Source organism: Streptomyces sp. NPDC047042 (genome assembly GCF_040644035.1).
Lineage (GTDB): Bacteria > Actinomycetota > Actinomycetes > Streptomycetales > Streptomycetaceae > Streptomyces.
The window spans coordinates 57,672-114,463 of sequence record NZ_JBEYVP010000004.1; the positions used below are offsets into that span (position 1 = coordinate 57,672).

The window sequence follows — 56,792 nt, forward strand, 5'->3', positions numbered from 1 at the left end:
AGTCCGAAGGAGCGGCCACTGGTATGGCGGTCCGCGAGTTCGGCGTAGAGCCTGTCCTCGACCGGGGCGGGCAGCGGACCCGGCCGGTGCGAGCCGGGCGTCGAGCGGTGCAGGGCCGCGCGGACCCAGGCGGGGTCGGCCAGGAAGCCCGCCGGTGCGGCGTGCCGCCAGACCTGGACACAGGCGGTCCGGGACAGAAGGCGGACGTAGCGGGTGACGAGGTCGTAGTGCTCGGGCCGGGCGTCGATCCCGAGGTCCACCGGCGACAACTGCCCGCACACAGCCGCCAGTTCGGTCAGTTCCGCGTGGTCGGCGAGCACCGCCGTACGCAGGTCGGCGTGATCGGGTGCCCAGGTCGTGTCGGTGAGGGCGTGGAGGGAGCCCACGACGGGGTCGCGGCCCGCGGCGTGCAGAGCCAGCCGGTCGTACCGCAGGGGCGGCAGCGCCCGGTCGAGGGCGAACAGGTCGCCGGGCGCCTCGGTGCCGGGACGGTCCCAGGTGCGGCGGGCCAGCAGCGGGAGCTGCGGGAGCAGGCTCATCTGGCAGGCGGCGCGCGCGATGTGGCCGAATCCGACGGGGGCGAGGTCGCGCAGCAGCTTCTGGAACAGCGCGGTCGGCCCCTCGCGCAGATAGAAGTGGGCGCCGAGGAGTTCCGCGAGCCGGTCCATCGCCTCCAGCAGCAGCCTGGACACCTCGAACTTGACCGCGGAGGCGTACACGCTCGCCGCGCCGGGCGCCAGGTGCAGCGCTCGGGCGCCGACCGCGCCGAGCGCCTCGGCGCGCAGCAGGTCGGCGAAGACACCGGCCAGCACCGAGCGGACGTGCGGGATGGCGGTCGCGGGGCCGCCGTAGAGCCGGCGTCGTGTCAGGTGGTCGACGGCGATGCGCAGTCCGGTGTCGAGGATTCCGGTGGTCATCGCGGGCAGGACCGTACGGGTGATCTGGAGGGCCTTCAGCGCGGTCTCCAGACCGCTGCCGACGGGGCCGAGCAGCGCGGAGGCGGACACGGGCAGTTCGTCGAAGCACAGGCCGCCGAGCTGGACTCCCCGCATCCCGACGGTGGTGAAGCGCGGCAGGTCGGTGAGACGTGCGGGGTCGGCGCCCGCACGGTCGACGAGGACCAGGGAGTGACTGCGGGGACCGGGCCGGGGATCGGTTCGGGCGAGTACGACCATGGCGTCGGCCCGCGCGATGTTGGTGACCACCTCCTTGCGGCCGCTCAGCCGCAGGCCGCCGTCCGGTGCGGGGTTCGCGTCGAACTCGGTGCCCGCCATGTCGTTGCCGTGCGCCAGTTCGTGGAAGGCGATGGCGATGCGCCGGCCGTCCAGGAGCAGCCCGGCGGCGTGTCCGGTATGCCGTTCGTCACCGGCGGTCCACAGGGTGACCGCGGCGATGAGCGAGCTGGCGCCGTAGCCGAGGCCGAGCGCGGGATCGCGGCGATACAGGGCGCGCATGACCTCGGCGAGGTGGTCGGCCCGCTCCAGACGACCGCCCAGTTCCGGTGGTACGAACTCGGCGTTCAGCCCGTAGGAGTCGAGCAGTGTCTCTCCGGCGGCGAGCGTCTCGGCGCGCTCGTCGGCGGCGAGGACGGCACTCGCGCCGGTGGGGTTGGCCGGGTCGCGGAGGGCACCGAGCAGGTGTTCCAGTTCGTCGGCGCGCTTGGGGGCGAGCCCCGTGGCAGTGGTCATGCGGTACCTCCCCACAGGGTGAACTGCGTGTCGGTCGTGCCGAGCAGGGCTGCGGCCAGCGCGTCGAGGACGTCGTTCTCGTTCGCGTGGTCGCCCGCCTTGTCGTGGTCGCCCTCGCCGAGCAGCACGGTCAGGCAGGCCCGCAGCCACAGGCCGTCCGCACCGAGGCGTCCGGTGCGCAGAGCCGGGTTCTCCCGCCACAGCAGCAGGACGGCGGCAGCGGCGTAGGCGCGTTCGTAGCGCTCGGCCAGCGCGAAGGCGGTGCTGGGCAGTCCGTCCGCCACCGGCAGGAAATCCGCCGACTCCCTTTCCAGTGAGGCGAGTTCGGTGAGCAGCCGGTCCATGAGCCCGCCCGTCCCCGGCGGCCCCTCCTCCTGTACCCGCTCTGCCAGCTCGGGCAGAGCCTGCACGGCGCTGCATCCCGTCAGGGACAGTAACGACAGCCGGTTCCGGTCGAACGCCGGCAGGGGCGCGGTGAGGTCGGCGGCAGCCCGCAGCCCCTCGTTGTCGGTGCGGCGACGCGTCAACTTCCGTGTCAGGCGCGGCAGTTGGCTCAGCAGGGCGGTACGGTTGACGACCGTGCTGCCGTCGAAGATGGCGCAGATGCGGTGGTCGCGCTCGAGTTTGGCGAAGCCGACGCCCGGCGGTGAGGTGAGAAAGCCGCGTACGCCCAGCAGTTCACCGAGCGAGCCGAGCGTTTCCTGGGTCAGCGTCGGGACGTACGCCTTGGTGATCGCGGAGATCACACTGAGTTCCCCGGGCAGGGTGTGGACCGAGCGGGCGGAGAGTGCGCTCACCGCTTCCGCGGTCAGCGCCGCGGCGGCGGCCCGGCCGAGGATGCGCCGTACGTGCGGGACTTCGGCGAGGCGACGGCCGTACAGTTCCCTGCCGACCGCGAACTCCCGGGCCAGCAGTAGGGCGTGGTCGGCCGCGCCGAGGGAGAGCGCCGTGCAGGCGATACGGGTGAGCTGGAGGGCCTTGAGGACGACGGCGATTCCGTCGCCCTCCGCGCCGACGAGGGCATCGGCGCCGACCGGGGCACCCTCCAGGGTGAAGCCGCTGATGTCGGCGCCTCGGATGCCGTGGGTGCGGACCTTCGGCAGGTCGCGCCAGGCCCCCTCGGGCAGCCCGGCCCTGTCCACGACGAAGAGGCTGAAGCCGCGTCCGCCGCCCGCCGGGTCGGTACGGGCGAGGACACAGGCGAGAGTGGCACGGGTGGCGTTGTTGATGAGCCACTTCTCGCCGGTGAGCCGCCAGCCGCCGTCGGTTGCCGCTCCCCCTGGCTCGGCCACCGCCGCCAACTCGCCCGCGAGCAGGTCGGCGCCGTGGTCGCGCTCGGTCAGTCCCCAGCAGACGGCTTCACCCCTGCGTACGCGTTCGGCGAGCCGGGCGACCTGGGCAGGGGTGCCGGCCACCCACACCGGCGCCGTGCCGAGGAACGTCTTGCCGTGCGCGACAGCCACGGTCAGATCCCGGCGGGCGACGGTGCGCAGCAGCCGTACCGTCTCGCTGACGTCGCCGTCCGGGGCCAGGACGTAGTGGCTGGGCAGTCCCGCTTCGTCGAGGACGCGGACCGCGTCGCCGGGGAACTCGTCCCGGGCGTCGAGGGCGGCGAGCGTGTCGGGCGAGAAGACGTCGTCCTCGTGGGCGGCGAGCAGGGTCTCCAGCTCGGTCGTGGTGGTCATCGGGCGGTCACCCGCCGGTGTCCGGCCAGGGCCGCGGTGAGCGGCTTGTCCTCGCCGAGGTGCAGGGTGTCCAGTTCGCCGGCGAGGTAGAGGGCGCGCATCGCCGAGCGTTGCACCTTGCCGCTCGTGGTGCGCCGGACACCGCCGGGCCGTACCAGGGCGACGGCCGCGACCGGTACGCCGAACTCCCGGGCCGTGGTCTGCTTCATCTCCACGGCGATCCGGCCCAGCCGCTCGGCGCCCCAGTGGGCGCGTATCTCGTGCACGACGACGACCGCCGGGGCGACGTCCAGGCCGTCGTCGCCGCCGACCATGAAGGCGGCGCCGTGCAGACCCTCCAGTTCCTCGTGCTGGGACCGCAGTTCGTACTCGATGTCCGCGGGATGCAGGTTGCGCCCGTGCAGGACGAGGACGTCCTTGCTGCGGCCGGTGATGTACAGGTCGCCGTCGAGTGTCCCGCCGAGGTCGCCGGTACGCAGAAACGGTCCGCGTCCGTCGCTCGTGTACGCCCGGAACGTGGTGTCGGTGGCGCCCTCGTTCTGCCAGTAACCGGCGGTGACGCAGGGGCCGCTGAGCCAGATCTCGCCGACGCGGCCCTCGGGCAGGGCGTCCCCGGTGACGGGGTCGGCGATCAGTACGTCGGACCCGGCGGGTGCCCCGCACCCGACCAGCACGCGGGACGCCTCCGTGTCGCCGGCCGGGCTGAGCACCTGGTTCTCCAGTGCCGTGGCGTCGACGGAGGTCCTCAGGGGCGGCCTCCCGCTGGTGCCGGAGACCATCAGGGTCCCCTCCGCCAGGCCGTACACCGGGATGAGCGCGTCGGGCCGCAGTCCGGCGGCGGCGAACCTCCCGGTGAAGGCGGCGACGACATCGGCACGGACCGGTTCGGAGCCGTCGGCGGCCCTGAGCCGGGACAGGTCGAGCGTGGCGAGCTGTTCGTCGGTGACGCGTCGTACGCACAGCTCGTAGCCGAAGTCGGGCGCGGCGGTGAATGCCACGTCACAGGCGTCCAGCATCCGCAGCCAGTGGTACGGGCGGCGCAGGAAGGACATGGGGTCCATCTGTACGTACCCGCTCCCGCACAGGATGCCGGGCAGCATCAGGCCGATCAGCCCCATGTCGTGGTAGAGCGGGATCCAGCCGCCGTACACCGTGTCGCTGTCGTTCTCGAACATGCGGACCATCCGGTCCACGTTGGCGACCAGGTTGCCGTGGGTGACCATGACGCCCTTGGGGTCGCCGGTCGATCCCGACGTGTACTGGAGCAGCGCCAGGGTCTCGGGCGACGCCCGGGGCGGCGTCCAGGCGTCCGGGTCTCCCTCGCCGGCGTCGGTCGGGTGGCAGACCGCGCCGACGACACCTTCCTCGGCGACCCACTTGTCGACGTCGGGGAGGTCGCCGCGCTGGGTGAGGATGGCCCGCACCCCCGCGTCCCGGGCGATGGCGGCGAGCCTGCGGCGCTCGTGCCGGTAGCGGCCCGGCAGCGGGGCGGGCACGGCGACGACGCCGGCGTAGACACAGGCGGAGAAGGCGGTGGTGAACTCGATTCCCGGGGAGTAGAGGAGCAGTACCCGGTCCCCGGGGGAGAGGCGCTCCTGGAGCCAGGACGCGATGCGCCGGGAGTGCAGATCGAGTTGTGCGCGGTCGCGCACCGTACGTCTGATGTCGCTGAAGTCCGAAACGAATGTCACGGCGGGCTGCTGCGGTTTACGCGCTGCCTGCTCCCTCAGCGTCGTGAGTAATTCTCGCACGACAGGAAACATACGGACACACGATCCCCGAACCGGTACCGAATGATTCAAACAAACTTCAAACAACTCCATCGAACGCACAAGAAACCTTGAACGATTCGCGTATCGACTTCACTGGTGGGCCGGGCGTAGAAACAGATCCGTGCATACCCCAGCCGACTCGGCCGTCGCCATACAGGGACTACACAAGAAATTCAAGGAGAGTCACGCCTTATGTGGCGTCGACCTGCAGGTCAGACAGGGTGAAGTCCTGGGACTTTTGGGCCCGAACGGAGCCGGGAAAACCACGTTGGTAAAGATTCTTACCACCCTCCTGAAGCCCGATTCCGGACATGTTCTCGTGAATGGCTGGAATGTGACGGCGGACCCGGAGAAGATCCGGTCCACCATCGGAATGGCCGGCCAGTATTCGACGGTCGACGGCCTGCTGACCGGCTTCGAAAACCTCTACCTGATCGCGAAACTGCGTGGTGTGGGCCGCCGTACGGCCCGCCGGAACGCGGAGGACCTGCTGGCCCGTTTCCGACTCTCCGGTGTCGCGGGACGCCCCGCGGGTACCTACTCCGGCGGTATGCGCCGGCGGCTGGATCTGGCCGCCGCCCTGGTCGGCTCCCCGCCCCTGGTCGTCCTGGACGAGCCGACCACGGGGCTCGATCCCGAGAGCAGGCTCGACACCTGGGACGCGGTCGGTGAACTCGTCGCCGGTGGCACCACGATCCTGCTGACGACCCAGTATCTGGAGGAGGCGGACCGCCTCGCCGACCGGATCACGGTGATCGACGCGGGCCGGGTGGTGGCGGACGGCACCAGCGACGAGCTGAAGGCGGCGGCCGGAAACCGGCTGGTGGTGTGTGTCGCCGAGGACCACCAGCTCGACGCGGCCGCGCGGGCCGCCGCACGGGCCACCGGCGTGACCCCGATGGTCGACCGCCGTGCCCGGCGCGTGGAGGCTGCCGCCTCCGACGGCCCGGCCGCACTGGGCCGCGCCCTCACCGCGCTGGAGGACGAGGGGGTCCAGGTGCTGGAGATCGGGCTGAGTCGCAGCACCCTGGACGACGTGTTCCTCGGCCTGACCGGCCGCGCCCGGCACAGGGCCGCGTGATGAGCACGCCCACGGACGTACGGCGGACCGGTTTTCCGCACCGCGGGGAAACCGTCGGCGGACTCCCGCCGGCCGCGGCCCGGACCCGTGCCCGGCGCAACCCCGCGCTCCGTGTCGTGGCGGAGGGCGCGGACCTCGCGCTGCGCAACCTGCTGCACCTGCGACGCACTCCGGGACTGCTCATCTCGTGCCTGGTGGAGCCGGTCGTCTACGCCCTGCTCATCGGGTACGTCTTCGGCAACAGCCTCGGCGGCACGGCCTACCGCTCGTACCTGGTGGCCGGACTGATCGCCCAGACCGTGGCGTTCACCACCACCTTCACCACGGTCGGGCTCTCCCGGGACCTCGACCAGGGCATGGTCGACCGCTTCCGCACCCTGCCGATCTCCCGCGTCGCGCTGCTGCTCGGCCGTACCACCTCCGACCTCGCCACCTGCCTCGGGAGCGTCGCCGTCACCACCGTGTGCGGGCTGGCGATGGGCTGGCGCCCGCACACCGGGCCGGTCGAGGTGGCGACCGGCGTCCTGCTGGTGCTGCTGTTCTCCTTCGCGATGTCGTGGATCGGCGTGTTCGTCGCCCTCGTCACCCCGAACGCCCAGGTGGCCGGCAGTCTCGGCGTCATCTGGCTGTTCCCCGCGACGTTCATCTCCTCCGGGTTCGTCTCCGGCGCGACGCTGCCGGGACCCTTGTCCACCCTGGCGGCGTGGAACCCGATCACCTCACTGGCGAACGCCCTGCGCCGTCTCTTCGGCAACACTCCCCCGCCCGGCTTCCCGGTGCAGCGCGCGTGGCCCGCCCATCACCCCGCGCTGTACACCGTGGGCTGTTCGGTACTGGTCGCCGCCGCCTTCATCACCCTCTCGACCTGGCGTCACCGCACCCGCACCAGCCGCTGACCGCCCGCCGCGCACCCTCGCCGCACAGGAGAACCCCTCAATGACCGTCCCCACCCTGCGTCTCGGCCTCAACCTCGGCTACTGGGTCGGCGGAAACGACGCCTCCAGCCTCTCGCTCGCCCCCCTGGCCGAAAACCTCGGCTACTCGGCCGTGTGGGTCTCGGAGGCCTACGGATCCGACGCCGTCACCCTGCTCTCCTGGATCGCCTCCCGCACCTCCCGGATCGACGTCGGCAGCGCGGTACTCCAGATCCCCGCCCGCACGCCCGCCATGACCGCGATGACCGCCGCCACCCTCGACACCCTGTCCGGCGGACGGTTCAGGCTCGGCCTCGGCGTCTCCGGCCCCCAGGTCTCCGAGGGCTGGCACGGCGTCAGGTTCGCGTCCCCCCTGGGCCGTACCCGCGAATACGTCGACCTCGTGCGCCGGGCCCTGCGCAGGGAACCCCTGGTGTACGAAGGCGGCCACTTCACGCTTCCGCTGCCGGACGGCCCCGGAAAGGCACTCGCCCTCACCATTCGGCCACCGCGCGAGCGGATCCCGGTCTATCTCGCCGCCCTGGGGCCGAGGAACCTGGAACTGGCCGGAGAGATCGCCGACGGCTGGCTGCCGGTGTTCTTCTCCCCCGCCCACGCGGCGCAGCAACTGGCGCCGCTCAGGGCGGGCCTGGCGAAGTCGGGCCGCACACTGGACGGATTCGACATCGCCCCCGGAGTCCCCCTGGTGACCGGCGCCGACTGGCGGGCCTGCGCACGCCGGGTACGGGGTTACGCGGCCCTCTACCTCGGCGGCATGGGCGGACGGACCGACAACCACTACACCCGGCTGGCCGAACGCATGGGCTTCGGACCCGCCGCCCATGCCGTCCAGGAGAGGTTCCTGGCCGGTGACTACCCGGGCGCCATGGCCGCCGTACCGCTCGACTTCCTCGACGCCACCTCGCTGCTCGGGCCGCGGGAGCGGATCGCCGAGCGGATGACGGCGTTCGCCGAGGCCGGCGTCACCACGCTCAACGTCATGCCGGTCGGCCCCGGCCTGCCCGGCCCGGACCGCGCCGCCGAGGCACTGCGCGTCGCGGCCGAGGCGGCGCAGCTCGCCGGCCTGCTCACGACCGACCCCGCGCCCCGCGGCCCACTCGACTCACTCGACTCACAGGGAGACATGCGCATCCATGACCACGCCTGACACGACCAAGCTGATCTGCCTCCCGTACGCCGGGGCGGGCGCCTCCTTCTACCGTCCCTGGACGGCACTGGCGGGGGACGCGCTGGAGATCGTCGCGCTTCAACTGCCGGGCCGGGAACGGCTGATCGACGAGGAGCCGTACCGGGATGTGCACCAGGCCGTCGACGGTCTCACCGCCGAACTGCGGGAGCGGCTCGGCGACAGCGGCGGCAGGCTGGCCCTCTTCGGACACAGTCTCGGCGCGGTGCTCGCCTACGAACTCGCCCACCGGCTGACCGGCGAGCCCGGCATCGAACTCGTCCACCTGTTCGTCAGCGGGTCACCGGAACCGGCCCGGGGCCGCGAGCGGCACGCCACCGGCCTCACCGACGACGACTTCCTCGCCCGGGTCGGCGAGTTCGCCGGCTACCACCATCCCGCGCTGGACGACCCGGAGATGCGCGAGATGATCCTGCCCGCCCTGCGCGCGGACGTCGAGATGCACGAGGGCTACGTCCCCTCCACCGACGTTCCCCTGAACGCGCCCCTGACGGTGGTCCGGGGCGAGGACGACGACCTCGTCGGCTACGACGACGCGGAGTCCTGGAGCAAGGTGGCGGGCCGCGACTTCGAGCACATCGAGGTCCCCGGCGGTCACATGTATCTCACCGACGCCGCGCCCGCACTGGTGCGGTTGATCGTCTCGACCGTCCTGTGACCCTCGCTCCCCAGGAGTTCCCCATGCGTCTGCACGGCAAGTCGGTCCTCGTCACCGGCGCAGCCCGAGGACTCGGCAGGGCCACCGCGCTCGCCTGCGCCGCCGAGGGCGCCGACCTCACCCTGCTCGACATCTGCGCCGACCTGCCCGGCGTGCCCTACCCCCTGGGCACACCCGGCCAGTTGGCCCACACCGCCGACCTGTGCCGGGAGGCGGGCGCCGCCGTCCTCACCGCCGAGGCCGACATCCGCGACCCGCGCGCCGTCCGGGAAGCGGTCACCCGCGCAACCGACCGGTTCGGCCACATCGACGTCGCCGTCAACAACGCCGGCATCGCCGCGCCCTCCGGCAAACCCGTCCACGAGATCGACGAGGACGAGTGGTCCCTGATGATCGACGTGGACCTCTCCGGCGCCTGGCGCGTCATCCGCGAGGTCGGCAAGGCGATGAGCACCCGACGCGCCGGCAGCATCGTCAACGTCGCCTCCACCGCGGGACTCGTCGGCTACCGCCACTTCGCCGGATACGTCGCCGCCAAACACGCCGTCATCGGCCTCACCAAAGCCGCCGCCCTCGACTACGCGCCCACGAAGGTACGCGTCAACGCGGTCTGCCCCGGCTCGGTACGCGACGACCCCGAGGCCGAGGGCCGCATGCTCGCCGAGATCGCCCGAGCACTCGACGTCCCCGTCCACGAGCACGAGAAGACCTTCGTCGAGGCACAGCCCATGAACGCGCTGATCGAACCCGAGGACGTCGCCGCCGCGATCGTCTTCCTCGCCTCCGACGAGTCCCGTCAGATCACCGGCTCCGTCCTGACCGTCGACGGCGGATTCAGCATCCGCTGAGCCCACGCCCCGCCCTCTCCCCCGACTCCCCCGACTCCCCCAACTCCCCCTGCCAACAAGGAGTACGACCGTGTCAGGCCCTCTCCACCTCGCGGCACGCTGCCACGCGGTCAGCGTCCGCCTGGACCACTCGTCGTATCCGACGGCCCCTCCGGGGCTGTGGATCGAGGACGTACCCGTACCGGCGACGCACCCGCTCGCCGAGCGCCGCCGGGCGGGCGAACTCGCCCGCCCGGCCGAGGGACTGCGCAGGGTTCTGCTGCGCTACACGGACGGCACCTGCGAGCTGGTCCTGGTGGCCGCGCGGGACCAGTGGGACCGCGCGGCTCTCGCACGGCTGGCACTCGGCGAGTCCGTCCAGCCGGAAGGGGGCCGTTCCGCCACCACGGCACCCCCGCCCTCCGTGTCCACGCCTGCGCCCGCCTGGGGCCTGGCCGGCGAAGGCCCCGCCCTCCCGCACCTGTTCGCCCTCGACGACGCCGGCGACGAGGCGAGCTGGCTCGCCGCCCTCGCCGTGACCCTGCGTCGGCACGACCCCGAGACCACCCCGGTCATCGGCACCGACCACGGCACCTTCACCGTGCCGGAGGCCGCCACGCTCGGTGAGCTGAGGCCCACCCCCGCGGACGGCCCCGTGCTCGCCGGCCTGCTCTTCGACGGGGCGGAACTCCCCGGCGCGTACGTGCCCTGCCTGGCACCGCCGTTCCCGCTCACCCTGTCGGTCCTCAAGGACGCCGAGGGCCTGCGGCTGCGCTGCGACCACCTCAGCGGCCAGGTATCCGCCGAGATCGCCGCACAGTTCGCGCGGTACCTCATACGCGTACACCGGATGATCCTCACCGAGCCCGGCATCGCGGTCGACGACGTCGAGCTGCTCGACGAAGCCGAACGCGACCGGGTGGCGGCACTCGGCCGCCCGTCCCGCCCGCTGGTCACCACCCCGCTGACCGTGCCCGAGGCGTTCGCGCGCGTCGCGGGGGCGGCACCGCGGCGCATCGCCGTGACCGAGGGCGCGGCCGGTCTCACCTACGGGGAGCTGGACGAGCGGTCGACCCGGTCGGCCCACGGCCTGCGCGAGCGCGGCGTCAGGGCCGGCGACCGCGTGGGCGTCTGCCTGGAACGCGGCGCCGAACTCGTCGTCACCCTGCTCGCCGTGCTGAAGGCAGGCGCGACCTACGTACCCGTCGACCCGGCCTACCCGGCGGACCGCGTCGCCCACACGGCACGGGACGCGGGGCTGCGGGTGGTGGTCACCCGGCTGCCGGACTTCCCGGACGTCGACGGCTGTGCGCCTGCCACTCCGGACGAACTGCTGGACGCCGCACAGCAGTTCGCAAACGCCCCGGTCCCGCCGGCGGCCGTCACGCCCGACGCCGCCGCCTACGTCATCTACACGTCCGGCTCCACCGGCCGCCCCAAGGGCGTCGAGGTGCCGCACCGCAATGTGATCGCCCTGCTCGACGCCACCCGCGAGGAGTACGGCTTCGGCACGGACGACGTGTGGACCTGGTTCCACTCCAGCGCCTTCGACTTCTCGGTGTGGGAGATCTGGGGGTGCCTGCTGACCGGCGGGCGGCTGGTCGTCGTGCCGTACTTCGTCTCCCGCGAACCCGACCGTTTCCGCGATCTGCTCGTGGCCGAGAAGGTCACGGTGCTCAGCCAGACCCCGTCGGCCTTCGCCCAGTTGCTGGACGTCGACCACACCGGGCTCTCGGTCCGGATGGTCGTCTTCGGCGGGGAGCCACTGGACGCCCGCATGCTGCTGCCCTGGTTCGACCGGCACCCCGAGTCGGTCTGCCGGCTGGTGAACATGTTCGGCATCACCGAGACGACGGTCCACGTCACCGAGCAGACCCTCACCCGGCGACTGGCCCTCGCCGCCACCCGTTCCGTCGGACGGGCACTGCCCGGCTGGCACCTGTATGTGACCGACCCGTCCGGGCGGCTGCAGCCACCCGGTGTGGCGGGCGAGATCTGTGTCGGCGGCGCCGGGGTGGCGCTCGGCTACCTCGGTCAGGAGGAGCTGACCGCCCGGCGCTTCGTCCCTGACCCGTACACCGGCGGCACCATGTACCGCAGCGGCGACCTGGGACGCCTGCTGCCGGACGGCCGCCTCGAACACCTGGGGCGCATCGACAGCCAGGTCAAGATCCGCGGTTTCCGGATCGAACTGGACGAGATCCGCTCGGTGCTGCTGGAGGACCCGGATGTCCGGGCGGCGGCTGTGGTGGTGCGGCGCGACAACCCGGACGACGCGGCCACCGCCAGGATCGACGCCTACGTGGTCCTCTCGGGCGGCGGTCCGGCGAATCCGGTGACGGTCCGCGAGCGGGCCGCGGGCATCCTCCCCGGCTACATGCTCCCCGCCACGGTGACCGCCCTGGACACGCTGCCGCTGACGGCCAACGGCAAACTCGACACGGCCCTGCTCCCCGCACCCCCGACGCCCGCCGCGCCGACCCGGTGCGCCGAGCCCGTCACGGCCGAGGAGGAGCTCACCGAGCGGCTGCGGCAGATCTGGAGCGAAGTCCTCGGCACGCCTGTCGGCCTGGACGACGACTTCTTCGAGCTGGGCGGCAACTCCCTGTTCGCGGTCCGCATCGGGGCCGTCATGCGCGCGCGGGGCCTGCCGTCGCTGCGGATGCGGGAGTTGTACCGCCGTCCGACCGTGCGCGGCACGGTCAGCAGCCTCGCCGCCTCGGACGGCTGAAGCCACCGGAATACACGCCGGGACTGGCAACACCGCGCCCCCGCAACCCACTTCCGCCCCATCTGTCCGAACAGTTACTGTTGCCCGGCCAGTTCGGGCCCAGCGCCGTGCGCCCTCTGGCCTGGGGAGGAACCATGAGGCGTCGTACGTCGGCAGGCCCGCGCGGACACAGACCGATCTTCATACTGGTACTCGCACTGGTGTGCGTGGTCGCGGCGCTCGCGCCGGCCGGGGACGCCGCGGCCGCCGCGCCGAGGCCCGTCGTGACGTCGGTTTCACCGACGGCCGGACCTCTGCGCGGCGGAACCGTGGTGACCATCCGCGGCTCCCACTTCTCGCGCGTCTCGTGGGTGAAGATCGGCGACATCAAGGCCACCAAGGTGCGCGTCGCCTCGTCCACGACCCTTACCGCGGTCGTGCCCAAGCACAGGGCGGGCAGCGCGACGATCTCCGTACAGCAGACCTCGGGTACAAGCCGGCCGTCCACGGCGCGCTTCCACTATGTCGCCGCGCCCCGCATCACCGGCATGTCCGCGCACTCCGGTACGGTGGCGGGCGCCCAGATCGTGACGATCAAGGGCACCAGCCTGTCGTACGTCACCCGCGTCGACTTCGGCACGACCCGCGCGACCGTGCTCGCCCGCTCCACCAGCACCGCGCTGCGGGTGAGCACTCCCGCCCGCTGGGCGGGGACCGTGCGGGTCAAGGTGACGACCGCCGGAGGGATCTCGCCGGCGACGTCCGCCGACAGCTACCAGTTCCGCAACCCCGCGCCGCAGAGCACCGCCACGCTGACCCCCGCGGCCGGTACCGCCGTCGCGGGCGACGCGAGTGTCACCGCGGTGACCGGCGGCGACGCCGAACCGGGCGGCAGAGGATCCGGTCAGCGGCCCTGGACCGTGACCCTGGCGGCCGGGGCCCCCGTACCGGCGACCGGGCAGGGCTTCGTGCTCCGGCCGGGCCGCGAGGTCCACCCCTCGGGTCTGGCCGGCACGGTCACCGCCGTGGACACCTCCGCCGCCGACGGCACGACGACGCTCACGGTGCGGCCGTCCACCGCGTCCCTCACCTCGGTGATGTCGACCGCGCAGGCGGTGTACTCGGGCCCCCTCGGGGACCCCCAGGGCTCCGCGGCCGGGGCCCGCGGTCCCGGGCTGCGGCGCGCGGGCTCCCTCACCAGCACCGTCGACTTCGGTTCCCTGTCCGCCTCCGTCCTTGAGTGCGGCAACTCCGACGGCCTGTCCGTGCGGGTGACGGGCAGCCTCAGCCTCAAGCTGGAGAACGTCCAGTCGCATGTCGAGGTCCGCGCGGGCAGCCTGATCAGCAAGCCGTACGTGTCGGTCTGGCTCAGCTACGAGCCGACCCTCTCCCTCAGCCTGTCCGCCTCCGCCGAGGCGACCTGCTCACTGCCCGCCGTCTGGCAGAACACCCACCGCAAGTTGTTCCTGCTCGGCAACACGGGCGCCACGATCGCGATCGCACCGGACGCCTCGTTCAGCGTGAGCGCCAAGGGCACGGTCGGCTTCCAGCAGCACAGCTACCGGATGCTCGGCTTCCAGTCCAACCCCGACGGCTCGCTGCGCCGGCTCGACGGCAAGTCCTCCGACCCAGCCAGGGTGACCGTCTCCGCGGAGCTGGAGGCCAAGGCGTACGCGGGTGTCCAGGTACAGGTCGGGCTGCTGGACGTGATCGGCGTCGGCATGTCGATCGGCGGCGGCCTCAAGGGCAACGCGTCGGCGGACTGGCCACCGCGTCTGTGCCTGAGCGTCACCCCGTACCTCCAGGGGACCCTTTACGCCTACCTCAACGCGTGGGTGAAGGAGTGGAAGCTCCAGGCCTTCACCGTGGAACTCGACCTCGGCGGTATCAGGACCTGCACCGGCCAGGGCTGGCACGTCACCTGGCAGTCGACCGCATACGGGATCTCCGGCCTGGACTGCCCCACCGAGTCCCGTTGCGTCGCCGTCGGCGGCGACTCCAGCCACGGTTACGTCCTGCGCACCGGTGACGGCGGCAACACCTGGACCGGCAGGACGATCACCGCGCAGAAGAGGTTCTTCAGCGTCTCCTGCACCGACGGCACACACTGCGTCGCGGGTGGCTGGGGAAGCAAGGTCTCGGTCACGGCGGACGGTGGAGCGACGTGGTCGCAGGTCGCGCTGCCACTGCCCTACTCCTCACTGGGATCGGTCTACTGGGTCACCTGCGTTCCCACCGGCACCTGCTTCGCGCTCGCCGCGATGACCCGCTACTCCGGCACGCTCGTCTACGCCTCGCACAACAGCGGACGCACCTGGAGCTATCAGACACTCAACGGGGGCTCGCTCGCCGCGATGGCGTGCGTGACGGCGGCGGCGTGCGTGGCCGTGGGACCGAACGTGGAGATCGGCCTGCAGCCGCCACCGGTCGCCGTGTCCACCACCGACGGCTGGGCGTCCACGACCACCGGCAGCCTCCCGAACACCTGGCACGGCATCACCGGCGTGTCGTGCGCCAGTCGTTCCCTGTGCTACGCGGCGGGCATCGGCCCTCAGGGCAAGGCCGCGCGCAGCACCGACTTCGGCAGGACCTGGCGCACGGTCGACGGCGGCGGGCTCACACAGATCGCGTGGGACACCGATTGCGTCGCCTCCAGCACGTACTGCGTCCTGGGCGGCGACGCCCAGACCGTCACCGCCACCCGCGACAGCGGCGCCCACTGGTCGCGCACCACGGTCTCCGGCTTCCCGTCGAGCGACGACATGAATCTGTTCAACGTGTCGTGCGCGAGCCGCGGGCACTGCGTGGCGACGGAACACGGCGGATACGGGAAGACAGCGATCGTGGTGAGCTGAGACAGGCGGGCGGCGGCTGATCCAGCCGCCGCTCACACAGGTGCTAGCTCGTCCAGCTGTGCGCCACGTCGACCACGACCCGGTCGGCCAACTGGAGGACGCGGAACGGCAGTCGGGCGCGGACGCCGAGACCGACCTGCGTCTGGCCCTCGAAGGTGCCGCCGAACTTGGCGTCCCGGAAGGTGCTGTACCCGCTGATGTTCACGCCGGGCAGGGGCTTGCCCACCTTGCCCGGGTAGGTCGGCACGCCGGCCTCCAGGTCGTAGCTCCACGCACCCACCGCGATGTCGAGGATCGCCCCACCGGTGACCGGAATGTACTGGTTCGAGGGGTCCGCGTAGAACCGGTCGACGTACTGGACGTGGTAGCCGACCTGGCCGCCGCCGGGTACGTCGAACACGATGCGGTCGTAGCACTCGTGCCGTCCGGTCCTGACGTCCGTCAGGTGGTCGGCCCCCATGACCTCACCGCCGGTCTTGGCGCCACTGCCCCAGCCCGTCGGACAGGCCGCCGCCGCGCGCGGGCTCTCCGCCGGAGCCGCGCCCGCGGTGCCCGCGGCCGTCCCCAGCATGGCGCCCGCGAGCACGAGCGCCGTCCCTGCTGCTCTGATTCCTCGCATCATGTCCCCCTTGGTGCGTGATTCCGACGAAAGTTGGACGGCCCGCGATACCGGAAGGTTGTACGCCGGCGCAGCCTCGGCGGCAGCGGTGGGGTCAGGGCAGGAAGGGGCGGATCCAGTCCGCGAAACGCCCGCCCGACTCGGCCTGCGCCGCGGCGAGGACGGCGTCGGGGTCCTTTGCCGGGAGCAGCCCGAAGTGCTCGTCGAGCCAGGCCACGTACTCGTCGTGGCCGTCGGTGTGCGGCTCGTTCTCGTCGCGGTAGAAGTAGGCCTCTTCGTGGTCGACGCTGATCTCCTCGTCGAAGCCGAGGAGCTGGAACAGCTCCCGTATGTTCCGGGCCACGACGTGTTCCCCGCCCTCGTCCCCGAAGACGACCACGGGCAGGGTCGCCTGGTCCTCCCTGTCGTCGAGACGCCACAGCGCGTAGAAGGAACCGCCGCCGGTGGCCTGCGCGAAGGGGATCAGGCGTCCGGTGAATTCCGGGTCCTCGGACCAGGCGAGCAGGCCGGAGACCTCCCCGTACTCGGTCAGTCCGAATCCCTGGGCGAAATTCTCGTAGCCGACCCTGTCCTGGAAAGCCTTGAGCAGGTTGAGTTCTTCGACTGGCGAGTACGGATTGTTCACTGCGTCTCCGAGCGAGGAAAGGGCTGGCGATCCGGGCAAAACGTTACGGGCAGCCACTGACAATCGGGTCGCGGGGCCGTGGCCGAGGCACAACGGCGCGGCCGGGTCCGTGGCGGGCAGCGCCCTTCAGGGGGTCTGCCCGTACCCCTCAAGCTCGGCTGCGCCTCTACACGAACTTCGAGGACCGGCCCCACCGCGAACGCGACTTCGCCCGGCACGTCTTCCTCGACGCCGTCGCCTCCACCCTGTACCGCGACTGGGACGAGGTCGCCGAGACCTGCGTGGCCAGACTCCGGCTGTACGCCGGCCGCCACCCCGACGACCCACAGCTCACCGAGCTGATCGGCGAACTGTCCCTGCACAGCGAGACCTTCCGCCGCCTGTGGGCCGACCACAACGTCACCGCCCACACCGCCGGCACCAAACCCCTCCACCACCCCCTCGTCGGCGACCTCACCCTCGAATTCGCCGTCCTCGCCGTCGAAGGCGACCCCGAGCAGTCCCTCGTCATCCACACCCCCGAGCCCGCCTCCCCAAGCGCCGAGGCCCTCGACATCCTCGCGAGCTGGACCACCACGTCCACGACGGGCCGGCACACCGTCGAACAGACCCACAACCCGGCCGGCTGACCGGAGCGACGCGGGCGCCGGGTTCGCGGCCGTCCGGCGCACCTTCGTTCGTGTCAGGAGCCGTCATGGTCGTGCGGCGAGGCCCCGTGGACCGGGCACGGAAAGCAGGGCGGCCGACCGCAGTCAGCGGCCGTGCGCCGGGGCGGATGCCGTGGCCGGTCGCAGGCGGTCCCCGGCTGCCAGCAGGCCCCCGCCCGACCAGCGCAGCGACCGCAGGTCGGGGACGACGACGTCCGCGTCCGTCGGCAGCGCCCGTTCGCTGACGCCCACGACGGCTCCCGTACCGGCCCGGCGGGCGGCCTCGACGCCGGATGTGCTGTCCTCCAGGACGACGGTGTGCCCGATCGGGATGCCGAGCACTGCGGCCCCGGCGAGATACCCCTCGGGATGCGGCTTGCCGTCGGTGACGTCGTCGGCTGTGACCAGTACGGACGGCACCGGCAGCCCCGCGGCTTCGAGGCGGGCGACGGCCAGCGCCCGGGTGGCCGAGGTGACCACCGTCCAGCTGCCGTGCGGCAGTGAGGTCAGGAGTTCGGCGGCTCCGGGGATCGCCGTGACCTGGGCGGCGTCCTCGAGTTCGAAGGCGTCGATGGCGGTCAGCGCCTCGGCGCGCAGGTCCGGCGGGATCAACAGCCGCACGGTGTCGGCCGATCGGCGGCCGTGGACGGTCGCGGCCACCTCGTCCGGATCGAGGCGGTAGGCCCGGGCCCAACGGCTCCAGGAGGCGAGGACGCTCGCGTCGGAGTCGACCAGGACCCCGTCGGAGTCGAAGAGCAGGCCGCGGGCGGGAAGGGCGAGGGACATGACCATCCTTGGTGAGTGCGGTTCATGGCGACAAAAACGCTCGGCGGCGCGGGTGGGCGCGGGCGGCGCTGGAACTCACCCCGGCCATGGAGCCGGCCCCGGCGACCCGTAGACCTCATGTTCTCCTTGCGCCCGCCTCGGTGGTGACCGGACGGCTGCGGTAGCGGTGGACGAGTTCCCGGGCCGCCACCTGCATGCGCACCGGCGGCAGTCCCGCGCGGATCTGCAACAGGTCGTCGAGGACCATCTCCCCGATCTTCTCGAAGGCCGCGGGGATGCCGCCGGCCCGGTGCGCGGACAGGACGAGCCCCTCCACCGCGCGGGCGGGGTGATCGGCCGGTACCGGCTCCTCGGGCCACACGTCCAGGGCCGCGAGGAAGCGGCCCGCGCTCACGAGCTCGACCAGGGCATCGAAGTCGGCGACCGCGGCCCGGCTGACCAGGACCAGACGAGCGCCGGGGCGCAGCCGACGCAGCCGCGCCGCACTGAGCAGTCGCTCGCTCTCCTCGGTGATGGTGGCCAGGACGAACAGGACCTGGCTGCCCTCCAGTACCTCGTCGAGCGAGGCCGGGATCACGCCGGCCTCCGCCAGGTGGCTGTCCGGCAGCCACGGGTCGTAGACCCGGACGGTGGCCCGGAACGGCACGAGCAGTTCGTGCAGCGCGCGGCCGAGGTTGCCGAAGCCGATGAGACCGATCTCGGCGCCACGCAGCAGGATGGAGTCGGCGTTGGCCGCGAAGGTGTACCCCTCGGTACCGGCCCGGAAGGCGCGGTCCTCCCGGGTGATGCCCCGGGCCAGATCGAGCGCGAGACCGAGGGAGTACTCGGCCACGGCCTGCGCGTAGGCGGGTCCGCATCCCAGTACGTGGACACCCCGGTCCGCGCAGGCCGCGTAGTCGACGTTGGGGAAGAAGTTGCCCTCGACGTTGCACAGGGCGCGCAGCCGCACGGCACGCTCGATGCGTCCGGCGGGCAGGTCGGGCTGGCCGACCACGGCGAAGGCCCGGGGCAGCGCGAGGTCCAACTGCCGTTCGGCGTCGGGGTGTTCCTCGAGGTCGAGGACCTTGAACTCCTCGCGCAACCGGCCCAGGGTCTTCGGGCTGAAGATCCGCCCAGTGGACTGAGGCGCGGGGTGCAAGACCACGAGTTCCCTGGGAGGTGTCATCAGCCGGCTTTCTGTGGGCGGAGGCAGGGGCCGGGCGTGCGTACGGGACACGGGCTGCGGCGCCCTTCGCACACCAGTGCACCATTACGCCCGTATGCCCGTACGCCATGGTAGGAGTCCCGGTCGGCCGGCCCGCCCGGTGCCTCGGCGCGTCAGGCGTCGGCGTGGCCGAGGTCGCCGCCGAGTTCCCGGGAGGCATCGGCCTGGGCGAGGAGTTCGCGGGCCTTGGCCGAGACGCCCTCGATGGCGTCGGCGCCGGCCACGAAGCGCAGCGGCGGCTGGTCCCGGCCGGCGAGGGTCAGCAGAGCGTGGGCGAGTTTGGCGGGGTCGCCGGCTGCTGCCCGTTGATGCTGCTCCTCGAAGTAGCCGGCGAAGGAATTACCGGCGTTGTTGATCAGCACGTCGATGCGGCCGAAGCGGTCGACGGCGGCCTGTGCGGCCGCGTGCGCGTCGTCCAGGCTGGTGACGTCCAGTTAGACGGCCGGCAGGTTGTCCTGCGGGCCGCCCAGGGTCTTCTCGAGCTCCTCGGGGCGGCGCCCGGCGCCGGTGACGAGGATGGCCTTGCTCATGATGGATTCCTTACTTCGGACCACGCGTACGGCGGCCGGGCGGAGACGTATGGCGCGCTGCCCTGGGTCGTGTGGTGAGCCCGCCTTCCATGCAGCCACCGGCCGCCGCCCCGCAGGCCGCCCTGAAGGGCACTGCTCCACCGGGGTCCGGCAGTACCCCGCAACCAGTGCCCCCGCGGCGGTAGGACTGCCAGTACCAGGCACAGCGGCTGTCCGGCGGACACAATGGCGGAGTGGACGAGACCCTGGGCACGGCGTTGCGCCGCTGGCGCGACCGGCTTTCTCCCCTCGACGTGGGACGGCCTTCGCGGCCCGGACGACGTGCGGTGGGGCTGCGGCGCGAGGAACTGGCGGAGCTGGCGGGGCTGTCGGTCGACTATGTGGTGCGGCTGGAGCAGGGGCGAGCCACGAACCCTTCCGCGCAGGTCGTCGCGAGCCTGGCCAGGGCACTGCAGCTGGAGCCCGTGGAGCGCGACCACGCCTACCGGCTGGCCGGCCTCCTCCCGCCCCAGGAGGGGACGATCTCCACCCATGTGCCGCCGGGGGTCCAGCGGATGCTGGCGCGCCTCGGGGAGTTCCCGGTGGGTGTGTTCAGCGCCGACTGGACCCTGCTGTCCTGGACGCCGGCCTGGACGGTGCTGCTGGGCGACCCCGGTGGCCTGGCACCTGCCGAGCGGAACCTGGTGCGGGCGGTCTTCGCCGCGGGGTCCGGCGGGTTCACGGCGTGGCCCGTGCTGCCCGAGGGCGACGCCCTCAACCCCGCCCTCGTCGCCGATCTGCGCGCGGCTCTCGTCCACTACCCGCGTGACCGTCAGCTGAGCGACCTGGTCGCGGAACTGCGCTCCACGAGTGCGGAGTTCGCCCGGTTGTGGGAGGAGGGTGGGGTCGGTGCGCATGTCTCGGCCCGCAAGACCGTCGTACACCCCCAGGTGGGTGAGGTGATCTGCGACTGCGATGTTCTCACCGTCCCGGGCTGCGACGTCCGTCTTGTCGTCTACACGGTGGCCGCGGGTTCCGCCGACGCGGAGAAGCTGGAGTTCCTGCGGGTGACGGGCGGCGTCAGCGCCGACGGCTCCTCCTCCTCGGGGCCCGGTCTGTTCTCGGCGCCGTGAGATCGCTCAGTCTGAGGATCGATCAGTCGTCGTTCCTGGCGTGCTCGCTCGGCAGCAGTGTCTGGCGTGCCCAGAGGCTCAGCAGCGCCGTCCCGCCGAACAACAGCGGCACCAGGACACCGTTGGGAGGGGCCAGCACGTAGCCGAGGGCCGTGACCGTGCAGACGGTGAGAGGGACGAACGCCGCCGCACCCTCCATCCCCCAGCGCAGGGTCGGCCGGGCAGTGCCCAGGACGCTCGCCCCGCCGGGCACCCAGGGGCCGAGGGCGACCACCAGCAGGCCCGCCGTGTCGCAGGCGTCGGCCAGCTGACGGGACATCGTGTCGGGGCTGTGGGGGCCGACCGTCCACAGTCGCAGGGTGTCGCCGGCCAGCATGAGGCACAGCCCGATGATCCCCACCCACACGGTGACTCTCTGGTCGCTGTGCACGAGACGGCGCAGGGCGAACAGGAAACTGAGGAAGACGAGTTCCGCCGCCCAGAGGACACCGACCAGCCCCGCGCCGAGCCGCCAACCGTCACCGGCTCCCTGCAGCAGCACCCATCCCGTCATGAACACGGCCCCGGCAGTGACGATGCCGTCGAGCACGCGCCGCAGCAGCACGTGCCGGCCCTTACCGGCGTCGGCCGCGACCACCAGACCGGCCATCCCCAGGCCCACCGCCAGCGTCACTCCGGTGATGACCACCGAGCCGAGCAGTGCGGGCTCGTCCCGTTCCGCGCCCGGAGGCCGGGCCGACAGCACGCCGACCGCCCCCCGGTACACGCCCCCGGCCACCGCCGAACCTCCCATCAGCAGCAGCCGCGTCCGCACCCGTCCGCTCGTCCCCCACGCACGGAGCACGAGGGAGGCCGCCAGTCCGCAGCAGCCGATGGACGGCCCGTGGGCCAACAGCCGCGCGGCCACGCTCCCGGCACCCCCCGGCCCGCCGAGGACGACCGCTGTTGCCACGAGGCAGACGACTGCCACCCCGCCCCAGGCCCACGCGCCGGCCCGATGGCGGAGACCCGCCCGGACCATGGGCACTGCCGACGACCTCCCCAACCCCGTCATCGGGTGCGCCTTCCCGCCGGTCCCCGCCCGCGGGGCCTTTCCTGCAGCCCTCGGATCCATTCGCAGACCGTAGAAGACCGGCCACCCGCCCCGAACTGAACAATCGCCTCATTCACTCGTTCTACGTAAGGGAGGTGCACTTGCTGTCCATGGGGGAAATCGAGTTCCTGCAGTTCGGCGGGATGGCGAAGCCGTCCACGCGCTCCCTCCGGCGGCCGTGCGCTACTGGCCGACGGTTGCCGGCGGCGGGGTCCAGCGGCTCTTGGGCGGAATGGTGCCGCTGACTCCGAAATCGTTCTTGAGGTGTTCGGGAATCGCGTAGTGCATGACACGGCCGCGGGTGAGAGCGGACAGTTCGAAGACGCTGGTCAGGTGGCCGAGCCGGTCCAGGGCCCAGCCCGCCATGGGCGAGCGGTCCTCGATGGTCTCCAGCACTCCCAGCAGAGTGGGGGCGGCCTTGACGACGGTGTCCCAGTTCGTGCGGGGGACCTGCAGCCAGTCGGCGCAGGTGTCGCCCATCAGGTAGCGGATCAGGGCGGAGACGACCGGGTCGAAGAAGGTGCCGGGCACGACTTCCTCGTAAAGGTCGATGAGCTGGCGGGTGAGCTGAACGCCTTCCTCGCTGGGGCCCATGTGACGGGTCATGTACAGGTCGGAGAACTTGCGCGCCGCCTGCAGGTCCTTGGGCACGTACCGCTGGTCGATGCCGAGGATGGCGCCGACCACCCGCCACGCGTAGTAGTACGACTCGGCGCCTTCGTTGCTCATGTGGATGCCGAGACGGTGCAGGGCGTCGAGGACCTGGATGGAGAACATCATCTGCCCGCCGATCATGTCCTCCTGACAGATCGGCGTACCCAGGGCGGCGGTGTCCCAGCGGTCCTCCCGCTTCAGGTGGTGGCGGATCGAGGCATGCAGCAGCCGTACCTTCTGGGCTGCGGGGATGAAGCGGCTGCCCGCCTCGAACGCGTCGGGCTGCATGAGGTAGACGGTGAACTGGCCCGTCTCCGCCATCCGCTTGGAGGGGTACTTCAGCGCATGGGTGGACGACAGCAGCTTGGCCACATGGGGCAGGACGTAGCAGGCGGGCATCGAGGCGAACGACAGCGCGGTGGAAATGTGCACGTTGTTGTCAATGAAGAACAGCCGTGCCTTCTCCATCTCGCCCCAGTCCACCCAGGAGGGCGGGGTGCTGGTGGCGTTCAGGTACTCCCGGGCGACGTCGGGCAGCCCTTCGGGAAGGTCCTGCCCGACGGTGGAGACGTACCGCATGAGGGTGTTGAACATGCCGACCTCTCCGCGCTCGAACAGTGTCGCCACGGTCGCGTCGGCGAGTTCGTCCCCTTCGGTGCGCAGGGCGTCCATGGACGCATGGGTGTAGGACATGGTGCTCCTGAGTGTGGGGTGGGCCGGTCGGTTCGGTCAGTGGGTGCGGGCGGCCGAGAGGGTCGCCAGCGCCGACAGTGCGCGACGTGCTTCGGTGGTCAGGTCGGCGTCGGCCAGGGCGTCGTGTGCTTCCCGCAGCCGGGCGGTGATCATGTCCTCGACGCGGGCGACGGCCCCGGTGCGGTGAGCGATCTCCCGTACCCGTTCCACCTGCCGCTCGTCGAGGTTCGTCTGCCCGAGCAGTTGGCACAGCTCGTCGTGTTCCGCCCCGGTGGCGTGGGTGAGGGCGTGGGCCATCAGCGCGGTGGGGCGGTTCCCGGCCAGGTCGTCGGCGGGGTCCTTGCCGGTCTGTTCGGGATCGCCGAACAGGCCCAGCAGGTCATCGCGCAGTTGGAATGCCTCGCCCAGCGGCAGGCCGTAGTCGCTGTACGCCCGCAGCAGCCGCGGTGGGGCACCGGCGAGCAGGCCGCCGATCTGCAAGGGGTGTTCGACGGTGTATTTGGCGGTCTTGTAGCGGATCACCTTCACCGACGCGTCCGCGTCCGGCTCGGCTCCGGTGCGCAGGACCTCCAGGCACTCACCGGCCACGAGTTCGCGGGCGAGAACCGCCCACAGGGGCCGGGCCCTGCTCAGATAGGCACCGGGCAGGCCTGAAGTGGTGAACAGCTGCCCGGCCATGGACATCAGCAGATCACCGACCAGCATGGCCAGGGCGCGGGCGCCTGCCTTCGGCCGCGAGTGACCGGTGAGGATCTCGCGCAGGGCGATGTGCCCGGTGGGCCGGCCGTGCCGGGTGCGGCTGTGGTCGATCAGGTCGTCGTGCACGACGGCGGCCGCATGGACCAGCTCGACCGCGCAAGCGGCGCGCACCAGCTCCTCGCTGTCGGGCTGACCGGCCCCGCGCCAGCCCCAGTAGCAGAACGCCGCCCTGAGCCGCTTGCCGTGGACGGTCGCACTGTGCAGCTGCTCCGCGACCGGCGCCAGGGAGACATCGATGTCAGCCAGCGCCTGAGCCTCCTCGGTGACGAACCCGTGAAGGACCTGGTCGATACGTTTCCGCAGGCGGGCGTGCTCTTCCAACTCGCTCACCGCCGCTCTGCCCCCTGGACGCGAGCGGTGACGGCACGGGCGAGTACTTCCATGTGGGCCGGCGCCGTGGCCCCGTGCCGGTCCAGCAGCAGGCGGCCGCGTGCCTTGGTCTCCTCCTTGCCGTCCGCCAGCAGGTCCCCCAGATCGGCGCGGCGCAGCAGGCCGCCGACGCCGCCCAGGGCGCGGCTCAGCCCGGAGACCGCCAGGTCGGCGAGGCCGGCCATCAGCGCCACCGTGTCCTCGGTCAGGCCCGGCCTGCGGCCGTTGTCGTGTGTCACAGCTTGTCCCCCTGTGGCAAGGCCGGCACCCGCTCCGGCCGGTCGGCACAGAGCGGCGCGCAGCGGTGTTCGCACTGCACGATCCGAGTCTGACCACCGAACACACCTCAAGTAGCCCGTATGCACTTTCGAGTGATCTTCTTGAAGATCCCGACGGGCAACAGGCGACGACTGGTAGCGCGAACACCTGTGCCCACGCCGGACGTTGGAGATGTGTCGCGCACGAGCGAGGGAGCCGGTCCCGGGTGTCCGGGACCGGCTCCGCCCACCGCTCGTCGTCTCGCGTGTCGGCTACTGGGCCGTGAAGGTCCACAGCAGGTTGGTGCTGGTGTCGAACGTCCACTGCTTGGCCACGGAACCCGAGGACACGTTGCCGCCCCCGTCGAGGGCCAGGCCTGTGGTGCGGTTGGTGATCGAGTAGCGGCCGGCGCCCCGGTGGGTGATCGTCCACTGCTGGTTGCTGCCGCCGTTCCAGGCCGCCTGCCGGGCGGCGGAACCGTCGGACGTGGCGCCCCAGCCGTCGGCCACCATGCCGTTGGTGCGGTTGACCAGCCGGTAGTAGCCGTTGCCGGCGTCCACCGCCTGCCACTGCAGGTTGGAACTGCCGTCCCACGTCCACTGCTTGAGGTTGGATCCGGAGGCGACGTTGCCGCCGCTGTCCAGCGCGAGGCCGTTGGTGACGTTGGCGACCCGGAAGTAGGTCGCGGGGTTGAACTGGACTCTCAGTGAGGCGATCTGGTCGTTGTTGCCGGTGACCCTGAGGTCGGGATTGTCGGCGGTGAAGGTCCACGAGGTGCCGGTGAAGTTGTCGCCGGAGTAGCCGACGAGCCGGTAGCCGGGGGCCAGCCAGAGCGAGGAGGTACTGAGCGACCCCACGCCGGCCTGCTGAAGCTGAGCCGCGGTGTAGTCGCCGACGGCGAGCACGGCTCCGGTGCCGGAGTAGTTGACGTCGGTGAAGGTGACGGCGCCGGTCTGCGGCCGGAGGCTGGGGATCTGGCCGGAGAAGGTGAGCTTGAGGACGTAGGCGTTGGCGGTGTACGGCGCCGAGGAGGGCAGCGTCACCGTCAGCCCGGAGGAGGTCTGTGCGGGCGTCGCCAGGTTGATGTAGTTGCCCGCCGTCGAGTCGAGCAGTTTGACCGACGTCAGCGACGAGAGGTTGATCTGGCCCGAGGCGAGCGTCTTGATCGTCACCGAACTGCCGGGCCAGCCCAGGACGGTGGCGTACAGGACATTGTTCGCCTTGTTGCGGGTGAAGCGGATGTCCTGTGCCGTCCCGGCGGTCGGGTTGGTGAAGGAGCCGCCGCCCATCTTGGTCGGGCCTTCGCCGTACGCGGTCCAGGCGCGGGTCGAGTACACCGACTCGCCGAAGCGCTTCAGGTAGTCCCCCATGCCGAGCAGGATGTCCTTCTGCGCCTGGGGGATGGTGCCGTCGGCCATCGGCGCGATGTTCAGCAGCACGTTGCCGTTCTTGCTGATCCGGTCGATGAAGGAGTGCAGCATCTGCTTGGCGCTGTAGTAGCCGATGCCCTGCGTGTAGCACCAGCTCGAGTTGGAGATGCTGTCGTCGGTCAGCCAGTACGGGGTGGTGAGATCGCCCGGCCCGCCCCGCTCGTAGTCGAAGACCTCGCCCTTGCCGTTCATGCCGTCCTTGTACGTGGCGACGACCTCACGGCCCCAGCTGTTTGCCTGGTTGTAGTAGTACGACAGGAAGTTCAGCCGCTGGGTCTCGTCGACGGCGTCCAGCTTGAAGTCCTGCCAGAGGATGTCGGGCTTCGCCCGGTCGATGACCTCCTTCAGCTTGTCGTACCAGAGCTGGTTCTCCGCCGCCGCGCCGAGCTGCCCGTACAGCTTCTTCAGGCTGGGGTCGGTCTGTGCGGGCGCGAACTCGTAGAAGCCGTTGTAGTTGTACGCGTGGTGCATGGCGACCAGCAGCTTGAGACCTTTGGCGCGGATGGCCGTGGTGAACAGGTTCAGCAGGTCCAGCTTCGGGCCCTTGGCGACCGAGTTCCACTCGTTGACCTGGCTGTCCCACATGGAGAAGCCGTCGTGGTGCTCGGCGACCGGTCCGGCGTACTTCGCGCCGGCGTCGACGAACAGCTGCGCCCATTCGTCGGGGTCGAAGTTGCCGCCCGCCGACTTCAGCTTCGGGGCGAACTGGACGGTGTTGCCGGCCAGGTCCTTCGCTCCGTTGATGAAGTTGTGGTACGGCCAGGCGGAGGGCTGGCCGTAGGTCTCGATGTGGTGCTGGTTGGCGTTGCTGCCGCTCGCGTACATGTTGCGCGGGTACCACTCGTTGTCGTACGCGGGAACGCTGAAGACACCCCAGTGGAAGTAGATGCCGAACTTGGCGTCCTGGAACCACTCCGGAGCCGGCGGGTGCTGGTCGACCGAGTTCCAGTCGGGTGTGTACGTGCTGGGCGCGGCCTGCGCGCCACCGGCGCCGAACAGGCCGCCGGCGACCGCCGCCGCGGCCACGAAGGTGGCGCTCGCGAGGAGCTGGCGCCTGTTGATCGAACTCGACATGGGACATCCCTGATGCGGAGGGGACGAGGGAGATGGCGTGTTACGGACGAAGGTCGTCCATGCGTCCCGGAGATGTCAACAATTGTGCCGCGATTAATGGGATGACTTTGACGCCCACCTCGCCATTTCGACTATCACCCATGCCCACAAACGGGAATTTCAGGGCAAAACCACCGAGGGGCTAGACAGGCCCTCACGTATCGACCTATACATACATCCCATCTCTCCGGTGCGACGACATGCGGTTGTCGCCCATGCGAAACATCTCCCGCTACGGGACCAGCGTGAGGAAGTACCGATGAAGGTCAGAACCACCCTCTGTTCAGCCGCCTCCGTCCTCTCCGCACTGGCTCTGCTCACCGCCTGCGGCGGCTCCGGCAGCAGCAGCGCGTCGAGCGACGGCACCCCGCTGGTCGGCGTCGACTACCCGCGTTCCGACACCGACTTCTGGAACTCGTACATCAAGTACACGCCGGAGTACGCCAAGGAACTCGGCCTCTCCCTGAAGACCACCAACTCGCAGAACGACGTCGCCAAGCTGACCGCCAACGCGCAGACGTTCATCAGCCAGGGCGTCAAGGGCCTGGCGATGGCCCCGCAGGACACCGCCGCCATCGCGCCGACGCTGGCGCAGCTGGAGGCGAAGAAGATCCCGGTCGTCACCGTCGACACCCGCCCCGACAGCGGCAAGGTCTTCATGGTGGTACGCGCCGACAACCGGGCGTACGGCGAGAAGGCGTGCCAGTACCTGGGCACCAAGCTCGGCGGCAAGGGCAAGGTCGTCATGCTCCAGGGCGGCCTGGACTCCATCAACGGCCGTGACCGCACAGAGGCGTTCAACGACTGCATGAAGAAGAGCTTCCCCGGCATCAAGGTGTTCGGCGAGGCCACCAACTGGGACGGCGCCGTCGCGGCACAGAAGCTGCAGACCGACCTGACCGCGAACCCGGACATCAAGGGCGTCTACATGCAGTCCAGTTTCGCGCTGGCCGGCACCCTCCAGGTCCTCAAGCAGAAGGGTCTGCTGGTCGACCCGTCGGACAAGAAGCACGTGTTCGTGGTCTCCAACGACGGTATCCCCGAGGAGCTCAAGTCCATCGCCGAGGGCAAGATCGACGCCACCGTCTCGCAGCCGGCCGACCTGTACGCCAAGTACGCCCTGTACTACCTGAAGGCCGCGATCGACGGGAAGACGTTCAAGCCCGGCAGGACGGACCACGACAGCACCATCATCCAGGTCCGTGAAGGTCTCCTGGAGGACCAGCTCTCCGCCCCGCTCGTCACCGCCGACGGCGGCACCTACGGCGGTGTCCCCAGCATCAAGAGCGACGACAAGTCCCTCTGGGGCAACAACCTCGGCTGACGGACCGCCAGGACTCCAGGACCAACGAACACAAGGCGGTTGAGATGAGCGACGGGGAGCGAGCAGTCACCCCCGCGCCCGCCCCGGCGGACGACGGACGGGCCCCGGCGGGCCCGCCCGTCGTCGAGGCGACGGGCATAGTCAAACGATTCGGTCCGACGGTGGCGCTGAACGGCGCCCGGATCACCATCAGGCCCGGCGAGACCCACGCGCTCGTCGGCCGCAACGGCGCCGGCAAGTCGACCCTGGTGTCCGTACTCACCGGGCTGCAGGCCCCGGACGAGGGCACGGTCACCTTCGGCGGCGCCCCGGCGCCCCGGCTCGCGGACCGTGACGCCTGGCGCGGCCAGGTGGCCTGCGTCTACCAGAAGTCGACGATCATCCCCACGCTGACCGTCGCGGAGAACCTCTTCCTGAACCGGCACGAGCACGGCCGGGGCCGGCTCATCACCTGGCAGGGCGTGCGGCGCCGGGCACAGGAACTGCTGTCGACCTGGTCGGTGGACGTGGACCCGCAGACCCCGGCCGGTGAACTGGACGTGGAACAGCGGCAGTTCGTCGAGATCGCGCGCGCACTGTCCTTCGGCGCCCGGTTCATCATTCTCGACGAACCGACCGCCCAGCTGGACGGCGCGGCGATCAACCGGCTCTTCGACCGCATCCGCGACCTGCAACGCCAGGGCGTGACCTTCCTGTTCATCAGTCACCACCTCCAGGAGGTCTACGAGATCTGCGACATGGTGACGGTGTTCCGGGACGCCCGGCACATCCTGACCGCGCCGGTCACCGAACTCCCCCGCACCGAACTCGTCGCCGCCATGACCGGCGAGGCGGCGGGCGACCGGCGCGCGGAGCGGGCGAGCAGCCTGGACACCGCTGCGACGGCGGCGCTGAGCGTCAGCGAACTGAGCGGTGACACCTACGAGGACGTCACCTTCCGGGTGCGCGCCGGCGAGATCGTCGGGCTCGCGGGAGCCGCCGGCAGCGGTCGTACCGAGGTCGCCGAGACCGTCGTGGGCCTCAGGACCGCGGACGGCGGCCAGGTCGCGATCGCCGGGCAGCGCCCCCGCCCGGGCAGCGTCCCCGCCGCGCTCGCCGCGGGCGCCGGTTTCGTCCCGCAGGACCGCCACCACCAGGGCTTCGTCCCCGGCATGTCGATCGCGGACAACGCCACCCTGTCCGTGCCCCACCGGCTCGGCAGGAACGGGTTCGTCAGCAGCCGCACCCGCGACGAGCTCGCCGAGGGGATGATCGAGAACCTGGCGATCAAGACGCCGGGTCCCGAGCTGCCCGTGTCGGCGCTGTCCGGGGGCAACCAGCAGAAGGTCGTCATGGCCCGCGCCCTGGCCGACGCCCCCCGGCTGCTGGTGCTGATCAACCCGACCGCGGGCGTGGACGTGCGCTCCAAGGAGTTCCTCCTCGGCAAGGTCGAGGAGACCGCGGAGACCGGGACCGGAGTGCTCATCGCCTCCGACGAACTCGACGACCTGCGGATGTGCGACCGGGTCCTGGTGATGTTCCAGGGCCGAGTGACTTCAGAGATCCCCCGCGGCTGGCACGACCACGACCTCGTGGCCGCGATGGAAGGAGTGGACCTTCATGCCTGAAACCGTTCTCGCCGAGACGCCCGCGTCGAAGGCCGCCGAGCCCGGGGCCCGCCGCACCGCGCTGTTCGGCGGCCGGATACCGGTGGCCAGACTGCGCGACCTCGCGCTCGTCCCCGCGATCGTGGTGATCGCGATCGTCGGACAGATCGTCAACCCGGTCTTTCTGCAGACCGACAACCTGATCAACGTTCTGCAGACGATGTCCGAGATCGCGCTGCTGGTCCTCGCGCAGACGATGATCCTGATCGTCAAGAAGATGGACCTCTCCCTGGAGTCGACCATGGGCCTCGCGCCCGGTGTCGCGGCCTGGCTGACCATCGGCAGCGCCGGACACGGCCTCGGGATCCTCCCCGGCGCCTGGGCGATCCCGGTCACCCTCGCCGTGGGCGTGCTGATCGGCGTGGTCAACTCCCTGCTGATCATCCGGTTCGGCCTCAACGGCTTCATCGTGACCCTCGGCATGCTGATCGTCCTGCGCGGTGTCCTGACCGGCATCTCGGGCGGCCAGACCTTCTTCCAGCTGCCGGAGTCGATGCTCTACCTGGGCACGGCGCAGTGGTTCGGGATGCCGGCGTCCATCTGGCTCTGCCTGGCACTGTTCGCCGTTGCCATCGTGGTCCTCGGCTGGACCAGCTTCGGCCGCTCCCTGTACGCCATCGGCGGCAACGTCGACGCCGCGAAGGCCGCCGGTATCCGTACCGACCGGGTGCTGTGGATCGTCCTGGTCGCGGGCAGTGTGCTCGCCGCCCTCGCCGGTCTGCTGCTGTCCGGGCGGCTGGCCTCGGTGGCCTCCGCGCAGGGCAACGGCTACATCTTCACCGTCTTCGCCGCCGCCGTCATCGGCGGGATCAGCCTCAACGGCGGCAAGGGCACCATGTTCGGGGCCTTCAGCGGCATCCTGCTGCTCTTCATGATCCAGAACGTGCTCACCCTGGGCGGCGTCCCCGCACAGTGGATCGGCGCCCTCAACGGCCTGATCATCCTGGTCGCGCTGATGATCTCGCGCATCACGGGCGGCAAGGTCCAGGACTGACCAGGCGGCCGTCGCCTGCTCCAGTCCACCGGGCCCACACGGCCGCCGACCCCCCACCGCCCCTCCCCCCTCTCGTCGCAGGGCCACGCCCCTGCCCCCTAGGAGTTGCCATGTCCTCCGCCGAGTCCCCCGTGTCCTCCGCGTCCTCCGTTTCTTCCACTCCGGCAGCCGCCCGCATCATCGCCCTGGATGTTCTCGACGTCCGCTTTCCGACGTCCGAGCATCTGGACGGCTCGGACGCGATGAACCCCGAACCCGACTACTCGGCGGCGTACGTCGTCCTGCGCACCGACGCCGGCGACGGACTGGAGGGCCACGCCCTGGCGTTCACCACGGGCCGCGGCAACGACGTCCAGGCCGCCGCCATCGCGGCCCTCGCCCCGCATGTGGTGGGCCTGTCGGTCGCCGAGGTCTGCGCCGACCTCGGCGCGTTCTCCCGCTCCCTGGTCCACGATCCCCAACTGCGCTGGCTGGGCCCGGAGAAGGGCGCCATCCACATGGCGACCGGCGCGGTCGTCAACGCGGCCTGGGACCTCGCGGCCAAGCGGGCCGGAAAGCCCGTCTGGCGTTTCCTCGGCGAGATGTCGTCCGAGGAACTGGTCGCCCAGGTCGACTTCCGCTGGCTCAGCGACGCGCTCACCCCGGACGAGGCGCTGGAGATCCTCAAGCGTGCCGAACCCGGCCGCGAGGAGCGCGTCGCCCGCCTCGTGGAGCGCGGTTACCCCGCGTACACCACCACCCCCGGCTGGCTCGGCTACTCCGACGAGAAGCTCGCCCGCCTCGCCCGCGAGGCCGTCGCGGACGGCTTCACCCAGATCAAGCTGAAGGTCGGCGCGTCCCTGGAGGACGACGTACGGCGCATGCGCACTGCCCGGGAGGCGGTCGGCGACGGCATCCGTATCGCCGTCGACGCCAACCAGAGGTGGGACGTCCAGCCCGCGATCGACTGGATGCGCGAACTGGCCCCCTACGACCCGTACTGGATCGAGGAGCCCACCTCCCCCGACGACATCCTCGGCCATGCCGCCGTCCGCGAGGCCCTCAGCCCCATCAAGGTCGCCACCGGCGAGCACATCGCCAACCGGGTCGTCTTCAAGCAGCTCCTCAAGGCGGGCGCGGTGGACATCGTCCAGATCGACTCCGCCCGGGTCGGCGGCGTCAACGAGAATCTCGCCATCCTGCTGCTCGCGGCGAAGTTCGGCGTGCCGGTCTGCCCGCACGCCGGTGGGGTCGGCCTGTGCGAGATGGTCCAGCACCTGTCGATGTTCGACTACGTCGCCGTCTCCGGCACGCTCGAGGACCGCGTCATCGAGTACGTCGACCACCTGCACGAGCACTTCGTCGACCCGGTGCGCATCGCCGACGGCCACTATCTCGCCCCCGCCCTTCCCGGGCTGAGCGCGCAGATGCACCAGGACTCCCTGAAGGAGTACACGTATCCCGACGGGCCGGTCTGGGCCTCGCGTGTCTGACGCACGAGGGCTGGTCGACGCCCACCATCACCTGTGGGACCTCGGCCGCCGACCACAGGCCTGGCTGGACGAACCCGGCCATGAACCCATCCGCCGTACGTTCGGTGCGGACGACCTGCGATCGTCCGCGACCCGGCCGATCGCCGGCCGGGAACTGCGGAGCACGGTGGTCGTCCAGTGCGTGACCTCGGTGTCCGAGACCCGGGAGCTGCTCGCCCTGGCCGGCACCGACCCGCTGATCGGCGCGGTCGTCGGCTGGGTGGACCTGACCGCACCGGCGGTCGCGGACACGCTCGACGAGCTGCTCGCCGGTCCCGGTGGCCCCTGCCTCCGCGCCCTGCGACACCTCGTCCAGGGGGAGTCCGACCCCGGGTGGCTGCAACGGCCGTCCGTGGAAAGGGGGTTGCGGGCGGCGGGCGAGCGCGGGCTGGCGTACGACGTGCTGATCCGCAGCCACCAGTTCGACCAGGCCGTCCGGCTCGCCGACCGCCTTCCCGACCTGCCGCTCGTGCTCGACCACGCGGGCAAGCCGCCCATCACGCAGGGCGATCTGGGCCACTGGGAACGGGGGTTGCGGCGGCTGGCCGCGCGTCCTCAGGTGCGCTGCAAGGTCTCCGGCCTCATCACGGAGGCGGACCGGCAGCGGTGGACGACCGCCGACATCCGCCCGGTGTGGGACGTGCTGCTGTCCGCCTTCGGCCCCGAGCGGCTGATGTTCGGCTCGGACTGGCCGGTGGCGAACCTCGCGGGCGGCTGGAACCGCTGGGCCGCGACCGTCGAGGAACTGCTCGCCGACTGCTCCGCCGAGGAGACATCGGCGATCCTCACCGACACCGCGACCGCCTTCTACCACCTGAACTCCCTTACTGCGAAGCCTCTTTGAGAGAGCCGACACCTCTTGTGAGAAAGGAGGGCACCTCGTGCTCCTGACCGACCTGCTGCACCCCGGGATCCTCGAAGCACTGGCCGGCGCGGGCCACGGCGCCCGCGTACTGCTCGCCGACGGCCACTACCCGGCGAGCACCGCGACCGGGGAACGCGCCCGGACCGTCCACCTCAACCTGGCCCCCGGCCTGCTGGACGTCACCACCGTGCTGGACGTCCTCCTGCGCGCCGTACCCGTCGAGTCCGCCCATGTGATGGTGCCGCCCGAGGGCGAACCGGAGCCTGGGGCCATCGCCGAGTACCGCGCCCGTCTGGCGCCCGTGCCGGTCGACACGCTCGGCCGCTTCGAGTTCTACGACGCCGCCCGCTCCCCCGACCTGGCGCTGGCGATCGTCACCGCCGACACCCGCACCTACGCCAACCTGCTGCTGACCATCGGCGTCCGCGCTGAAGGGACCCTGACCTCACGATGACGCTCGCTGTTCGTTACACCGCTGCCCGCACACTCGACACGGCACCGGCCGACATCTCGCCTCCCGGCCCCGGTGAGGTGGAACTCGCCCCCGCGTATGTCGGGATCTGCGGCACCGACCTGCACATCTTCCACGGCGACATGGACGCCCGCGTCGCCACGCCCGCCGTGCTGGGGCATGAGATGTCCGGCCGGATCGTCCGCGTCGGCCCGGACGTCGAAGGCTGGGCTCCCGGAGACGCGGTCACGGTGATGCCGCTGCGCTGGGACAACACCTGTCCCGCCTGCCAGGCCGGCCACCAGCACATCTGCCAGCACCTGGACTTCATCGGCATCGACTCGCCGGGCGCCATGCAACAGCGCTGGACAGTCCCCGCCTCCACTCTCATACGGCTGCCCGACTCCCTCCCGCTGGACAGCGCCGCTCTCGTCGAGCCGACCGCCGTCGCGGTGCACGACGTCGGCCGCGCCGCAGTAAAGGAGGGCCAGAAGGTCGTCGTGGTCGGCGGCGGGCCCGTCGGCATCCTCATCGCCCTGGTCGCCCGATCGGCCGGAGCCGACGTACGGGTGGTGGAACTCAGCGCCCACCGTCGCGCACTCGCCGAGCAGGCAGGGCTCACCGCCTGGGATCCGGCCGCCGCCGACGTACTCGAGCTGGTGCGTGAGTGGACCGGGGACGCGGGCGCGGACGTCGCCTTCGAGGTGTCCGGCGCGGCAGGCGGCGTCAACACCGCCGTCGACGTCCTCGGCGTACGCGGCCGGCTGTGCCTGGTGGCGATCCATCCCCGGCCCCGGGAGATCAACCTGCACCGCTTCTTCTGGCGCGAACTCACCCTGGTCGGCGCCCGGTTGTACGACCGTACCGACTTCGAGCAGGCCGTTGCCCTGGTCGCCGACGGGACGATTCCCGCTGACCTGCTGATCAGCAAGGTCGTCCCGCTCACCGAGGCCCCGGCCGCGTTCGAGGCCCTGGAATCGGGCGGCGACGTCATGAAGATCCTCGTGGACTGCGCCGACGACACCCAGGGAGCCGCCGTATGAGCGCCTTCGACCTCACCGGGAAACTCGCCGTCGTCACCGGTGCCCGGCGCGGCATCGGGCGTGCCATGGCCCGCGCGCTCGCCGAGGCCGGCGCGGACGTCATCGGCGTCAGCGCCAACCTGGAGGAGTCCGGGAGCGACGTGGAGAAAGACGTGCGAGCCGCCGGGCGTACCTTCGAGGCCATCCGCACCGACTTCGGCGACCCGGCCGCAGTCCGCTCCCTGGGCGAAGACCTCGCCGGACGCACGCGCCCGGTGGACATCCTGGTCAACAACGCGGGAACCATCCGCCGCGCCCCGGCCGCCGAACACACCCACGCCGACTGGGAGTTGGTCCTCCAGGTCAACCTCACCGCCCAGTTCACCCTCACCCGCGCCATCGGCAAGTCGATGATCGCCCGGGGCCAGGGCAAGGTCATCTTCACCGCCTCGCTGCTCAGCTTCCAGGGCGGGATCACCGTCCCCGGCTACACCGCCGCCAAACACGGCATCACCGGATTGACCAAGGCACTGGCCAACGAATGGGCCCCGCACGGCGTCAACGTCAACGCCATCGCGCCGGGCTACATCGCCACCGACAACACGCAGGCCCTCCAGGACGACCCCGCCCGCAGCCGCGCGATCCTGGAGCGCATCCCCGCCGGCCGCTGGGGCACCGCCGACGACCTCGCCGGAGCCACCGTCTTCCTCGCCTCCGACGCCGCCGCCTACATCCACGGCACCACCCTGCCCATCGACGGCGGATGGCTCGGCCGATGAACACCAGCCTCACCGACGTACTGGCAGGCGCACGCCTGATGCCCGTACTGACCGTGCCCGACCCGGCCACGGCCGCCCCGCTCGCCGAGGCACTCGCGGCGGGCGGGGCCCGATGCGCCGAGGTCACCTTCCGCACGCCGGATGCCGAACAGGTCGTCAAGACGATGGCCGCCCACGGCGGGCTGACCGTCGGCGCCGGGACGATACTCACCGCCGAACAGGCGGAACGGGCTGTGGACGCCGGTGCCCGCTTCGTCGTCTCCCCCGGCCTCGACGACGAAGTCATCGCCACATGCCGGGAGTTGGGCGTCCCGGTGGTCCCCGGCATCGCCACCCCCACCGAACTCATGCGCGCCCTGAAAGCCGGCCTCGACACGGTCAAACTGTTTCCCGCCGAAGCGCTCGGTGGCACCAGCACCCTCCGAGCCCTGGCGGCACCCTTCCCCCGGATGCGGTTCGTGCCCACCGGCGGGATCAGGGCCGAGGGCCTGGCCGCCTACCTGGCCGAACCCTCGGTCCTCGCGGTCGGCGGCAGCTGGCCGGCCACCCCCGCCCACCTCGAACGCGGCCAGTACGCCGAGATCCGCCGTCTGACCGCCGACGCCGTGGCCGTCGCCGTGGCAAGGAGCACGCCATGACAGCAGCCGACGTCATCGCCCTCGGCGAGGTCATGCTCCGCCTCGACCCCGGCGAGGGCCGCATCCGTACCGCCCGCACCTTCCAGGTCTGGGAGGGCGGCGGTGAATACAACGTCGTACGCGGTCTGCGCCGCTGCTTCGGACACCGCACCGCCGTCGTCACCGCCCTCGCCGACAACGCCGTGGGCCGGCTCGTCGAGGACCTGGTCCTCCAGGGCGGGGTCGACGCCTCGATGGTCTGCTGGATGCCGGACGACGGCATCGGCCGCAGCGCCCGCAACGGTCTCAACTTCGTCGAACGCGGCTACGGCATCCGTGGCGCCCTCGGCGTCAGCGACCGCGCGCACACCGCCGTCTCGCAGCTGCGCAAGGGGGACGTGGACTGGGACGCGGTGTTCTCCGCCGGGGCGCGCTGGTTCCACACCGGCGGTATCTTCGCGGGCCTGTCGGACACCACGGTCGACGTGGCCGACGAGGCGATGGCGTCCGCGCGCCGCCACGGCGTCACCGTCTCCTACGACCCCAACTACCGCACCAGCCTCTGGACCGGCCGAGGCGGGCCCGCCGCCGCCCGCGAAGTCGACCTGCGACTCGCCCGCCACGCCGATGTCGTCGTCGGCGCGCTCGGCCTCGCCGGGGAACACCCGGGGGCCACGCGCATCGCCGCCGACGAGGTGCCCGACGCGCTCGCCGAGATCGCGAGCCGACTGCCCACCGCAAAAGTGCTGGCCACCACCCTGCGCGAGGTGCCCTCGGCAGGCGTGAACGACTGGTCGTCGGCGGCCTGGTCCGCCGCGACCGGTCACGTCGCCGGTCCCCGCATGCCCGGCCTGCACGTCCTGGACCGCATCGGATCCGGCGACGCCTTCGCCGCGGGCCTGATCCACGGCCTGCTGGCCGAGGACGGGGTGGCGTCCGGCGCGCCCACCCTCTCCTGCCTGGAACGCGCCCTCGCCTACGGCACCGCCCACGGCGCCCTCACCATGACGACTCCCGGCGATGTCTCCATGACGTCGCTCGCGGAGGTGGAAGCGCTCATGGCGGGCGGCTCGGCAGCGGTCAGCCGCTGACAGCGCCGACCGGCAACCCCACGACAGACCCTTCCAAGGAGCGCATCCAGTGCGACACCGAAAGATCACGAACACTCCGGTCGAGCTGACCGAACTGGGCTTCGGCGCCTCCGTCATCGGCAACCTCTACCGGGCCACCCCGGCCGAGGACGCCTCCGCCGCGGTCGACGCGGCCTGGGACGCGGGCATCCGGTACTTCGACACCGCCCCGCACTACGGCCTGGGCCTGTCCGAACGCCGCCTGGGCGCGGCCCTGCGCCATCGCCCCCGGGACGAGTACGTGATCTCCTCCAAGGTCGGCCGCCTCCTCGTCCCCAACGAACACCCCACCGGCGTCGACACCGAAGGCTTCGTCGTCCGCGACGACCTGCGCCGCCAATGGGACTTCAGCCGCGACGGCATCCTGCGCTCCCTGCACGACACCCTCGAACGCACCGGCCTCGACCGCCTCGACATCGTCTACCTCCACGACCCCGACGACCACTGGCGACAAGCCGCCGACGAAGCCATGCCCACCCTCGCCGACCTCCGCGACCAAGGCATCATCGGCGCCATCGGCGCCGGCATGAACCAGACCGCCATGCTCACCCGCTTTCTGCGCGAAACCCCCGCCGACCTCGTCATGCTCGCCGGCCGCTACACCCTCCTCGACCAGAGCGCCCTCGACGACGTCCTCCCCGCCGCGACCGAACACCACAAAAGCGTCGTCGCCGTCGGCGTCTTCAACTCCGGCCTGCTCTCCCGCGACCGACCCGCCCACGGCATGAAATACGACTACCAGGACGCCCCACCCGAACTCGTCGCCCGCGCACAAGCCATCGCCGACCTCTGCGAACACCACGGCACCACCCTCCCCGCCGCCGCGGTGGCCTTTCCTTTCAGCCACCCCAGTATCATCAACGTCACCCTCGGCATGCGGAGCCCCGAGCAGGTGGCACGTAACGCGGAACCAGGCCGTCGGCGCATCCCCGAAGGTCTCTGGGCCGATCTTCGTACGCGGGGACTGATCAGGTCGGACGTGCCCGCGGAGAGCGGTCATGGAAGGAGTTCGCGTTGTCACTGACGGACAGGGCCATCGAACAGATCCGTGAGCTGATCCGCACCGGCGCGCTGCCCCCGGGATCGAAGCTCCCGCCGGAACCGGATCTGGCCGCACAGCTCGGGCTGTCGCGCAACCTGGCCCGTGAGGCGGTGAAGGCCCTCGCCGTCGCGCGGATCCTGGAGGTACGCCGGGGTGACGGCACGTATGTGACCAGCCTGCAGCCGAGGTTGCTCTTCGAAGGCCTCGGCGGGGCGGTGGAACTGCTCCAGGGGGACTCGGCGGCCCTGCAGGACCTCATGGAGGTGCGCAGGCTTCTCGAGCCGATGGCCACCGCGCTGGCCGCGACCCGGATCACCGACGAGCAGCTCGCCGAGGTCAAGGAGCACCTGGACGCCATGCGCGAGGCGCGCGACGACGTCGAGCGGCTCAACGCCCACGACGCGGCCTTCCACCGCGCCGTCGTCTCGGCGACGGGCAACGACACGCTGCTCACGCTCCTGGAGGCGATCTCCGGCCGTACGCTGCGCGCCCGAATCTGGCGCGGTCTGGTCGACGCCCAGGCCGCCGGCCGTACGCTCGCCGAACACGAGGCGATCTACCGGGCGCTGAGCACCCGGGACGCCTCCCTCAGCCAGGCCGCCGCGCTGCTGCATGTGAGCAGCACCGAGCAGGGGCTCAGAGACCACCTGACCTCGCTGAACCCACCGGTGGAATGAACAACCGCCCGGTCCGGTTACCGCCTCCGAAGGAGGCACGAGTGGAGACCACGACGTACACGTACTACGACCACGGGACGGCTTCGGAGCGCTGGGAGAGGGCCGGACTGTTCTTCGACGCCAAGGACTACGCCGGTGCGGCGCGGGTCCTGAGCGGGCTGGTCGAGGAGGTCCCGGAGCAGACCGCGCCCCGGCTGCTGTTGGCCCGCGCCTACTACCACTCGGCCCAACTGCGGCGCGCCGAAGCCGAGTTGCGGGTCCTCGTCGAGCGCGACCCGGTGGAGCAGTACGCCCGGCTGCTGCTCGGCCGCACGCTCCAGCGCCAGGGACGCCATGAGGAGGCCGCCCCGCACATGAAGCTCGCCTCGGCCCTCGCGGGCGACTTCGAGTAGGTCCACGGGGCACGGACCTCGAGAGACGGACAGCAGACGGCCCGGCCCCCCATTCCAAGGGGAAGCCGGGCCGTTTCTCTCGTACCGGCGCCTACTTCGCGCCGGCCCGCTCGCCGTACGTACGGTTGCCGCGCCGGTGGTCGATCTCGCCCAGGATCACATCGACGGCGATGAAGGCCGCCAGCGGAATGCCCAGCAGCGGGACGAAGTAGCCCACGACGGCCACGCCCGCCAGCAGCGGCACCAGAAGCAGCGGGGGCACCTGCTGCCAGGCGCCGCGCGGAATCGGACGGCCGAAGGCGGAGGCCCGGCCGCGCAGCCACCACATGCGGTAGCCCCACAGGATGAGCAGGACCAGGGAGAGCGCGAGGGCCATCAGCGCGAGCTGGTTGACGAACCCGAACAGGAGCCCGGTGTGGGCGTCGATGCCCCAGCGCGTCAGCTTGGCGAGCACCGGGAAGTCCGCGAACCGCAGGGTGTCGAGGACCTCCCCGGTCGACGGGTCCACGGCGACCGCGTCCTGCTTCTCGGGCCAGCTGCGCTGCGTCTGCTTCACGACGTAGGCGGAGGAGTCGTCGGCGGGCGGGACGATCTCGACGGGGTCGCTCAGGCCCTCGGCGCGGGCCGCGGCCAGCACCTTGTCGAGGCCGACACCGTGTTCGGCGGTGCTCCCGGTACCGGACGCCGCGCCATGGCCGGAGTGTTCGCCACCCGCCGCGGCCGAGACCGAGGGGGTGGACTGGCCGAGCTCGGTGCGCAGGACGTCGATGTTGGCACCCGCGTACGTCGACCAGGTCAGACCGGTGGCGGAGAGGAAGATGAAGCCGGCCGAGGCCCAGACGCCGACCGTGCCGTGCAGACCGAGGGTGCGACGGCGTCCACTGGTGCCGCGTACCTTGCGCTGGGTGCGGCGGCGGGCGAACCACAGCACCAGGCCGCCGCCCGCTATCACCCACAGCCAGCTCGCGGCGAGTTCGCTGTAGAGGCGGCCGCTCTCGCCGAGGTGCAGATTGCGGTGGAACTCGCTGATCCAGGTACGCACCGGGAGCGCGCCCGAGGACCCGTACTGTTCGAGTGCGCCCTCGACCTTCGCGGTGTACGGGTCGACGAACACGGCGAGCGTGTGTCCCTCACCGACACCGGGGACGCCGGACAGCATGACCCGCGTCGTGGCGTCGTCCTCGGGCGAGGGGCGTACGGCCGCGACGGTGCCCTCGGGGTGGGCCTTGCGGGCGGCGGCGACCTGCTCGGAGATCGGCAGCTTGGTGTCTCCTACGGATGACACGGTGAGCTCGTCGGCGTAGATGATCTTCTCGGCCTGGAACGAGGCCGCGTACAGAAAGCCGGTCAGTGCGGCGACCAGCAGGAACGGGGCGACGAGGACGCCCGCGTAGAAGTGCAGCCGCAGGACGAGCGGGCGGAGCGTGGCGCCCGCGGACGGCTTCGCCGGGGCGGAGGGCTTCGACGCGTCCGGTGAATCCGGTGACTCCGGGGATTCGTCCGTCGTGGCGGTGGGAGCGGTGGACATCGGCGGCTTCTCCGGTGGGCAGGGGACGGTGAGCGGGGAAGCCGGCGGTGGGGGCGACCGGCTGCGGGTGGGTGCGGCTGTTGAGCGGTCCAGCTGGGCTGTGGGGGACGGTTCAGTAGTCGGACCGCGGGTCGGTCGAGTTCCCGGCCTTCCCAGTGGCGTACGTCACACAGGGGGACGGCGGTTGCCGGCGGTGCGTGGCATCCTGGCGCCATGGCAACTCCCCTTGATCCCAGCGCCCTTGCCGACCAGGTCGAGCGACTCCTCGCCGTCGGCGGTCCGTTGCCGATCGTCGCCGCCGGTGATCCGGTGCTGCGCCGCGCCGCCGTGCCCTACGAGGGCCAGCTCGGCCCGGAGCTGCTGGCCCGCTTCGTCGAAGCGCTGCGCGAGACGATGCACGCGGCCCCGGGCGTCGGTCTGGCGGCCCCTCAGGTTGGGGTGGGACTGCGGATCGCGGTCATCGAGGACCCGGCACCGGTGCCGGAGGAGGTGCGGGTGGCGCGCGGGCGCGTGCCGCTGCCGTTCCGGGTGCTGGTGAATCCGTCGTACGAGGCGGTCGGCGCCGGGCGTGCCGCGTTCTTCGAGGGGTGTCTGAGTGTGCCGGGCTGGCAGGCGGTGGTGTCCCGGCCCGCGACGGTGCGGCTCACGGGCCAGGACGAGTACGGGCGTGCGCTGGACGAGGAGTTCACGGGGTGGCCGGCCCGGATCGTCCAGCACGAGACCGACCATCTGGACGGCACCCTCTATCTCGACCGCGCCGAGCTGCGCTCGCTGTCCTCCGGCGCGGCCATGGCGGAGCGGTGGGCCCAGCCCACGCCGGCCGAGGCGGCCAGGGAGCTGGGCTTCCCCCTCTGACCGCGCCGGCCAACCAGGCCTGCCCTGCTCCTACTTGCCGTCCCGGTAGGCCTCGAGGAGCCGCAGCCAGACCTCGCTGATCGTCGGATACGAGGGCACCGCGTGCCACAGCCGCCCGAGCGGCACCTCCCCGGCGACGGCGATCGTCGCCGAGTGGATCAGTTCGCCCACGCCGGGGCCGACGAAGGTCACGCCGAGCAGGGTTTCGAGGTCCAGGTCGACGACCATCCGGGCGCGACCCCGATAGCCGTCGGCGTACAGACCGGCGCCCGCCACCGAGGCGAACTCCACGTCGACGGCGCGCACCCGGCGGCCGGCCTGCTCGGCCTCGGCGAGGGAGAGGCCGACGGCCGCCGCCTCCGGGTCGGTGAAGACGACCTGCGGTACGGCGCCGTGGTCGGCGGTGGCCGAGTGGGCGCCCCAGGGGTCGGTCTCCAGCAGCGGTACGCCGGCCGCGCGGGCGGCGATGGCGGCGCCCGCGATCCGGGCCTGGTACTTGCCCTGGTGGGTGAGGAGGGCGCGGTGGTTGACGTCGCCGACCGCGTAGAGCCAGTCGCTGCCGGTGACCCGGAGGCTGTCGTCGACGGGCAGCCAGGAGCCCGGTTCCAGGCCGACCGTGTCGAGGCCGATGTCGTCGGTGCGCGGGGCGCGTCCGGTGGCGAAGAGGATCTCGTCGGCCTCGATCCGGTCGCCGGTGTCCGTGACCGCGACGACGGTGCCGTTCTCCCTGGTCACCGAGGAGACCGAGATCCCGGTGCGGACGTCCGCACCCGCCTCCGCCAGCGCCTCGGCGACCAGTTCGCCCGCGAAGGGCTCCATGCGGGGCAGCAGGCCCTTGCCGCGGACCAGCAGGGTGACCCGGGAGCCGAGTGCCTGCCAGGCGGTGGCCATCTCGACGGCGACGACACCGCCGCCGACCACGATCAGGCTGCCGGGCACCGACTTGGCGCTGGTCGCCTCCCGGCTCGTCCAGGGGCGGACCTCGGCGAGCCCCGGCAGGCCGGGCAGCTGGGCGCTGGTGCCCGTGCACACGGCGACCGCGTGCCGGGCGGTCAGTGTGCGGGTGGAGCCGTCCTGACCCGTCACCGTCACCGTGCGGGGTCCGGCCAGTCGTCCCTGGCCCCGGTAGAAGTCGGCGCCGATGCTCTCCAGCCAGCCGAGTTGGCCGTCGTCCTGCCAGTTCGAGGTCTCGTAGTCGCGGTGGGCGAGGACCGCTTCGGCGTCCAGGGGGCCCTGGACGAGGTGACGCAGGCCCGGCACCCGGCGGGCGTCGGCGCGGGCGATGACCGGGCGCAGCAGGGCCTTGCTGGGCATGCAGGCCCAGTAGGAACACTCACCGCCGACCAGTTCGCTCTCCACGATCGCGGTGGAGAGGCCGGCCGCGCGGGTGCGGTCGGCCACGTTCTCCCCCACGGGTCCGGCACCGAGCACCACGACGTCGTACACGTTGGTTTCCGTTTCCGTCATGGGGCCAGTCTGGTAGGTCGTGTGGCCCGTGGCGACATGGGTACGTGGGCGGAATAGCCAGTGACCGGGTCGTGTTGTGCGAACGCCACCGGTAAGGACCCGACAGCAGGAAGAGGAACCAGGTCATGAGCAGCACTGTGGAGCTCACCAAGGAGAACTTCGACCAGACGGTCACGGAGAACGAGTTCGTGCTGATCGACTTCTGGGCGTCCTGGTGCGGGCCGTGCCGTCAGTTCGCCCCGGTGTACGAGAAGGCCGCCGAGGACAACCCGGACCTGGTGTTCGGCAAGATCGACACGGAGGCGCAGCCGGAGTTGGCGCAGGCCTTCGGTATCCAGTCGATCCCGACGCTGATGATCGTCCGGGACCAGGTCGCCGTGTTCGCGCAGCCGGGCGCCCTGCCCGAGGCCGCCCTCACGGACGTCATCGGGCAGGCCCGCAAGCTGGACATGGACGAGGTCCGCAAGTCGGTCGCCGCCCAGCAGGCCCAGCAGGGCGAGTAGGAACCGACCCGCGCCCCTTCAGGGGCGCGGGGAACTGCGCGACCAGCCACGACGCACCCGCGGCCGACAACGCACCGGAGCTCTCTAGAAGGGGTACGGCGCGACATCCCCCCGCACAGTGGTCCACCGCACGTCGGTGAACGCCTCCAGGTTCGACTCCCCACCGAACCGCGCCCCCGTGCCGGACGCGGCAACCCCGCCGAAGGGAGCGACGGCCTCGTCATTGACCGTCTGGTCGTTGATGTGGACGATCCCCGTCGGGATGCGCTCGGCGAGTTCGAGCCCGCGCGCGGTGTCACGGGTGACGATGCCGAGGGACAGCCCGTAGGGCCCGGCGGCGGCGAGTGCGGCGGCCTCGTCGGCCGTGGTGAAGGAGCGTACGGGCGCGACCGGCCCGAACACCTCCTCCGCGTACGCCGGACTCCGGTCGTCGACATCGGCGAGGACCGTCGGCCGGTAGAAGAGGTCCTCGTGCGTGCCGCCGGCCGCGAGTCTGGCGCCGCTCGCCGCGCTGGACTCCACCAGGCCGTGGATCTTGGCGAGTTGGGCGCCGTCGATGATCGGGCCGAGGTGGACCTGCTCACGGTACGGGTCGCCGACGGCGAGGGAGTCGGCCTTGGCGGCGAGCCGCTCGACGTACTCCCCGTAGAGCGACTGGTGGACCAGGTGACGGCCGGTCGTCATGCAGATCTGGCCCTGGTGGAAGAAGGAGCCCCAGGCGGCGGTGGAGATGACCGCGTCGAGGTCGGCGTCCTCCAGGACGATCATGGCGGAGTTGCCGCCGAGTTCGAGGTGCACGCGCTTGAGGTGGCGGCCGGCGGCCTCACCGACGGCCCGGCCGGCCGTGGTGGAGCCGGTGAAGGAGATGAGCGGCACCAGCGGGTCGGCAACGAGCGCCTGGCCCGCGTCCGGGCCGCCCGGCAGGACGTGCAGCAGGTCCTCGGGCAGACCCGCCTCGGCGAAGACCGCGGCCAGGGAGAGCCCGCCGCAGACCGCCGTACGGGGATCCGGCTTGAGGACGACCGCGTTGCCGAGCGCGAGGGCCGGCGCGACGGAGCGGATGGAGAGGATCAGCGGGGCGTTGAACGGCGAGATGACGCCGACCACCCCGACGGGCACCCGCCGCGTGTAGGACAGCCGGGGCGCCTCGGAGGGCAGCACCTGCCCGGCCGGGCGGGAGGCGAGAGCGGCTGCCTCGTAGCACTCCTGGGCGGCGACGTGCAGTTCGAACTCGGCCTTGCCGGGTATGGAACCGGACTCGCGGACGATCCAGTCGCGCAGTTCCTCGGCGTGCGCGGCGAACAGGTCCCCCGCCCTGCGGAGCACGCCGGCACGGACGAAGTGCGGGGTGCGCGCCCAGGCGACCTGGGCGGTACGGGCGGTCTGCGCGGCGGGGCCGACGTCCTCGCCGGTGGCGAGCACGACCGTGCCGAGCACCTCGCCGGTGGCGGGCTCGGTGACGGCGTACTCGGGGCCCGACAGGGGACGGGCGGCCTGGGACTGCCAGGTCTTGGGGTCGAGCAACGGCATTGCGGCTCTCCGATCAGTCACCGGCGGGACGCGCGGAACGGCCGCGAGTCCCGTGTGGTTCGCGGCGTTCGTCAGCCGCGGGGCGGGATGCGGTGATCCGGCGCGCGGCCGAGCAGCACGCGGCGTCCGGTGGTCGACGGCATCCCCACTGGTTGAGCGTGCAACATCCTAGTCACGCCGTACGGAAACCGTCCTGCCGAAGTCACCCCGCACCAGAGGCAGTTCAGTGGTCGGCACGGCAGCAGTCGCCGGAGCGCACCACACCAAATGCGCACCGAAGCACACGAAATCGACACACCGTCGACACGCGCGAACACGCCGCCGAAGCGCCGCGCGGGCACGGCGGTTCAGCTGGAGTCGCGGTGGACGAGCGTCGCTCCGTGGACATGGTGGGCCTCGGCGTCGGTACCGGGGTTGCGCACCGCGCGGTCGACGAGTTCCGCGAGATCCCGTCCGGCCGGGAGTTCGATGTGCACCGTGCTCAGGCTGGGCCGCAGCAGCCGGCCGAGGAGCAGATCGTCGGCGCCGACCAGCGCCGTGTCGTCCGGGACGGTGACACCGGCGTCCTGCAGGGCCCGCATCAGCAGCATCGCGTACTCGTCGTTGAACGCGAAGACGCCGTCCAGGCCGAGTTCGGGCCAGCGCGCGGCGAGGCGGGCCGCGGACTCCTCCTCGTACGCGAGCGGCAGCACGGTCACCGACGCGTCCGTGCCCTCCACCGCGCCGCGCACCCCGTCGAGGCGGGGTTTGGAGAAGACCCTGAGGCCGTGCTCGTCCGGCACGACGACGCCGATCCGGCGGCGGCCACGGGCGTACAGGTGCGCGCCCGCCGCACGGCCGACGCCCGCGTGGTCGATGAGCAGGTTGTGCGCGCCCTCGATGCGCTCCGTGCCGAGCGTGACGACCGCACGGGCGCCGGAGCGCTTGAGGACGGCCACACCCTCGGGTCCGATCCCGCCGGTGGGCACGATGACGGCCGCCGGGCGCAGTTCGGCCCAGGCGCGGGCGGCCTCGTCACCACGCAGCCCGACGGACGCGTACTGGACCACGGTGTAGTCGAGGCGGCTGAGCGCCCACTGGAGCTCGTTGATGAACTGGCTGTAGAGCGGGCCGATCGGCACGCTCGGCGAGGGCATCAGGACCATGCGGCTGTGTCCGGCCCGCAGACTGCGGGCCGCCGCGTGCGGAACGTACCCGAGCTCCTTCGCCGCCTCGTGGACGCGCCGGCGGGTGGGCTCGCTGATCCGGACGGCACTGGTGTTGTTGAGGACGTAGGAGACGGTTGCGCGGGAGACGCCGGCCAGGCGTGCCACATCCGCGCTCGTGGGCACGGAGCGCGGCTGGGGTACCGCCGGGGCGGCCGAATTCGGTATCTGCACCATGACGTACGGCATCTTTGCAGAAGCTCGGGGCATGGTTTGGTCCGGGGGACTTCGCAATCGACCCGATAGCAAAGGACGGTTGACGAAAGCGCTTCGAGAAAGCGCTTTACCGATCCGCTTCACAAAGATCATTTCCGGTGGCTCCGGCCTGCCGGACAACCTGTTTCGGGGCCGCCCCGCGCACCACCGCGCACCGAACGCGCTTTCCGGACAGCCGGAGTCAAGTCCCGGACGGGTTCCCCGGGTTGACCACCTTCGGGCAGCGGAGTGCACCCCGAGCAATTGGCCGAAACTCGCGCTTCAATACGAAGCCGTACCGCCCGCGATCCGATCGACCAGGTCGATCCAGCCCGCCTCCAGCCTGGCCGGCGTCATCCCGCACTGCTTGGTCAGGTGATGGATCAGGGCCGGGTCCAGATATCCCATCAGCGTTTTCGCGAGGAGTTCGCAGTCGGCGTCCGGAATCGCCAGCCGCAGCAGCATGGTGATGTGACCGGACCGGACCAGGTGAGGTGCGGATGCGAAGCGGCGGCTCGGTTCGCCCTCGGCGGCCAGCTGCAGTTCGAGCTCGTCGAAGGACCGGCGCAGCACGGCAACCCCGAACGCGCGCAGCCGCTCCACCGGCGGCGCCCCGGGTCCGAGCGGCGGCGGGCCGGCCAGGAAGGCGGTCTGGAGCTTCTTCTCCGAGTGGTCGAGCAGGGCCATCAGCAGGCCGGTGCGGTCGCCGAAGCGCCGGAACACGGTCCCCTTGCCCACCTGCGCCGCTGCGGCCACCGCCTCCATGGTCACGCCGGCCGCGCCGTGCTCCGCCACCAGTCGCGCGGCGGCCTCCAGCAGTCGGGCCCGGTTGCGCGCGGCATCGGCGCGCAGGCACGGCTCGTCCGCCTGCACGCCGGCGCCGAGGCCGGGACCCAGTTCCAGGAACAGGGGCCCGTCGCTCTGTCGCTGGGGCTTCGGGAGAGGCGGCAGGGTGTCGGACATGAATGCAGCGTAACGCGTGAGGAAGAAAACTGGACCACGGTCCGTTTAACTGGTACAACTCTAAACGGACCCCGGTCCGGATGTCCCCGCCCTGTTTCAGCCCCCTGTGGAGCCTCAAATGTCTGTTCGCATTCTCGCCCTCGTCGGCAGCCTCCGCGCCGGTTCGCACAACCGTCAGCTCGCCGAGGCGGCTGCGAAGCACGCCCCTGAGGGCGCCGAGGTAGTGCTGTTCGAAGGCCTTGCCGACGTCCCGTTCTACAACGAGGACATCGACGTGGAGGGCAACGTCCCGGCCGCCGCCGTCGCGCTGCGCGAGGCCGCCGCCTCCGCCGACGCCCTGCTGCTCTTCTCCCCCGAGTACAACGGCACGGTCACCGCCGTGCTGAAGAACGCCATCGACTGGCTGTCCCGCCCGTACGGCGCCGGTGCCCTCACCGACAAGCCGGTGGCCGTGGTCGGCACCGCCTACGGCCAGTTCGGCGGCGTCTGGGCGCAGGACGAGACCCGCAAGGCCGTCGGCATCGCCGGCGCCAAGGTCCTTGAGGGCGTCAAGCTCTCCATCCCCGGCTCCGTGGTCCGCTTCGCCGAGACCCACCCCGCCGACGACGCCGAGGTCGCCGCGCAGCTGACCGAGATCGTCGGCCTCATCCACGGCGAGGCCGCGCCCGCCGTCGCCTGATCGACGTACGCATGGCGGAGGGCCGGAGCCTCTGAGGCTCCGGCCCTCCGCCATTCTGTCGTCCAGCCCTCCCGGCAGGCTCCCGGTGTCAGCCCAGCTCGGCCGCGCGCCGCGCCGCCGGGGCCACGAACTGCTCGATCCAGGCGGCCGGCTGGTCCGTACTCGGCCCCAGCATCACCGTCTCGATGCCGAACTTCGCGTAGCCCTCGATGTCCCGGAGGAACCCGTCGACGTCGTTGTTCGCCATCGGATCGCCCATGTAGAGAAGCGTCCTGGTGATGTCGTCGTACGGGCGTCCCACGCTTTCGCAGTGACCGCGCAGGACGTCGAGCTTGTGCCCGACCTCCTCCGGGGTGGTGGCGAACAGGTTGCAGGCGTCCCCGTACTGGGCGACCAGCCGCAGGGTCTTCCGTTCGCCACCGCCGCCGATCATGATCTCCGGGTGCGGTGCGCTGACGGGCGCCGGGACGCAGAGCGTCTCCGCGAGCCGGTAGTGGGTGCCCTCGAAGGGCCCGTTGGCGTCCGGGTCCCACATCTGGAGGCAGATCCGCAGGGTCTCCTCCAGCCGCTCGAACCGCTCGGCCGTCGACGGGTACGGCACCCCGAGTCCCTCGTGCTCCCGGTCGTACCAGGCCGCCCCGATACCGAGGGTGGCCCGGCCGCCGGAGAGGACGTCGAGCGTGGTGGCGATCTTGGCGAGCAGTCCGGGGTGGCGGTATGTGACACCGGTCACGAGCGCGCCGAGGCGGACCGTCGAGGTGTGGGCGGCGAGGAATCCGAGGGTCGTGTACGCCTCCAGCATGGGGTCCTCGGCGCCGCCGTTGAACTCCATCTGGAAGTAGTGGTCCATGACCGTGAGCCGGTGGACGCCCGCCGCCTCGGCCGCGGCTCCGACCGCCGCCAGTTCGGGGCCGAGCCCGGCGCCTCCCGCGGAGTGATTGAACCGATTGATGTGCACGCCCAGCCGCATGTCCGTCTCCGTTCGCCTTCGTCCAGCGGTGTTCGGAGCGACGCTAGTTCCTGGAGCGCACACGAAGTCAAGCCTGGGACCGGGCCGCCGCTTCGGCCTCCTCCTGCTTCTTCGAGGCCCGCAGGCTCGTCACGGTGGTGACGGCCAGTACGAGGACGATGAAGCCGAGCGAGAAGGGGATGGAGATCTCCGGGACGTGGACGCCCGACTCGTGCAGGGCGTGCAGTACCAGTTTCACGCCGATGAAGCCGAGGATGATCGACAGGCCGTACGAGAGGTGCACCAGCTTCTTCAGCAGACCGCCGATGAGGAAGTACAGCTGGCGCAGGCCCATCAGCGCGAAGGCGTTGGCGGTGAAGACGATGTACGGGTCCTGGGTCAGGCCGTAGATGGCGGGGATGGAGTCGAGCGCGAAGAGCACGTCCGTCGAGCCGATCGCGAGCATGACGACCATCATCGGCGTCATGATCCGCTTGCCGTTCTCCACGATGAACAGCTTGGTGCCGTGGTACCGGTCCGCGACTCCGAACCTCTCCTCGGCCATCTTCAGCAGCTTGTTCTCCTCGTACTCCTCCTCGTGCGAACCCGCCTTGGCGTCCTGGACGAGCTTCCAGGCGGTCCAGATGAGGAAGGCGCCGAAGATGTAGAAGACCCACGAGAACGTGGTGATGATCGCCGCGCCCGCCGCGATGAACCCGGCGCGCAGCACGAGGGCGACCAGGACACCGACCATCAGCACCCGCTGCTGGTACTGCGAGGGCACCGCGAACTTGCTCATGATGAGGACGAAGACGAAGAGGTTGTCGACGCTCAGCGACTTCTCGGTGATGTACCCGGCGAAGAACTCACCCGTGGGCTTGGTCCCGCCGTAGATCAGCAGCCCGATCCCGAACAGACAGGCGAGGACGACCCACACGACGGTCCAGATGCCGGCCTCCTTCAGGGACACGTCGTGGGGCTTGCGGCCGATGAAGAAGTCGATGGCGACGAGGACGCACAGGGCGACGACCGTCAGGGTCCAGACGGTGAATGAGACGTTCACAGGTACTCCTGGGAAGGGGTGGTCAGTGGCAGCGTTGTCAGCCCCCTTGATCACTGCCACCCCAAAGCGGTGAACAACGGGTCATCACCTGGCAAAATACCGAGGTCAATGGTATTGACCCCCCTCCCGGCCGGGCCGAGCGGGGCGGGCTACCCGCCGAATGGCGGACAAATCCCGCCGGACGGCGGCGTGCCGGAACCCGGCGGGCGCGCGGACCATCGTCGCGCATGATCCCCCGCACGCAGCATGAGGAGCAGAAGCAATGACGCTTACGCCGCCCCCGTTCGACCCGGAACTCGCCGCCGTCCTGGAGATGATCAAGGACACTCTGCCGCCCCAGCTGACCATGGACGACATCGAGGATGCTCGGGGCGGGGTCGGCATCGAGATGCTGGCCGACCTGGACCTGACGCTGGGGGGCGCCTTCGAGGTCGAGGACCGTGCCGTGCCGGGCCCCGAGAACGCGCCCGACATCTCGCTGCTGATCTGCCGCCCGGTCGCTCCGGCGACGGAGGGTCCGCTGCCCGTGATCTACCACGTCCACGGCGGCGGCATGATCCTCGGCAACAACCGCGTCGGTGTGGAGGCCCCACTGCGCTGGGCCAAGGAGCTGGGCGCGGTCGTGGTGTCCGTGGAGTACCGCTTGGCGCCGGAGCACCCTCATCCCGCGCCTGTCGACGACGTGTACGCCGGTTTGCTGTGGACCGCCGAGCACGCCAAGGAGATCGGCGGCGACGCCGAGCGGATCGTCATCGCGGGGGCCAGCGCGGGTGGCGGCCTGACGGCCGCGCTGGCGCTGCTCCTCAGGGACCGCAAGGGTCCGCGTCCCATCGGCCAGCTGCTGATGTGCCCGATGCTCGACGACCGAAACGACACCCCCTCCTCGTACCAGATGGCGAACCTGGGCGTGTGGGACCGCACGGCCAACGACACCGGCTGGACGGCGCTGCTCGGCGCGGAGCGCGGCGGCCCGAACGTCTCCCCGTACGCCGCCCCGGCCCGCGCGGAGGACCTGTCCGGCCTGCCCCCGGCCTTCCTGGACGTCGGCTCCGCGGAGACCTTCCGCGACGAGGTGGTCACCTACGCCACCCGCCTGTGGCAGGCAGGCGGAATCGCCGAACTACACGTCTGGCCGGGCGGCTTCCACGGCTTCGACGGCTTCGCCCCCCAGGCCTCCCTCTCCCAGACCTCCCAATCAGCCCAGCTGACCTGGCTCACCCGCCTACTCGCGCAGTAACCCCCCGAGGGGGACGGAGCCCTGGGGGCCGGGGGTCGGGGGCGCAGCCCCCACCCCCCAGGGGCGCGGGGAACTGCGCGCCCAGCCCCCACCGAACCCGCACCAGAGAACCGGGGGGCCGGGGGGCCGGGGGGCCGGGGGCCGGGGGCCGGGGGCGAAGCCCCCACCCCCAGGGGCGCGGGGAACTGCGCGCCCAGCCCCCACCGAACCCGCAGACAAGAACCGCCCAACCTGCGGAGCAACTGGCACGATGGGAGACATGAAAGAGCTGGCAGGCCGCCTAACCGCGGTCGACCCCGACGCCGGCGCCGCCGTCCGGGTCATCGCCTACTTCGACCGCCTGGCCGAACACCGCGCCGGCCTCGAGGCACTGGTGCGCGGCGCAGCCGTACTCGCCGGCTGCCCGGCCCGCCTGACCGACGCCGGACGGCGCGTCCATCTGCGGGTCGAGACCGACGGACGCCGCCGGGACACGGACCAGCCACCGGACCCCGCCTGGCCGTCCGCCGCGCTGTTCCCGGACGGCGCCCCGGCGCTCTGGCTGGAGCGGACCGGTGCACCCAGCGTCGTCGACGCGGTGATCCTGGAACGTGCGGCGGCCGTCATCCGCGTAGTCCTCGACCGCACCCGGGGCCGCGCCCCGGCCGCCTCGGCCGAGGATCCCGCGCTCGTCGAGACCCTTCTCGACGCCACCGCACCCGAGCAGGCCCGGCTGCACGCGGCCCGGCGTCTGGGCCTGGACCCTGCCGCCCCGGCCCACGCGGTCGCCCCGCTCGAGGGCCCGCCCCGTGTCCTGGCCGCCTCCGCCCTGCGCGGGCCGGTCCCCGCCGAGGGCCGGCTGCCGGGCCCGGAGGATTCCGCCCGTGCCAGACCGGCCACCACCGCCGCCACCACCGGCGTCGCCGCCGCCGTCGACTCCGTGCTACCGGCCGGCCGGGTAGGTGTCGGCCCCGCCGTGCCCGTACTCGAACTGCCGCATTCCTGGGCCGCAGCCCGTACCGCACTCCGTTTCACCGCCGAAGGCACCCCGCACGCCCCGGGACCCCGGGTCGTGTACGCCGACGAGCTCGGCGGCATCGGACTGCTCGCCGAGCTCGTCGTACCGGGGGCCGATCCGCCGCCCGATGTGCTGGCCCTGGAGGCCGCGGTCGCGGACGCCCCCTGGATGCTGGCGACGCTGCACGCGGTCGCCTCCACGGCGAGCCTGCGGGGAGCCGCCGTCGAGGTGAACGTGCACCACTCCACCCTCCAGGACCGGCTGAGCCACGCCGAGTCGCTCCTCGGGTGGCCCGTCCGTACCCCGCAGGGCCGCCTCAGGCTGCAACTGGCCCTGACCATGCGGCATTTGGGGCGCGCCCAGCCGTAGGAGCCACTACGCCCAGGCCGTCACCGGGACGAAGGAGCTGTCCTGGCGGAAGGTGTCCGTACCGTCCGTCACGTCCACGCGCAGCTGGTAGTTGTAGTGGCGCAGGAAGTAACCGGGGTAGTTGTACGACTCGAAGCGCACCGACCCCGACGCCGTGCCCGTCCGGGCGATGAACGTGGCGTCCTTCGCGAAGGTCGACGTGCCGTCGTTGGCGTCGAAGCGGGCCCGGAAGTCCCAGTGGCGAAGGTAGTTGCCGGAGCTGTCGCGGAACGAGTAGCCGCCCGAGTCGGCCAGCCCCGCGACCACGGTGAAGCTGGACGCCTGCTTGAGCGCGGTGGTGTCGGAGCCGCTGACCACGGGGAGGTTGAGCAGCGAGGACTGCACCTGCCAGTACCGCGTCGGGTAGTTGACCGACTGGAAGGAACGCGTGATGTTCTTCGCCAGGGTCGGGCCGCCGCTGACCGTCTCCTTGACCACCGTGAAGTGACGTGCCGTTCCGGAAATCGCGGGCAGCGCCTTCGCGGCGGTCCAGGTGGCGAAGGTGTCGTAGCTGTCGCTGTAGTAGTACTTCTTGTCGCCGTAGCCGTCGAAGAAGATCCGCCAGCCGCCGTTGTCGAGCTGGATCACGGACGGGCCTTCGCGGTAGCTGCCCCAGCCGGCCCAGTCGCCGGTCTTCTTGATGGTGTAGGGGCCGGCGAGGCTGGTGGCGGTGGCGTACTCGATGTACTTGGTCGTCTCGTTCTTCGGGAAGGCGTGGTAGGTGGAACCGATCTTCACGATGCAGGTGTCGATGTGGTTCGCTCCGATACCCGACAGCGCCACCGGTGAACTCCACGTCGTCAGCGCGGAGTTGGTGGCCTTGAGCAAATACGGCGTGAAGATCCACTCGTCGCTGGTGACCGAGCAGGACACGATGATGTTCACGCTGCCGTCGCTGTCGACGAACCACTCGGGCGCCCACGCGCGGGACAGGTTGGCGATCGGGACCGTGTAGTCGTACAGGAAGGTCCAGTTGACGCGGTCCGAGCTGCGGGCGAAGCCGATGGTGGTGCTGGGGTCCTGCCAGGTGTGGGTGGTGTAGGTGACGTAGTAGTAGCCGTTGGTGTGTTTGAAGACGCTCGCGTCGCGGATGCGGTTGCTGGGCGGGGTGTACGCCGAGGCCTTCACGAGACGGAAGTCGGTGGCGTCGTCGGACTGGTAGACGTTCACCGTGCCGTCGTTGCTGTCGAGGAACGGCACGATGGTGTAGCGCGTGGCGGAGCCGCTGGGCGGGGCCGCGGCGGCCGCTGTGCCGAGCAGTCCGGGCAGTTCGCCCAGGACGAGCCCCGAGACGGGAAGGGCGGCCAGCGCGCGCAGCAGGCTGCGACGGGAGGGCGTGGGGCGGGGACTGGTCACGTGCGGCTCCTTGGTGATCCAACCGACGGCTCTCCGCGTTCGACATTGCGAACGCAGTTCGGTAAATCGGTCAGACCGTAAGTCCGAGTCGTGCGCACGTCAATAGTTCGGACATACGCCGGACCTGTGAACTTCCGCCTGGCCACAGCGCATTCGACATCTCGCACAAGATCGCCCCGCAGGCCGTCGCGGTGCGGTCGTGAAGCTGTGGAATCCCTATGGGGAAAATCAAGTCGACCCGTACTCTGTGACCATGGACGACGCGGCGATGGTCGGCTTGATGGGGCGGGTGACGGGCACGATCGGGCCGGGGCTGGTCGGCGAGGTCATCGTCCGGGTGCGCGGTGGCGCCGAGCACTTCCTTGCGTACCCCGCTTCGCCACAGGACCGTATCGAGCGCGGGACGGTGGTCATGGTCGTCGAGTACCTGCCGCCGCGCACCGTGTACGTCACCAACGCGTACGACGGCTGAGCACGCCGGGCGCGCGGCCGTGGCGGCCGTACGTCTGCGGATGATCACGTCTGCGTCAAGCTTGCAACAAGGATTCCGCAGCCGCTGTACCCGGGCCCCGCACAGGAGCACCCTTGCGTCGTTCGGTGCCGACAGGGCACCAGGCCAAGGGGGCGTATGCCGATGTTCGTCGGCGTCGTTGCGGGGGTCGCGGTAGTCGCCGTCCTCGCACTCATCGGTGTGTTCAAGATGATGTGGCGGGTCGCTGAACCCAACGAGGCACTCATCATCTCCGGTTCCAACCACAGGACCGAGGGCCTTACGGAAGGCATGGGGTTCCGCATCGTCACCGGGCGGGGCACGCTCGTGCTGCCCGGGGTGCAGGCGGTGCGCAAGATCTCGCTCGACCTGAACGAGACCGAACTGCACGTGGACTGCGTGACCACGCAGGGCATTCCGCTCAAGGTGCGGGGCGTCGTCATCTTCAAGGTGGGCGACGACTTCGTGTCGATCGCGAACGCGGGCCGCCGTTTCCTCGACCAGCAGAAGATGATGTCGGAGCGGGTGCACAACGTGTTCGCCGGTCATCTGCGGTCCATCGTCGGCGGGTTGACCGTCGAGGAGATGATCCGCGACCGCGAGAAGCTCACCGGACAGACCCGGGCCGCGTGCGGCACGGAGATGGAGAAGCTCGGGCTGATCGTCGACTCGCTCCAGATCCACGAGATCGAGGACCCGACCGGGTACATCAAGAACCTCGCCATGCCGCACGCCGCCGCCGTCCAGCGGGACGCGCGCATCGCGCAGGCCGAGGCCAACCGGCTCGCCACCGAGGCCGAGCAGAAGGCCGCGGCGCGGATGTCGGAGGCCACCCGGGACAGCGAGATCCTGCAGGCCGGCTACCAGGCCGAGCGCGACAAGGCGGCGGCGAAGGCCCGTCAGGCCGGACCGCTCGCCGACGCCGCCGCCCGGCAGGACGTCGTCGTCCAGGAGACGCGCATCGCCGAACTCGACGCCCTGCGCCGGGAACAGCAGCTCCAGGCGGACGTCCGCAAGCCGGCCGACGCGAAGGCCTACGAGACGCGGGCGCGGGCCGAGGCCGAGCGTGACGCACGGATCTCGGCGGCAGAGGCCAAGGCCAAGGAGACCGAGCTCGCCGCCCTGGCCGAGGCGAACCGGGTCAAGACGGCCGCCACCGCCGAGGCCGAGGCGACCAAGGCACGCGGTGCGGCCGCCGCCATGGCGACCCGGGCCACCGGTGAGGCCGAGGCCGCCGCGTCGCAGGCCAAGGGGCTCGCCGCCGCCGAGGCGACGAGGGCGAAGGGGCTCGCGGAGGCGGAGGCCATCAAGGCGCGGGCCGCCGCGCTCGCCGAGAACCAGGAGGCGGTGGTCGCCCAGCAACTCGCCGAGAACTGGCCGGAGATCGTCAAGGCCGGCGCGTCCGCGTTCGGCAGTGTCGACAACATGGTGGTCCTCAACGGCGCGGACGGCATGGCGGAGATGCTCGCCAAGGCGCTCACCATGGGCGGCACGGGACTGGGGCTGGCACGGCAGCTGCTGGCATCCATGAACCAGAACGGGCAGACGCCGAACGGGACTTCGGCCCTGAACGGACTGGCCGCGCCCGGAGTGCAGAAGGTGACCGTGGAGAAGGACCAGGGGTGATG

At 71.1% G+C, this 56,792-nt stretch carries 50 protein-coding genes and 1 pseudogene (1 of these 51 only partly in view); 29 read left to right on the plus strand and 22 right to left on the minus strand.

What is annotated here, in order from left to right; genetic code table 11:
- The 3 genes in view from ABZ855_RS05380 to ABZ855_RS05390 are tightly spaced (each overlapping or abutting the next) and all read right to left on the minus strand, a layout consistent with a single transcriptional unit that may run on beyond the window.
- A protein-coding gene (locus tag ABZ855_RS05380; RefSeq protein WP_360801273.1) for an acyl-CoA dehydrogenase crosses the window boundary here: on the minus strand, positions 1-1,688 show its 5' portion. It extends 43 nt beyond the left edge of the window; only the first 1,688 of its 1,731 coding nucleotides appear in the window; it begins with the start codon at positions 1,686-1,688; its stop codon lies off the left edge, out of view.
- Entirely contained in the window at positions 1,685-3,373 is a 1,689-nt protein-coding gene (locus ABZ855_RS05385) for an acyl-CoA dehydrogenase (protein ID WP_360801276.1), read from the minus strand. The genes ABZ855_RS05380 and ABZ855_RS05385 overlap by 4 nt, the downstream gene beginning before the upstream one ends.
- Positions 3,370-5,136 (minus strand): fatty acyl-AMP ligase, encoded by a 1,767-nt coding sequence (locus ABZ855_RS05390; protein ID WP_360801279.1) that lies wholly within the window; start codon positions 5,134-5,136, stop codon positions 3,370-3,372. Before ABZ855_RS05390 ends, ABZ855_RS05385 begins: the two co-directional genes overlap by 4 nt.
- 130 nt (positions 5,137-5,266) lie before the next feature.
- On the opposite strand from ABZ855_RS05390, the gene ABZ855_RS05395 reads away from it, so the two are divergent.
- The 7 genes from ABZ855_RS05395 to ABZ855_RS05425 all read left to right on the plus strand — a co-directional run bounded on the left by ABZ855_RS05395 (position 5,267) and on the right by ABZ855_RS05425 (position 15,397).
- Positions 5,267-6,226 carry an ATP-binding cassette domain-containing protein gene (locus tag ABZ855_RS05395; protein WP_360801283.1) on the plus strand — a complete coding sequence of 320 codons (960 nt, stop codon included), beginning with the start codon at positions 5,267-5,269 and terminating at the stop codon, positions 6,224-6,226.
- Positions 6,226-7,122 carry an ABC transporter permease gene (locus ABZ855_RS05400; RefSeq protein WP_360801286.1) on the plus strand — a complete coding sequence of 299 codons (897 nt, stop codon included), beginning with the start codon at positions 6,226-6,228 and terminating at the stop codon, positions 7,120-7,122. The genes ABZ855_RS05395 and ABZ855_RS05400 overlap by 1 nt, the downstream gene beginning before the upstream one ends.
- Before the next feature lie 40 nt (positions 7,123-7,162).
- Positions 7,163-8,308: an LLM class F420-dependent oxidoreductase gene (locus ABZ855_RS05405; RefSeq protein WP_360801290.1), complete on the plus strand. Its 1,146-nt coding sequence runs from the start codon at positions 7,163-7,165 to the stop codon at positions 8,306-8,308.
- Positions 8,295-9,005 carry an alpha/beta fold hydrolase gene (locus ABZ855_RS05410; RefSeq protein ID WP_360801293.1) on the plus strand — a complete coding sequence of 237 codons (711 nt, stop codon included), beginning with the start codon at positions 8,295-8,297 and terminating at the stop codon, positions 9,003-9,005. Before ABZ855_RS05405 ends, ABZ855_RS05410 begins: the two co-directional genes overlap by 14 nt.
- A gap of 23 nt (positions 9,006-9,028) precedes the next feature.
- The gene (locus ABZ855_RS05415; protein ID WP_360801296.1) at positions 9,029-9,853 is read left to right on the plus strand and encodes an SDR family oxidoreductase; all 825 of its coding nucleotides are present in this window, start codon (positions 9,029-9,031) and stop codon (positions 9,851-9,853) included.
- A 70-nt stretch (positions 9,854-9,923) separates the two neighbouring features.
- Positions 9,924-12,563 carry an amino acid adenylation domain-containing protein gene (locus ABZ855_RS05420; RefSeq protein ID WP_360801299.1) on the plus strand — a complete coding sequence of 880 codons (2,640 nt, stop codon included), beginning with the start codon at positions 9,924-9,926 and terminating at the stop codon, positions 12,561-12,563.
- 134 nt (positions 12,564-12,697) lie between these two features.
- Complete coding sequence (locus ABZ855_RS05425) at positions 12,698-15,397, plus strand: IPT/TIG domain-containing protein (protein ID WP_360801302.1); 2,700 nt, start codon at positions 12,698-12,700, stop codon at positions 15,395-15,397.
- 43 nt (positions 15,398-15,440) lie between these two features.
- Here the strand turns inward: ABZ855_RS05425 and ABZ855_RS05430 are convergent, their stop codons facing one another.
- Both ABZ855_RS05430 and ABZ855_RS05435 read right to left on the minus strand, forming a co-directional pair.
- A complete protein-coding gene (locus tag ABZ855_RS05430; protein ID WP_360801859.1) occupies positions 15,441-16,016 on the minus strand; it encodes a hypothetical protein in 576 nt (191 codons plus the stop codon).
- Positions 16,017-16,110: 94 nt separating this feature from the next.
- On the minus strand, positions 16,111-16,641 hold the full coding sequence (locus ABZ855_RS05435) for a hypothetical protein (RefSeq protein WP_360801305.1): 531 nt from the start codon (positions 16,639-16,641) through the stop codon (positions 16,111-16,113).
- Positions 16,642-16,799: 158 nt separating this feature from the next.
- Here ABZ855_RS05435 and ABZ855_RS05440 point away from each other — a divergent pair, with 158 nt between their 5' ends.
- A complete protein-coding gene (locus ABZ855_RS05440) occupies positions 16,800-17,270 on the plus strand; it encodes a hypothetical protein (RefSeq protein WP_360801861.1) in 471 nt (156 codons plus the stop codon).
- Positions 17,271-17,393: 123 nt separating this feature from the next.
- Here the strand turns inward: ABZ855_RS05440 and ABZ855_RS05445 are convergent, their stop codons facing one another.
- From ABZ855_RS05445 to ABZ855_RS05460, 4 genes and pseudogenes are all read right to left on the minus strand, one after another.
- A complete protein-coding gene (locus tag ABZ855_RS05445; protein ID WP_360801308.1) occupies positions 17,394-18,074 on the minus strand; it encodes an HAD-IA family hydrolase in 681 nt (226 codons plus the stop codon).
- Between the two features lie 115 nt (positions 18,075-18,189).
- Positions 18,190-19,239, minus strand: coding sequence for an NAD(P)-dependent oxidoreductase (locus ABZ855_RS05450; protein ID WP_360801311.1), 1,050 nt, complete (start codon positions 19,237-19,239; stop codon positions 18,190-18,192).
- 152 nt (positions 19,240-19,391) lie between these two features.
- The gene (locus tag ABZ855_RS05455) at positions 19,392-19,640 is read right to left on the minus strand and encodes a hypothetical protein (protein WP_360801314.1); all 249 of its coding nucleotides are present in this window, start codon (positions 19,638-19,640) and stop codon (positions 19,392-19,394) included.
- A gap of 6 nt (positions 19,641-19,646) precedes the next feature.
- A pseudogene (locus tag ABZ855_RS05460) lies at positions 19,647-19,712 on the minus strand (hypothetical protein); the annotation flags it as partial.
- 329 nt (positions 19,713-20,041) lie between these two features.
- On the opposite strand from ABZ855_RS05460, the gene ABZ855_RS05465 reads away from it, so the two are divergent.
- Positions 20,042-20,920: a helix-turn-helix transcriptional regulator gene (locus tag ABZ855_RS05465; RefSeq protein ID WP_360801317.1), complete on the plus strand. Its 879-nt coding sequence runs from the start codon at positions 20,042-20,044 to the stop codon at positions 20,918-20,920.
- Positions 20,921-20,942: 22 nt separating this feature from the next.
- On the opposite strand, the gene ABZ855_RS05470 is transcribed toward ABZ855_RS05465, so the two are convergent.
- From ABZ855_RS05470 to ABZ855_RS05490, 5 genes are all read right to left on the minus strand, one after another.
- The gene (locus tag ABZ855_RS05470) at positions 20,943-21,941 is read right to left on the minus strand and encodes a hypothetical protein (RefSeq protein WP_360801863.1); all 999 of its coding nucleotides are present in this window, start codon (positions 21,939-21,941) and stop codon (positions 20,943-20,945) included.
- Between the two features lie 255 nt (positions 21,942-22,196).
- Positions 22,197-23,360, minus strand: coding sequence for an oxygenase MpaB family protein (locus ABZ855_RS05475; RefSeq protein WP_360801320.1), 1,164 nt, complete (start codon positions 23,358-23,360; stop codon positions 22,197-22,199).
- A gap of 36 nt (positions 23,361-23,396) precedes the next feature.
- The gene (locus ABZ855_RS05480) at positions 23,397-24,449 is read right to left on the minus strand and encodes a polyprenyl synthetase family protein (RefSeq protein ID WP_360801323.1); all 1,053 of its coding nucleotides are present in this window, start codon (positions 24,447-24,449) and stop codon (positions 23,397-23,399) included.
- Entirely contained in the window at positions 24,446-24,727 is a 282-nt protein-coding gene (locus ABZ855_RS05485; RefSeq protein ID WP_360801326.1) for a polyprenyl synthetase, read from the minus strand. The genes ABZ855_RS05480 and ABZ855_RS05485 overlap by 4 nt, the downstream gene beginning before the upstream one ends.
- Positions 24,728-25,018: 291 nt before the next feature.
- Entirely contained in the window at positions 25,019-27,250 is a 2,232-nt protein-coding gene (locus tag ABZ855_RS05490) for an alpha-L-fucosidase (RefSeq protein WP_360801329.1), read from the minus strand.
- 298 nt (positions 27,251-27,548) lie between these two features.
- On the opposite strand from ABZ855_RS05490, the gene ABZ855_RS05495 reads away from it, so the two are divergent.
- The 13 genes from ABZ855_RS05495 (at position 27,549) to ABZ855_RS05555 (ending at position 39,739) form a co-directional block, all read left to right on the plus strand.
- Positions 27,549-28,613, plus strand: coding sequence for a sugar ABC transporter substrate-binding protein (locus ABZ855_RS05495; RefSeq protein WP_360801332.1), 1,065 nt, complete (start codon positions 27,549-27,551; stop codon positions 28,611-28,613).
- Positions 28,614-28,657: 44 nt separating this feature from the next.
- Positions 28,658-30,220, plus strand: a complete 1,563-nt coding sequence (locus ABZ855_RS05500) for a sugar ABC transporter ATP-binding protein (RefSeq protein ID WP_360801335.1) — start codon at positions 28,658-28,660, stop codon at positions 30,218-30,220.
- Entirely contained in the window at positions 30,213-31,253 is a 1,041-nt protein-coding gene (locus ABZ855_RS05505; protein WP_360801337.1) for an ABC transporter permease, read from the plus strand. The genes ABZ855_RS05500 and ABZ855_RS05505 overlap by 8 nt, the downstream gene beginning before the upstream one ends.
- Positions 31,254-31,363: 110 nt before the next feature.
- The gene (locus ABZ855_RS05510; protein WP_360801340.1) at positions 31,364-32,725 is read left to right on the plus strand and encodes an L-fuconate dehydratase; all 1,362 of its coding nucleotides are present in this window, start codon (positions 31,364-31,366) and stop codon (positions 32,723-32,725) included.
- Positions 32,718-33,608 carry an amidohydrolase family protein gene (locus ABZ855_RS05515; protein WP_360801343.1) on the plus strand — a complete coding sequence of 297 codons (891 nt, stop codon included), beginning with the start codon at positions 32,718-32,720 and terminating at the stop codon, positions 33,606-33,608. The genes ABZ855_RS05510 and ABZ855_RS05515 overlap by 8 nt, the downstream gene beginning before the upstream one ends.
- A 37-nt stretch (positions 33,609-33,645) precedes the next feature.
- Positions 33,646-34,083 carry an RbsD/FucU domain-containing protein gene (locus ABZ855_RS05520; RefSeq protein WP_360801346.1) on the plus strand — a complete coding sequence of 146 codons (438 nt, stop codon included), beginning with the start codon at positions 33,646-33,648 and terminating at the stop codon, positions 34,081-34,083.
- Positions 34,080-35,123: an alcohol dehydrogenase catalytic domain-containing protein gene (locus tag ABZ855_RS05525; RefSeq protein ID WP_360801349.1), complete on the plus strand. Its 1,044-nt coding sequence runs from the start codon at positions 34,080-34,082 to the stop codon at positions 35,121-35,123. The genes ABZ855_RS05520 and ABZ855_RS05525 overlap by 4 nt, the downstream gene beginning before the upstream one ends.
- Complete coding sequence (locus ABZ855_RS05530) at positions 35,120-35,881, plus strand: SDR family oxidoreductase (RefSeq protein ID WP_360801352.1); 762 nt, start codon at positions 35,120-35,122, stop codon at positions 35,879-35,881. Before ABZ855_RS05525 ends, ABZ855_RS05530 begins: the two co-directional genes overlap by 4 nt.
- The gene (gene eda / locus ABZ855_RS05535; protein WP_360801355.1) at positions 35,878-36,519 is read left to right on the plus strand and encodes a bifunctional 4-hydroxy-2-oxoglutarate aldolase/2-dehydro-3-deoxy-phosphogluconate aldolase; all 642 of its coding nucleotides are present in this window, start codon (positions 35,878-35,880) and stop codon (positions 36,517-36,519) included. The genes ABZ855_RS05530 and eda overlap by 4 nt, the downstream gene beginning before the upstream one ends.
- Positions 36,516-37,589, plus strand: a complete 1,074-nt coding sequence (locus ABZ855_RS05540; RefSeq protein WP_360801358.1) for a sugar kinase — start codon at positions 36,516-36,518, stop codon at positions 37,587-37,589. Before eda ends, ABZ855_RS05540 begins: the two co-directional genes overlap by 4 nt.
- A 49-nt stretch (positions 37,590-37,638) precedes the next feature.
- Entirely contained in the window at positions 37,639-38,652 is a 1,014-nt protein-coding gene (locus tag ABZ855_RS05545) for an aldo/keto reductase (RefSeq protein ID WP_360801361.1), read from the plus strand.
- Positions 38,643-39,347, plus strand: coding sequence for a FadR/GntR family transcriptional regulator (locus ABZ855_RS05550; protein ID WP_360801364.1), 705 nt, complete (start codon positions 38,643-38,645; stop codon positions 39,345-39,347). Before ABZ855_RS05545 ends, ABZ855_RS05550 begins: the two co-directional genes overlap by 10 nt.
- Positions 39,348-39,388: 41 nt before the next feature.
- The gene (locus ABZ855_RS05555) at positions 39,389-39,739 is read left to right on the plus strand and encodes a tetratricopeptide repeat protein (protein WP_360801367.1); all 351 of its coding nucleotides are present in this window, start codon (positions 39,389-39,391) and stop codon (positions 39,737-39,739) included.
- A 91-nt stretch (positions 39,740-39,830) separates the two neighbouring features.
- On the opposite strand, the gene ABZ855_RS05560 is transcribed toward ABZ855_RS05555, so the two are convergent.
- A complete protein-coding gene (locus tag ABZ855_RS05560) occupies positions 39,831-41,267 on the minus strand; it encodes a PepSY domain-containing protein (RefSeq protein WP_360801370.1) in 1,437 nt (478 codons plus the stop codon).
- Positions 41,268-41,480: 213 nt separating this feature from the next.
- On the opposite strand from ABZ855_RS05560, the gene ABZ855_RS05565 reads away from it, so the two are divergent.
- Complete coding sequence (locus ABZ855_RS05565) at positions 41,481-42,122, plus strand: peptide deformylase (protein WP_360801374.1); 642 nt, start codon at positions 41,481-41,483, stop codon at positions 42,120-42,122.
- Between the two features lie 30 nt (positions 42,123-42,152).
- On the opposite strand, the gene ABZ855_RS05570 is transcribed toward ABZ855_RS05565, so the two are convergent.
- A complete protein-coding gene (locus tag ABZ855_RS05570) occupies positions 42,153-43,589 on the minus strand; it encodes an NAD(P)/FAD-dependent oxidoreductase (RefSeq protein ID WP_360801377.1) in 1,437 nt (478 codons plus the stop codon).
- A gap of 125 nt (positions 43,590-43,714) precedes the next feature.
- Here ABZ855_RS05570 and trxA point away from each other — a divergent pair, with 125 nt between their 5' ends.
- Positions 43,715-44,092 carry a thioredoxin gene (gene trxA / locus ABZ855_RS05575; protein WP_319202023.1) on the plus strand — a complete coding sequence of 126 codons (378 nt, stop codon included), beginning with the start codon at positions 43,715-43,717 and terminating at the stop codon, positions 44,090-44,092.
- A gap of 84 nt (positions 44,093-44,176) precedes the next feature.
- Here trxA and ABZ855_RS05580 read toward each other — a convergent pair whose 3' ends face one another.
- The 3 genes from ABZ855_RS05580 to ABZ855_RS05590 all read right to left on the minus strand — a co-directional run bounded on the left by ABZ855_RS05580 (position 44,177) and on the right by ABZ855_RS05590 (position 47,985).
- Positions 44,177-45,622 carry a benzaldehyde dehydrogenase gene (locus ABZ855_RS05580; protein WP_360801380.1) on the minus strand — a complete coding sequence of 482 codons (1,446 nt, stop codon included), beginning with the start codon at positions 45,620-45,622 and terminating at the stop codon, positions 44,177-44,179.
- Between the two features lie 347 nt (positions 45,623-45,969).
- The gene (locus ABZ855_RS05585; RefSeq protein ID WP_360801866.1) at positions 45,970-47,016 is read right to left on the minus strand and encodes a LacI family DNA-binding transcriptional regulator; all 1,047 of its coding nucleotides are present in this window, start codon (positions 47,014-47,016) and stop codon (positions 45,970-45,972) included.
- 288 nt (positions 47,017-47,304) lie between these two features.
- Complete coding sequence (locus tag ABZ855_RS05590) at positions 47,305-47,985, minus strand: helix-turn-helix domain-containing protein (protein ID WP_360801383.1); 681 nt, start codon at positions 47,983-47,985, stop codon at positions 47,305-47,307.
- A 118-nt stretch (positions 47,986-48,103) separates the two neighbouring features.
- Between ABZ855_RS05590 and ABZ855_RS05595 the strand changes: the two genes are divergently transcribed.
- On the plus strand, positions 48,104-48,664 hold the full coding sequence (locus ABZ855_RS05595) for an NAD(P)H-dependent oxidoreductase (protein ID WP_360801386.1): 561 nt from the start codon (positions 48,104-48,106) through the stop codon (positions 48,662-48,664).
- 88 nt (positions 48,665-48,752) lie between these two features.
- On the opposite strand, the gene ABZ855_RS05600 is transcribed toward ABZ855_RS05595, so the two are convergent.
- Positions 48,753-49,634, minus strand: a complete 882-nt coding sequence (locus ABZ855_RS05600; protein ID WP_360801389.1) for an LLM class F420-dependent oxidoreductase — start codon at positions 49,632-49,634, stop codon at positions 48,753-48,755.
- Between the two features lie 67 nt (positions 49,635-49,701).
- Positions 49,702-50,676 (minus strand): TerC family protein, encoded by a 975-nt coding sequence (locus ABZ855_RS05605; protein WP_360801392.1) that lies wholly within the window; start codon positions 50,674-50,676, stop codon positions 49,702-49,704.
- 262 nt (positions 50,677-50,938) lie between these two features.
- Between ABZ855_RS05605 and ABZ855_RS05610 the strand changes: the two genes are divergently transcribed.
- Together ABZ855_RS05610 and ABZ855_RS05615 are read left to right on the plus strand one after the other, a co-directional pair.
- Positions 50,939-51,913 carry an alpha/beta hydrolase gene (locus tag ABZ855_RS05610; protein WP_360801395.1) on the plus strand — a complete coding sequence of 325 codons (975 nt, stop codon included), beginning with the start codon at positions 50,939-50,941 and terminating at the stop codon, positions 51,911-51,913.
- Between the two features lie 259 nt (positions 51,914-52,172).
- Positions 52,173-53,279, plus strand: a complete 1,107-nt coding sequence (locus ABZ855_RS05615) for a helix-turn-helix domain-containing protein (RefSeq protein WP_360801398.1) — start codon at positions 52,173-52,175, stop codon at positions 53,277-53,279.
- A gap of 6 nt (positions 53,280-53,285) precedes the next feature.
- Here the strand turns inward: ABZ855_RS05615 and ABZ855_RS05620 are convergent, their stop codons facing one another.
- Positions 53,286-54,674: a glycoside hydrolase family 43 protein gene (locus tag ABZ855_RS05620; RefSeq protein ID WP_360801401.1), complete on the minus strand. Its 1,389-nt coding sequence runs from the start codon at positions 54,672-54,674 to the stop codon at positions 53,286-53,288.
- A 253-nt stretch (positions 54,675-54,927) separates the two neighbouring features.
- Here ABZ855_RS05620 and ABZ855_RS05625 point away from each other — a divergent pair, with 253 nt between their 5' ends.
- Together ABZ855_RS05625 and ABZ855_RS05630 are read left to right on the plus strand one after the other, a co-directional pair.
- Positions 54,928-55,146 (plus strand): hypothetical protein, encoded by a 219-nt coding sequence (locus ABZ855_RS05625; RefSeq protein ID WP_360801404.1) that lies wholly within the window; start codon positions 54,928-54,930, stop codon positions 55,144-55,146.
- A 156-nt stretch (positions 55,147-55,302) separates the two neighbouring features.
- Positions 55,303-56,790: an SPFH domain-containing protein gene (locus ABZ855_RS05630; protein ID WP_360801407.1), complete on the plus strand. Its 1,488-nt coding sequence runs from the start codon at positions 55,303-55,305 to the stop codon at positions 56,788-56,790.
- Positions 56,791-56,792 lie beyond the last annotated feature (2 nt).

Bases quoted from the DNA above. Each gene is read 5' to 3' on its own strand.
- ABZ855_RS05450 (WP_360801311.1), bottom strand. From the start codon at position 19,239: ATGACACCTCCCAGGGAACTCGTGGTCTTGCACCCCGCGCCTCAGTCC.
- ABZ855_RS05600 (WP_360801389.1), bottom strand. From the start codon at position 49,634: ATGCGGCTGGGCGTGCACATCAATCGGTTCAATCACTCCGCGGGAGGC.
- ABZ855_RS05510 (WP_360801340.1), top strand. From the start codon at position 31,364: ATGTCCTCCGCCGAGTCCCCCGTGTCCTCCGCGTCCTCCGTTTCTTCC.
- ABZ855_RS05625 (WP_360801404.1), top strand. From the start codon at position 54,928: ATGGACGACGCGGCGATGGTCGGCTTGATGGGGCGGGTGACGGGCACG.
- ABZ855_RS05505 (WP_360801337.1), top strand. From the start codon at position 30,213: ATGCCTGAAACCGTTCTCGCCGAGACGCCCGCGTCGAAGGCCGCCGAG.
- ABZ855_RS05565 (WP_360801374.1), top strand. From the start codon at position 41,481: ATGGCAACTCCCCTTGATCCCAGCGCCCTTGCCGACCAGGTCGAGCGA.
- ABZ855_RS05570 (WP_360801377.1), bottom strand. From the start codon at position 43,589: ATGACGGAAACGGAAACCAACGTGTACGACGTCGTGGTGCTCGGTGCC.
- ABZ855_RS05630 (WP_360801407.1), top strand. From the start codon at position 55,303: ATGCCGATGTTCGTCGGCGTCGTTGCGGGGGTCGCGGTAGTCGCCGTC.
- ABZ855_RS05615 (WP_360801398.1), top strand. From the start codon at position 52,173: ATGAAAGAGCTGGCAGGCCGCCTAACCGCGGTCGACCCCGACGCCGGC.
- ABZ855_RS05445 (WP_360801308.1), bottom strand. From the start codon at position 18,074: ATGTCCCTCGCCCTTCCCGCCCGCGGCCTGCTCTTCGACTCCGACGGG.
- ABZ855_RS05495 (WP_360801332.1), top strand. From the start codon at position 27,549: ATGAAGGTCAGAACCACCCTCTGTTCAGCCGCCTCCGTCCTCTCCGCA.
- ABZ855_RS05540 (WP_360801358.1), top strand. From the start codon at position 36,516: ATGACAGCAGCCGACGTCATCGCCCTCGGCGAGGTCATGCTCCGCCTC.
- trxA (WP_319202023.1), top strand. From the start codon at position 43,715: ATGAGCAGCACTGTGGAGCTCACCAAGGAGAACTTCGACCAGACGGTC.
- ABZ855_RS05585 (WP_360801866.1), bottom strand. From the start codon at position 47,016: ATGCCGTACGTCATGGTGCAGATACCGAATTCGGCCGCCCCGGCGGTA.
- ABZ855_RS05475 (WP_360801320.1), bottom strand. From the start codon at position 23,360: ATGTCCTACACCCATGCGTCCATGGACGCCCTGCGCACCGAAGGGGAC.
- ABZ855_RS05530 (WP_360801352.1), top strand. From the start codon at position 35,120: ATGAGCGCCTTCGACCTCACCGGGAAACTCGCCGTCGTCACCGGTGCC.
- ABZ855_RS05470 (WP_360801863.1), bottom strand. From the start codon at position 21,941: ATGGTCCGGGCGGGTCTCCGCCATCGGGCCGGCGCGTGGGCCTGGGGC.
- ABZ855_RS05390 (WP_360801279.1), bottom strand. From the start codon at position 5,136: ATGTTTCCTGTCGTGCGAGAATTACTCACGACGCTGAGGGAGCAGGCA.
- ABZ855_RS05560 (WP_360801370.1), bottom strand. From the start codon at position 41,267: ATGTCCACCGCTCCCACCGCCACGACGGACGAATCCCCGGAGTCACCG.
- ABZ855_RS05400 (WP_360801286.1), top strand. From the start codon at position 6,226: ATGAGCACGCCCACGGACGTACGGCGGACCGGTTTTCCGCACCGCGGG.
- ABZ855_RS05385 (WP_360801276.1), bottom strand. From the start codon at position 3,373: ATGACCACCACGACCGAGCTGGAGACCCTGCTCGCCGCCCACGAGGAC.
- ABZ855_RS05580 (WP_360801380.1), bottom strand. From the start codon at position 45,622: ATGCCGTTGCTCGACCCCAAGACCTGGCAGTCCCAGGCCGCCCGTCCC.
- ABZ855_RS05590 (WP_360801383.1), bottom strand. From the start codon at position 47,985: ATGTCCGACACCCTGCCGCCTCTCCCGAAGCCCCAGCGACAGAGCGAC.
- ABZ855_RS05430 (WP_360801859.1), bottom strand. From the start codon at position 16,016: ATGCGAGGAATCAGAGCAGCAGGGACGGCGCTCGTGCTCGCGGGCGCC.
- ABZ855_RS05610 (WP_360801395.1), top strand. From the start codon at position 50,939: ATGACGCTTACGCCGCCCCCGTTCGACCCGGAACTCGCCGCCGTCCTG.
- ABZ855_RS05410 (WP_360801293.1), top strand. From the start codon at position 8,295: ATGACCACGCCTGACACGACCAAGCTGATCTGCCTCCCGTACGCCGGG.
- ABZ855_RS05415 (WP_360801296.1), top strand. From the start codon at position 9,029: ATGCGTCTGCACGGCAAGTCGGTCCTCGTCACCGGCGCAGCCCGAGGA.
- ABZ855_RS05425 (WP_360801302.1), top strand. From the start codon at position 12,698: ATGAGGCGTCGTACGTCGGCAGGCCCGCGCGGACACAGACCGATCTTC.
- ABZ855_RS05595 (WP_360801386.1), top strand. From the start codon at position 48,104: ATGTCTGTTCGCATTCTCGCCCTCGTCGGCAGCCTCCGCGCCGGTTCG.
- ABZ855_RS05525 (WP_360801349.1), top strand. From the start codon at position 34,080: ATGACGCTCGCTGTTCGTTACACCGCTGCCCGCACACTCGACACGGCA.
- ABZ855_RS05405 (WP_360801290.1), top strand. From the start codon at position 7,163: ATGACCGTCCCCACCCTGCGTCTCGGCCTCAACCTCGGCTACTGGGTC.
- eda (WP_360801355.1), top strand. From the start codon at position 35,878: ATGAACACCAGCCTCACCGACGTACTGGCAGGCGCACGCCTGATGCCC.
- ABZ855_RS05490 (WP_360801329.1), bottom strand. From the start codon at position 27,250: ATGTCGAGTTCGATCAACAGGCGCCAGCTCCTCGCGAGCGCCACCTTC.
- ABZ855_RS05500 (WP_360801335.1), top strand. From the start codon at position 28,658: ATGAGCGACGGGGAGCGAGCAGTCACCCCCGCGCCCGCCCCGGCGGAC.